We start from the raw sequence: 56,575 nt of genomic DNA on the forward strand, positions 1-56,575 counted from the left end.
GCCCTTGCGGCCGCCACCTCCAGGCTCGGCCCTTGCGGCCGCCACCTCCAGGCTCGGCCCTACCGACAGCAAAAAGCCCCAGCGGCGACACTGGGGCTTTCATAGCAGCGCTGCGAGGCGTTAGGCGGCGACTTGCCAGCGGCAGGGTAGGCCCTTGCGCTCCGCCGCTATGTCAATCCAGAACTGTGTGCCCCTCACATGCCGCGTTTGCCAGTCAGCTTCAAAGTCGCCGATCTCGTCGGCCTGAAGGTGGTCCACCGCAAAGCGATACTCGGCATCATTAAACTTGATCTGGAGGGGGGCCTGCTTGCTGTAGTCGTACATGGTGGTTTCCTTGAGGTTGATTGATGTGGTCGAGACAATCCACAATACCAGCAGTATCACTAAAGTCAAAGACATAATGAGACACCATGCAAGAAACTTGCGGGGGCTTCGGTCGAGACCATGCAGTATCAATAGGGCTTGCCTCAGTGAGTCGGCTGGGAGGGCCTATTTTGAGTCTCACACGAATATGGATTGACTTTTTGATACGGATGGATCACAGCCTCAAAGAGTCTAATGATCCGAAAGGGAGCCGCCATGCAAGCGCCGGAGCACACCACATCGACCGCCACACCGAACGGGCATCTAGTCGGATACGCCCGCACCTCCACCACCGACCAGAAGGCAGGGCTTGAGGCCCAGCTTAGAGACCTCACCGGAGCAGGGTGCGCGAAGGTGTTCCGCGAGGAGCTGTCCTCCGTGGCCACCAAGAGGCCGGAGCTTGAGAGGGCCTTGGACTACGTGCGCGAGGGCGACACACTCATCGTCACCAAGCTCGACCGTCTGGCCCGCTCAGTGGCCGACCTCGTGGGGATCACCGCGAAGCTCCGAGCCAAGGGCGTGGCCCTCCGCATCCTCTCGATGAACCTGGACACCGGAACCCCAACGGGAAAGCTCATGGTGAACTTGCTGGGCTCCATCGCAGAGTTCGAACGGGAGCTGATGCTGGAGCGGCAGCTTGAGGGGATCGCCAAGGCCAAGGCAGAGGGGAAGTACAAGGGGAGGGCTCCCACCGCGCGGCGCATGGCCCCGGAGGTCATTAGGCTGAAGGCCGAAGGCAAGACTGCCGACGCTATCGCCAAGGAGCTGGGGATCGGGAGGGCCAGTGTCTTCCGCATCTTGAGGGTTCCATAGAAGCAGAGAGGCAGTGGCCAAACTACTCGATAAATAATCTAGCAACAACACTGCGCATGTGCACGATGAAAACCATGCGATCTACTTCGAAAACGTCTTGATTGCTGAGTCGTTATGAGGATATTTGGTGGCGCAACCGCAACTGGAGACTGCGTATGACCACCATAACGCCTGCCCGCCTGCCGTCGATCCCCACATCCGTCGATGCTTTCGCAGACGCCACCACCGCCATCAACTTCGCCCTGGATTGCCTTGAGGACTTCGAGGTGGGTTCCTTCCTTGCCGACCGAAGGGCTGGCAGGGACCTTGGCGGCTGGCTGTCGCACGTCACCTCGGTTCGCCGCGAGGCCAGTTCCTGTTACGGCCCGCTGTCGGTGCCCCCCCACCTAGCGGACTGCTGAAGCCATCCCGTTCCGGCCCCCAAGTTAGAGTGTGAGTTTGCAATGTCGAGCCAGACAATCCGTAGGTATCTTGAAGCCAACCGCCGCATGATGGCCGAGGGAAAGGATATGCCGATAGCTATCTCGGTGGCATTCTTGGGGGCCGCCATCTGGGGCTTCGATCCGCGAGACCCGGACGATCCGCTTACCCTGGAGGACCTCGCGGACCGATTGGGGTTTTCGCCTACCACCATTTCGCAGCACTTGCGCTACCTGGGGCACGGCTACCGCGAGGGGACGCCGGGTCTGGGGCTGGTCGGGACCGTGCGGAACTCTGACAATGGTCGCAAGAAGATATTCTATCTGACACCACGCGGACGAGGCCTGGTGTCGCAGATCGAGTTCATTTTGGACGGCGGTTCGTAGCCCGCACTAAGGCCACGCCGCCGTGCGAATGAATGGGCTCTTACTTGATGAAACTAGCGGATTGAGGCCGTCCGGCCATAGCGGATCGAATTAGGCGTCTACTTGATATGCTGGCGGCCAAATCCCCCAATTGTCCCTGTAACCAATAGCCCACCTACTTGATAAGCGGCCAGCCCAGCACGGGTACTGGTAATCGAGGCTTGTCTTAGGGGGCCGTATCTCGCTCCGCTATTCGGATGGGACGGAGCTGGCTTTCTGAGGAATAAATACCTACGTCCGAGGGATCGGATCGGTGGACCATTCCAATCACGCATCGAGGAGGGAGACAGTAGGCGGGGCCAGATGCCACCGCCCTAATGCCCTCCATCTAGCTCCCGCATTCATCTCTCGGCGACCGTAAGCGCGGCATCACGGCCGACCTGCGATCCACTCCGGGGGGCCGTCCCCACCATCTTCACAACCCAAACCAGAGGGAGCCTATCCATGGCCCGTGCGCTAGTGCGCCAAGTTTCCACCCCTGCCGCCATCCAAGGTGTGTCCGCTCCGGTCAACACCTACGTCCGTCCCGCCCAGGCAGCTCCATCAAGCCTGCACCAACTGGCGGAGGGCCTCGGCGCTCTGGACTCCGGCCTCAGTGGCTTCCTGGAGAAGCGCAAGGTCAAGACCGATGCAGCCGACAAGCAGTTGGCCATCCGGGACGCCTACCTGAACAATGGCGAAGGGTTCGACTCGGGGGTGAAGAAGGGTCTCATCCCTCCCCAGGAGTCACCGGCCTACATGACCTGGTACAAGACGACCCGGGGCGATGTCCAAGGCCGCAAGCTCCAGGACAAGTTCGACCTGGCCTACCAGCAGTGGCCTGGCCGAAACTCCGGGGACCCTGAGGCCTACAAGACATTCGTCGGGGAGTTCCTCAAGTCCAACGTGGGCGAAGCGACGGACCCCGAGGTGCTCGCCGGCCTCAACCCTCACATCAACCAGATGCTGGACAACAATCAGGCCCGGTTCACCAAGGACCGCGCGGATGCTGTCTACAGCGGTGCCCTGGCGGCCCACGGTGCCTCCACCACGGATCACATCGAGCGGGCCGAGGAAGCCTCCAGGAGCACCGGAGCGGAGATCGACTACGAGGGCCTCTGGGGCACCCTTATGGCTGAGCGGGATACCGCCCTAACCAAGAACCTCGCAAAGGACGTGGACAGCTTCCTGGTTGACTCCATCATCCTCCAGGCCACCGAGAGCGGCAACGAGGAACTCCTAACGCTCCTCAGCCGCAAGCTCCCCGGCCAGGACAGGCCTATGGACTACGACCTGGAGGTCCGCACCAAGCGACTCAAGGCAATGGACGCCATCCAGACCAACCTGGCGCAGACCGCCACCGCCAAGGCAGCAGCCGCCGAGAAGGCCGACAAGCAGCGCCACAATGCCCTCGTTTCGGACGTGCTGCGGAAGGTGCATGAGGACCCGAACTTCCAGGTGCCCGAGGAAACCCTCAAGGCGCTGTCGAAGCGCGACCCCGAGTTCCGCTCCAAGCTCCCAAGCTTCCGCAAGCAGATGGTCGGAGACGGCATACCGGAAGACTCGGATGCACTCATGGAGATGTGGACCAGAATCGACAGCGGGGCGCTCACAAGGGACGGCATTGTGGAGCTTCAGAGGATGGGCGTCATCAAGGACCCCTCGACGCTCACCCAGGCCTATGACCGCATCAAGGCCGTTGAGGCCGCCAACAAGCCGGACGGCATCCTGAGCACCGCCTCCGCCAAGGACAGCATCAGGATGATCAGCGACGCTACCGGTATCCCCGAGCGAGACAACATCTTGGGCAAGGTGACAGGTCTTTCCGAAGACGGCGCAAGGGCGCTCTACGACTACCGCACACTCCTCATGCATTGGGCCTCGGAGAACCCGAACGCTACCAGCCAGGATAAGGAGAGGGCTGCCTTCGACATCGGCAAGACCATCCGCGAGCGCATAGTGAAGGTCGAAGATGGCGATCAGACAGGCACCTACCCTCAAAGTGTTCAGGCCACCCCAAGGACGACCGCGGAGCAGTCCGATGCGGACGCTGCCCCTGTGTCGGGGGGCCGGGTGGACGGCGCTATCCACCGTCAAGCTGCAAGAGATTTGGCAGCCAAGTACCGTATTTCCGAGGAGGAAGCCGCCCAAATCCTTCTTGATGCGGAGCGGGCCGAGGGGCTGGAGACGGGTTCCGCCGACTGAGAGAACTTCATACATCCCCAGCGCCTGGCCTCAGCATGGCTCGGGGCTCCCCTTAACGAGGTCGAGCAAGCGCCGCTCAGGCGTCTGGACCTCAACTCGACAAGGAACATCACTTGGACAACACGACTGCACCAGCAGACGACACGCAGGCTCGCTTCCTTAGGGCATTCGCGGCGGCCGACGCCCAGCTCGCGGCAAGGGCGGCTTCTCGTGGAGGCGCTCTGGCACCATCCTCCCTTTCGACTGGGCGGGACACCACGGGCGCACCGATTGACGACGAGAAGGCCCGCATCAAGCGAGCATTCGAGAGGGTCTCCGCCAAGCTGGCCGCACGGGCAGCCGACAGGATTACGGCCCCAGAGTCTCTCCAGACGGCACGGGACTCATCGTTCCTGCCTCAGGGGGTCACCGACTTCGGGGCCTCCCTCAATGCCGGCATGTCCAAGGCGGTCTTCGAGACCAAGGACTTTCTGGTGGGCGAACCTTCGGAGGCCGAGAAGTCTCCCTACCGCAGGAACATCGAGGCCCAGGACAAGTTCCTGGACAACCAGAGTGTCGGCTACGGTCTGTCGTCGGGCATCTCCCAGATCGCCGTGGGTCTCATCGGGGCAGGCAAGCTCCTGTCTCCCGCGAAGGCCTACACCCAAGGCAGCACTGCCCTGAAGGCGGGCTTCGAGATCGCCAGGGGTGCGCTGGCGGGCTACGTCGTCCTGGACCCCCATGAGGCCCGCCTGTCGAACCTGGTCGAGGAGTTCCCTGACCTCCAGAACCCAGTGACAAACTACCTGGCGTCCGATCCGGATGACACCGCCGCCGAGGGCCGCTTCAAGAATGCCTTGGAGTCCATCGGGGCAGACCTCGCCCTCGTGGGTGCCGTCAAGGTCATCAAGTACCTCCGCAACGGAGACAAGAAGGCGGCGGCGAAGGAGATCGCCAAGCTGGAGAAGGCCCGCCAAGCCAACGCCAATGAGTTCGGCCAAGACTTCGGGCCAGGCAACCAGCCATTGGGAAAGGACAAACCAGTCGAAGTGCCCGTCTCAAGCTCTCCCGGGGTCCTTGACCCTGCCCAACCTCAGGCGAGGCCGGCAGATGGCGAAACTCCACCGGAAGCGACCATCGAGCAGACCGGCAGTAGGTCAACCATCGACCCCAAGACCGGCCATCCCGTCCTCCCGACAGCCAAGACCTCGCCTAAGGTCGTCTCCACCGGGGAGATACCGGACGAGGACTTGGCGTCCATCCTCAAGTCCACCGAGGACGATGCCAAGGCGATAGCTGCCCACGGGTCCAGGGCTCAGGCACAGGCGGCTGGTCACGATTTCGGCGAGAAGGTCCCCCTGCCGTGGCAGAAGCTGCATACCCCTGGCAACGTCGAGTCGCTTCTACAGCGATCCAGCCAGGTCCTAGAGGACCGCTTCAATGCGGCCAAGGGCGGCAAGGTCCAGACGGATGCCCGCGTGAAGTCCCTGGCCAACGAGCTTGGAGCCCAGTTCAACGAGGACCCGGCTCTCATCATCGGGCAGTTCGCTGAGGCCGGCGAGCAGGCCAAGCTCATGGCTCCCCGTATGGAGGCCGCCCTCAGGCTAGGCAACCGCATGTTCATCGACGCGGACGACCTGGCGACCAAGATTTCCAACGGCAACCTCCAGGAGTTCGGGGGCAACGCCCAGCTCGCCACCGAGGAGTTCATGGCGCGGCTCGGGGTCTCCTTCGACACGATGGCATCGGCTAACTCCATGCTCGCCAACTCGGGGCGCACCTTGCGCTTCGCTCGCTCGCAGTTCCGCTTCAGGCCCGCCGACATTGCGAAGCTCAAACGCATGGACCCCAACAAGGTCGTCATGGTCATGCGCAAGGCCGGTGGAGACCCCAAGAAGGTCGCCATGATCCTCAACGAGAGGTGGGACAAGCGCGTCATGGACGAGGCTACCTGGCACCTGACTAACGGCCTTCTCTGGCTCTGGCCCACTCATGTGGTCAACATGACGACCAACGCCTTCATGCTGGCTGCACGGCCCACCGAGAAGGTCTTCGGGTCGGCGGCCCTCCGTCTCATCACCAAGGATGCGGGGAAGAGGGCGGAGCTGTCCTCGCTCTCCAGGCAGGGCCTCCGGGAGTACCACTACGCCATCGCCTCCCTGGCGGACGGCTGGTCCAATGCGGTCGAAGCCTTCAGGCGGGGCGACTCCATCCTCAACCCCCATAACACCGAGTTCTTCGACGGTTCCATGACGGGCATCCAGACGCAACCTCTTCAGTGGAAGCCCTGGAACAGCATCTGGGACGTGGCGCACAACGCCTGGCAGTCGGCCAACTACCGGACCATCGTGGGCTTGCCTACGCGGGCACTTGGTGGAGCCGATGAGTTCTTCAAGACTCTCCGATACAGGGCCGTGGTGCAGTCCAAGGCGGCGACCGATGCGGCGGATCGTGGTCTCACCGGCCAGGACCTGAAGGATTACGTCCAGAAGGCTCTCAACCAGGCCATCGATCCAGCAACGGGCAGGGCACTTGATGCCAACGCCGTGCGGGAGGCCCAGATGACCACCTTCCAACAGGACCTCAACTACGAGGTCACTTTCGGGGGCAGCATCGGGCGGACCATGCAGAACGCCAGGAAGACGGCACCCATCCTTGCCATCGTGATGCCCTTCGTGAAGACCCCAGTGAACGTCATCCGGTATGGCATCAAGCTCACCCCTGGGCTGAATGTTGCCCAGAAGGAGTTCCGGGACGCCCTGATGGGCAAGGTGGGAGCGGAGGCTCAAGCCCACGCTATCGGGCAGATGGCCATGGGGTCCATGTTCATGGGTCTCGCAGCCAACCTTGCAGCCAACGACCAGTTCACTGGCTACGGGCCGACCGACTACAAGCTGAAGCAAGAGCTTCTATCGACCGGATGGAAGCCCTACTCGGTCACCTGGATGGGAGAAGACGGCAAGAGGCAGTACTTCCAGCTCGGAAGGTTCGACCCCGCTTCCACCGCCATGGGTCTGGTGGCCGACATCGTGGCCCTCCAGAGGAAGAACCCCGACCAGGACCGTTCGGACCTGATCATGGCGGTTGCCGTGGCGGTGGCCAAGAACCTGGGCGAGAAGACGTTCCTCCTCAACCTCAACAACGCAATGGACGCGGCGCTAGACCCGGAGAACAAGCTCCCCAAGTTCCTGGGGCGCACCGCTGGGTCAATGCTCCCGATGTCCTCCCTGATGCGCGGCCATAATCCCGACCCGTACCTCCGTGAGGCTCGGACCTTGGTGGACAATGCCATCAGGGGCGTCCCTGGGCTGTCGGACACCCTGCCCCTCTCCATGGATGTCTGGGGTGACCCCATCGAGCGCCACGTCGGCCTCATGGACTCCCAGGACAATGACATCGTGGAGGCCGAGCACAACCGCATCATGCTCCAGACCGACAAGGGGATTGGCAAGCCGGGGACAGACCTCCAGGGCGTGGACCTACGGGAGCTTACCCTCAAGGACGGCAAGAACGCCTACCAGCGGCTCCAGGAGCTGTCTGGGCACATCCCAGGGCAGAAGAGCCTGAAGGAGGTGCTGGCGGGTCTCATCAAGTCGGATGCCTACCAGGACCTTCCTGACGGCGAACCCGAGGTGAAGGGCACCAGGATCAACAAGCTTGGGGAGATCGTCCAGCGCTACCGCGAGGCCGCCAAGAAGAAGTTCCTCCAGGAGAACGTTGAGCTGCATCCCATCATCGGGAAGCGGCAGATGGAAGCTCGGGGGGCCATCCAGGCGAATAGAAAGGCGAGGGCGGATGCGCAACCTGGAGCAAGGGCATTGCTCGACGCTCTCAGCAATGGGCAGGGACAGTGATGAACAACACCCCGACCAACAAGGGTCTATCGACATGACAGCTTCAAAGCACGGCTTCGCGCCCGGAGAACTGAACTCGCCGCATGCAATCTCCGCTGCGGTCGCCGCGTGGCACGAGCCCCAGACGAAAGTTACGGCAGTCGGGAGTTTCCAGTTGGGTACCTATGGTGTCGTCTGGGCGGGGCGAGGCAAGGAGGGCGTCCTGTGGGGCGCTGGGCACTCCACCACGGGCGTCCCAATGCTTGCCCTAGGCATCCGACGCCTGTTGGCCGAGGTGCCAGCCGGCGCGGAAGTCTTCGTTCAGGCTCACGCGGAGTTGGGGACGTACATTGGCCCATCTGGTCATATTCGGGGCGCTATGCGCCGAGGGGGTGAGACCTCAACCGGCAAACCCTTCGCAGGCTATGACGTGCTCCGGGAGATCACCAACAGCCATGACGAAGGTGTCTGGACGTACCAGCCTGGCGCGAGACCCAGTGCGGCTAACCGGCTGGGGAAAGCTACCGCCATTGCTCAAGGGCCTGCCCGCCTGGCCGGCTTGGCCTACCAACGTTCGACCAACCCATCGTTTGTCGACTCAGCACTGGGGTTCATCCAGACATGCGAAATTCCGCGGCCGTTCACCATAGCCGTGGAGGGGCCATGACCTCAGAAACGAAACTGCTAGACGGGATGGTGGTGGCAAGTTTGCCCCCATCGCCCACGATCATGCACGATCCCTGGCTGACAACCCGAGAGGCTTCCCCGCTGGCGGACATGGCGGCCTCCCTTAATGCCAGGCTTGAGGGCACTTCCCGCCGCAACCCAAAACGCAAGCCAAGGTGGGATGCCGCCCAGCGCCGCTTGGCCATTGTCCAGAATCTAGTGGCCAATCTCGCTATGCTCGCCTTCCGCCACCAGCCGGGCACCCGCCTTGCTGTCCAGGCGCATAAGCAGGCCGTCAACCGCTACGATCGCGAGGAGCTGCCACGAGGGCCCCTCATCACCACCCTCAAGTTGATGGCCGAGCAAGGGCTGGTGCACTACCACCAGGCAGTCTTTAAGCAGCTTCGGACCACCATCGAGCCCGCGCCACAGATGCGTGCCATGTTGGCTGGCTCGGGGGCAGCGCTGGGCGACATTAGCCGCGCCCCAGGAGGCGAGACAATCATTCTCAAAGCGGTAGTCGGCAGAGGCCGCCCGAAGGTGCTGGTGGACTACTCTGACACAGTTGAGACCCTCCGGCTTCGCGCCGAGATGGGGACCATCAACGCCGCCTTGGCAAGGAGTGACATAAGGCTATGCGGCAGCCGCCCGCCGCCTGACCAGCTCGTTCGGGTCTTCCTCATAGGGAGCCCGGAGGCACCGGCCAGCTTCGACGGCCACGGGAGGCTGTTCAGGGGCTTTTGGGAGTTCCTCCCCCGGGCGGAGCGGGCGGGCATCACAATCAACGGCGAGCGCGTGGTGGAGCTGGACTATCGCGCCATGTACGTTCATCTCGCGTACGCGCTCCTCGGGGCAGGCCTGCCGGGTAGAGACCCTTACGATATCCCCGGCCTCGAAAGGCACCGGGATGCCGTTAAGAAGGCAGTGGCGTCCCTCTTCTTTCGGGAAGGTGCCTTGCGCCGCCTCGCCGGGGAACTGAGAGAATTGCTGCCGGAGGGATGGACCGCGAGCAGGCTCACAGCGGCGGTGGCAGCTCGGCATCCCGCCATTGCCCACCTCTTTGGTACCAACATAGGGCCGAGGCTTGCGAACGCCGAGAGTGGCGTCCTGGTCGCCGTGCTGCTCAGGCTTCTCTCTGAGGGCGTAGTCGCGCTGCCGATCCATGACTGTGTTCTCGTGGCGGAGAGCAACAAAGAGGCGGCCAGAACGGCGATGCTTCAAGAGGCGAGACGGCTGGTCGGTGTGGCGCTGCCGGTGGAGGAGAAAGTAGTTCAATAACGCGCCGCTATGTAACAAGATAACTCGCCGCTATAGGCTCCAGGTATGGCTCTAGGAGTATTTGGAAGCCTCCGTTCCTCTCCATCGTCGGCTCTTCTACCGAGTGGCCTTGCTTCAGGCCGACATGACGCCGTGGCATGTGGCTTGCTCTACCACCAGGCTGTAGTGCTCAATGTGACTGCCTTGAGTACCGGAAAGTCTTACAGTAGCTCCATCCAGTAGAGGAGGGAGGGGAAGCTATTCCCCAATCAGGCCCTCCACCCAGTCACTCCCCAAACGGAACTCCCACCCTCCCACACCATGGCCACCGCAGGCCCCGCCGTCATGCAGTCCAGGGTCTCTCCCATCATGCCACTCGGGGCAGCGAAAGCTTGGGTCTCACCGCAGGAAGTGCCGCAGGGCCAAAAGGGGACGGCATGAGGTGGTGGCATAGGGCGGGACCAGAAATCCGGTCAACTCGTCGGGCGCTCCAGGTTGACCAGGAAGTTGCCCTTAGCCCCCGCGCCGTAGTGCATCGCGGCAACCCCTGTCACCGTAAAGACGATGCCAAGAGGAAACACTACCCCGAGCAACACGAAGGCGGTGCCGAATAGCAGCCAAGGGTAGCGCACAAGGAACGGCATGAGGCCGACCACGATGAGCAGCTTCATCTGAAGATTCCAGATCGAGCACAGCGCACGGGCAGCCACTGGGACCATCTCATTCAAAGAGTCTTCCAGCCGCGCAAAGTCGCTGCGTGGGGCTGCACTGCTTTCGACAGGGTCTCCTGCCGGTCGGGCGTCGGCCGTGGGCGCGGCGGGCGAGACCAGTGGCGATTCCGGGGCGTTCCCTCTCCCAGGCATTAGCCACCCGATGACAAAGCCAATGGGGGCCGAACACAACCGCTCCGCTCACTGCACTGCCCAGTGCCGCAACGCCCGTGCTGAGGCCGATGGCGTAGCCGATCCCCCCGAAGATAAGACCGCGCGTGAGCCGACCTTGTGTGTAGCGTGGGGCGGGGCCACTCATCCGAACGAGAAGGTGAAGGGCTTGCCGCCAAGTGTACCCGAGCCAGTGCCGCGAGTGCCCGTCGAGACAAACGTGAAGGGGCCGCTCTGGCCGTCGCTGCAAGTGAACGTGCCGCTGCCCTCGCGCCTGGTTATGTACACGAAGTCACCTTTGCAGGTGCGGCCCTTGTTGCTTACGATGGAGAGGGTTCCGGCTCCGTCGATTTGGCCTGTTGCGGACCCTGTGAAGGTCTCGGAACCATCGCCCGACTGCCCCTTGACCGGCAGCGTCATAGCGCAACCGCTAATCATCAGCACTGCCGCCAGCGCTGCGCAAGCATTCCGCATAAGATTATCCCCCCCAAACAGTTGGGTGCAGCTTACACGGAAACCCCGCGTTCGCAATCGATCCACAGTCAGTGAAGCTCCGAAGCGAGTCATCGCTAGGGGAGCGCATCAATGGTTTTTTTGGACTATAGGCCCGGCCCCCCCCGATGGCTGTGACCAATAGTGGGCCGCTTGGCGTTGCGCAGCCTTGGGTGTACGAACCAGTCGCGGAAGGACGCCATACTCCTGCACATCTACTCAAGGCTTTGGAAGCGTGCTTCGGGTTGCCAACTGCTATGGTCCGCTGCTATGGAACTCGTAGGGTCGGACCCGAAAAGCTCTGTCTTTTCAATGCTGGGTGCGGCGTTTGAGGGACTTCAATCCTCTCTCGCAGCACCATTCCAACCCATTTTTCGCCGCCTGTCTGGTACACAGGGGTGGTACACATGAGCTTGAGAATGCCTGGACCTTGGAAGCTATCCGAAGACTGGTGTCTATTACCTTCGGCAACGCGCACCGACTGACTTGAAGAATTTTCCACTGGACGGGAAGGTAGCAATTCCCGTTGGCGGAGCATCAAAACAGTGAAAGCGGGGGCAACCGTCAAGGTCAGCCTCGCTACGAAAGACCGCGAAGAAGCCAAGAAGCGCCACCGCGAGGCCGACGCCGCACTACATGAGTACTGGCAAAGGTTCAGGGAAGGCCCTCAGCCGCTCTCCACCAAACAAGTCCAGGCCCTTGCCGGCATCCACTACGCCCGCTTGGTCGACATGATGGACAGTGAGCCGGGCGAGGAGGGGATTTGGAAACAAGTCCTCCAGCTTAACAAAAGCAAGCAGGCAAGCGGTGAACTGGACCGTTGGTTCGGGCCGACGGTCGATGATCTGTTTGCCGAGCAGGGGATAAATACTGAGCCGTTGAGTCGAACCCGCGTCGTCCATGCCGCCTTCAAGGCAATTCAGCTTGCGGCTGAGACGAACCTCAAGAAGGCCGGAGGCGACTACTCGCCTGACGAGGAGGCGCGGAAGCAGTTCCCCGCCTGGGCTGCGGAGCCGACGCAAGTTGAAAGGCCTCCACGGGCGGCTGGCGACATGGACCTGTTTGCTCTCTTGGACCACAAGTTCGCCACCCAAAGCCGAAAGCCGAAGACCAAGGACGACTAGGCACGGATGCTTGGGAGAGAGGGCCACGCGCTTGGCGCCGTAGGGAACGATACGGCGGGCCTGAGAGGCGGCTGGAGCATGCGACAGGGGCTGCGGAAGGCGTTGGCATAGAGCCGCGCTGTCACCGTTCCCGGCACACTCTTGGCACACCCTGTGAGTGCTGTATGTAGGGTGGCAGGAAAATGGGAGGGTGCAGGGGTGCGTTGGATTTTTCTTTTGATGGTGATGGCAGCAACTTCGCAATCTGCATTGGCGGCGGACGAACAAGGCATGTTCATGACGGGTGGCGGGATGGGTTCCGTGAGTTGTCCGGAACTCGTAGACGGCATGGCATTGGTCCGACAGCGGGGAGGCATCAAAAGCCCGCAAGGCGTACAAGTAACCAATGAGTTCAAGCAATACGTTCGGGGGTTCCGCACAGGCTACAACATGGCTGCCCCCAAGGTTTCCGACGCCTTTGCTTCTTTGGGCGACGACGTGGTAGCCAAATCAATTGTCTTCATAGATAACTGGTGTACCAAACATCCCGAAGCGACCTTCGACCTTGGGCTATTGGAATTGGTGAAGACCTTGAAGGACAACGCCAAGAGTAATTAAGACAGGCGCTGAGAGCGGGAATATCTGGCGGAAAAATCCGCCCGACCGATCAGATAGAGGGCAGCGCGGGATCACCCCCCTCGGTTCCACCACACGCCACGCTCAGGAACGCTTAGGCAGCCTCGCTTCACCCCACGGTTGACGCACCAGAGCTCGTCTCGCGGTAGCGCCAATGCTGTTTCGTGGGGTCGTCGAGCATGGGATGACTGCGAGCTTCAGGTAACGGCGGTGGTTGCCGTTGCGGTCAACATCGGATCGCCCAGGCAGGTAATGCGGTCGCTTTGACGGAGCGGCCGAAGTGGATCGTCAGGCTTGGGCGGAGGGCGTTTGTGGTCGACGAGCGGGTGCCTGAGGGGTTGCCTTTGCGTCGGGGATCTCCTCAGGCAGCGTCGGGGAGGACTAGGAGGAGGCACGGCCGAAGGTCGCTGAACGGGCGCTGAAGATGGCGCTCTGGGTCGGCTAGACCTTCGGGGTTCCGTGACGGTAAATGAGCAGCGGGGACCGGGTGGGGGGCTTGGGGTTAGTCCCCGCTGCTTTGAGCTGCCTTCGCAGGGTGCAGTGGCAGCACAACTAAATAGTGACTGAGCGATGACAGGACAGACAGCGGAGCCTTGGGCACCCTGTCAGTCTTACACCGGCTAGTGCCGCCCCCAAGGCCACCCGGGCGGGTGTCTCAAGAGTGCGGCCGGGGACGGACCTTCAAAGATTGCGACTTCCGTACCCCAGCCTACACCCCGGCCTGACGCGCGTGCCCACCCAATGACGAGTGCCCACCCAATTGACCCCAGCGTCAAGCGACAGGTCATTAGTAGCCGATATAGGTCGCCCCCAAAATCGGCCGCTTGAGCTAGCTCGGATAGACAATTCGGGTGAGCGGGTTCAACGGGGTCAAAAGGAGGGGTCGGAATATCCGGGCCAAATTTTCATACGACCCATCGGATAACAGGCTCATGCGAGCTAAAGTGAGAGCTTCATGGCCATAGTACCCCCTCCTCCTCGGCAGCAGCCTCCAAGTCCTTGCGTACTTCCTTGAGGTCCACCTCCTCGCCACCTAAGGCTTGAAGGCAGAGGGCCGACGCTCGGTGCCACTTGGGTCCCCTCTTGGTCCACTTCAGGAGCTGCTCGGCGGCACCTCTGACGTTTTTGCACCCGTAGCTGACACCGACCAGCTCGGTCTTCACGAACACCGGAGGGGAGAACCAGAAGGTTGCCATGAGGGGAATCTAGAGGGGGAAGAGGCCGCTGATAAGGGAACGATGTAGGCCCGCGCGGGTTTAGAGCGGGTTTAGAATTGCGGCGGTCAGTTCTCCGTGGAAGCACAGCCGCTGTGGGCCCGTCGCTTGTCCCTCAACGGCGGCGGGCTCTCCCTTGGGGGGCGTATTCGGCCCGCCCGGCCTTGCCGATTGCCTCAAGCAATGATGCCAGAGTTGGCGGCAGTTCTGGTTCGACCTCCAGCCCAAGCAGCTTGTGTACGTGATGACGATTGTCTTCAGCACTAATGAACTGCCGAATGAACTCGGCAACGGGGGGCTTTTGCCCGGCCCTATCACGCTTTGCCATGTCTGCTTGTCCCAACCCCGCCCAGCCGCAACTCGCGAAATACGGAATGGTTCCTTTAGGGGTCAGTAATGTTTGGTAGAAATTCTGAGCGCGAAGGACTGGCTGATCAACCGGCGGCCATCAGAGGATCATTCGCGTTGGTCGAAGGCTACCGCGCGCCCAAATGCCGGAGCCGCTTCCACGATAAACTCGATCAGATCACAGTCGGTCACTTCCCAATGGGGGCCATCTTCGCGCACCGCTGCTATGGTGGCCTTAACGGAGACGATTCCGCCGTATGGGGCTGCCTCGATGACCTCCATCACAAGGTCCTCGACTGTGCGCCCGTTGGTCGTCTTAACGTTCACCCGAGGGTTCCCCGAGCCGCTGCCCCAAGTAACCACTTGTTGCACTTTCCGGGAAAAAATCAATGTACGATTTCGTACGAAAAAAGGGGCCGGAATGTTTGGTAGAAATTTCTGGCGGGGTGCAGCAGAGCATCGAGGCGGAGTACGCAACAGCGATGAGTGAGCGCACGAGGCGGTTTGCTGAGCTAAAGGAGCGCTGCATGAACGACGGTCGCTTCAGTCGACTTCTCTGCCTAAATCTCGTGGCGGCTGGGTTTCCGGCAGATGAGGCAACCAAAATATCACCGCAGTTTGCCATTTTTAGCGCGATGGGGCTGGGGAGGACGAAGTAACGGCTCGTTCGCACGGCAGAGCTTGATGGTCTCAGGTCAAGCGTCGGTTGCAGAGGAGACACAAGGGTGGTACACAGACTGCACCGGCGACGAAAATTTACGAAGTAATATCAGATAGTTGTGCCATCGCTTGGCGAGTTCAATCCTCTCTCGCAGCACCAGTTTCACTGGTAAATCAACTTCTTAGACGTTTTGCCATTTACGTGAGCCGTCGTCGGCGTGCGGAACAAAGTGCGAAACTGCATGCCCTGGAGCGAAGAACCGGTAGGTTTCGGGCCAGAGACGTGATCGCTTACGATGCCAGCTTCGCCTTTTGTGCGGGTCGTTTCGGCGACTTCTTTTTGCTGAACGCCAGCAGACTCGCGGCCAGTTGTCCATGGACGGTGTCTACCTCCATCTATCTTGCCGTAGCTAGGCGGCCACGCGAATGTCGACTTCCACCGTGCGTCCCAGCGCTGAGAAGGCTGCTTCCAACTGTTCCAGTCTGGATCGGTGATCAAGCCTGAACAGGCGGTCGACAGACTCCCTCTTCCAATCCGATCGCGTGGCTAATTCTGCTCGCGTTATATCCGCATCCCTGAGCGACCAATAAAGGTTCAGCTTCAGCCAGGTCAGTGCCGGTAAATCGATGACCAATCCCGGTTGGCCATCTGGGCGAGGGACGTCCTCACCATCGTCGATCATACTTGCCAGTGCGGTCTCTATGGCATCAACCGCGTGCTGGAGCACACCCTGCTCATCTTCTGCGAACGTCACCACAATTGGCAATTGCGGGCATGTTATGAGCAGCGTTCCGTTATCGTCCGGTTCCACGTTGACACGATATCCAGCCATCACTTCAATCCCAACTGCTTTTTGATTGCATTGACCAAGCCTGTTCCGAGTTCCTTGCCAGCCATGCATTGGCAATTCCGACTTGCGATCACCACGACGGATGATCAGGTGGCTGGAGCCACCCTTCTTGGTTTCGAGGTGCAACCCTGTGCGGCGAGCCATAGAACTGCGCGCCCGGTTGTGGCACAAAGTCCAGCACAGCATGTTCGCCCAGGTGTTCTGCGCGCAAGGATGCTCAAAGGGGAGCCGGATCGACTGCCGCCAGGGCCTTCTCAGTTTTAAGTTCGGCCGCGGGTGGCGAAGGTTTTGCCAATCGCGCGTTTGCAGCCTATGCTCCGATATCGGCCGCCAGTGCTGCGGATGCAGCCGACAGTGAGAGGATACGTGCTCTTGCCCGTTCGGGAGAGAGCCGTGTCCCTTCCTCGCAATCATGTGCTGAAAACCCTCTCCCCAGAGGATTTCGCGCTGCTGCTGCCTTCGATGCATCATGTCCAACTGGACCTCAAAGCCCAGCTGGAGGTGCCGTATCAGCCGATCGAGCATGTGTATTTTCCAGAGGCGGGTATCGCTTCGGTGGTCGCCGCCATGACTGGAGGGCGGCAGAGTGAAGTCGGGATCATTGGCTATGATGGCATGACAGGCGTTGCCGTCATTCTCGGCCAGGACAGCTCTCCCAATGAGACCTATATCCAGGTCGCAGGCAATGGCTGGTGCCTGCCGGTTGAGAATCTTCGCTCTGAGGTGGCAAAGAGCCAGTCGCTTCGCGAGTCACTGCTTCGCTATGCCCACGCCTTCCTTGTTCAGTCATCGCGGACGGCACTGGTCAACGGCCACTCCAAGATCGAGGAACGGCTGGCCCGCTGGTTGCTGATGGTCCACGACCGGACCGAGGGAAACAAGATCCAGCTGACGCATGAATTTCTGGCGACCATGCTCGGCGCCCGGCGCCCCGGGGTCACCACCGCGCTGCAAATGCTGGAATATCGGGGGCTGGTTCACGCCAGGCGCGGCGAGATCACCATCGTCGACCGTGCCGGAATGAAAAAGCTCACGCATGGTGCCTATGGCGACGAGGAGCAACGTCACTTCGGCCCAGCCTCCGCCCGCCCGGCCTCCGCCTGATTGTCCGATATCAGACATATGCTTGAAGGCCGCCGCATGTTAGACGAAAGTCGTATTGTTGGCAGGGAGGAACTGTTGATGAGCCACACTTTTCACACAGTCACGGTTGAAGGCGCGACGGAGGCCTATGTCCTTTCCAGAGGCAAGGCTCGGTATCTCTCGATCGCGCAGGCGATACGCGCCATTCGAACCCTCATGCCGGCTTGCAAGGCCACCAACCATGAGTTGGAGGAGATGCTGGCGGCAGCATGCGTAGTGCACGGCGTGCCCGTCGCTTTCGACGCCAAAACAGCCGATGGCCTGGAACCACGGCTCCATTCGTAGGCCGGAAATGTCCGCGCCGCTGCAGAAGCCAAATTCATTGGATGTTCGGCAAGCGATTGTCCGCTACCTGATCGATCATGTCGACAATCCGAGCGTTTCGATATTCGAAGTGACCACCGCCGTGAGGAAGATGTTTCCACTTTGCGAACTCACGGATTGGCAAATTGGCGATCTCATTGCGAGAAGCGCCATCGACGCGGGATTTGCGATCGATTTCGATGCGGCCCCCTAGACGCCTCTGGGTAGCAGCATAGCGGCGCCTCGGTCTCTCACGGCGGACCAGGCTGGTAGCGCAGATCGTCCGCGACGATGGGGCCGCAGGTTCCCGAGCGGACTTGCGCGTCGCCGGCCTGCCGAGCGCAGCCGATACTGGATCAATCCTGAGCGGGAGCCTGCTATAATCCCGTATGGCCGCTCGCATAGTGATTATCCTGGCGCTGCTTTCCGCCTTCGCCTACGGCTTCGCAAAACTCGTGGAACGTTATGGCGACGCTGGCGACAAGCCCTCTCCGTGTGAAAAATGGCCACAGCCTGATTGTCCAGTCCCAAGCGCGCCACCTCAAGAAGAAACCAAGCCTTGAGCGGGCGTTCGCGGGCGCCCCAAGCATCGGCGTTGATGCGCCGTGGCAGCCGGTTCGTGCATAACCGGTGGAACAAGAATTGCTCCGCATCGTTGAGATAGCCATGCAACCCGCCGCGGCAGCAATCAAGCACCGCAGCTGAAGGTTGCTTGGAGGCTATAATGGGAAAGCAACTTACATTGGCTGCGGCAGGCATCCTTCTGCTCGTCGGTGTCAGCGCCGCCGCCGCTCAGGACGTCATTATTCAACCCGAGCATGACACCGTGATCCGGGAATACGTGAAAAAGAAACCGGTGGCATCACTCAGCCTTCCCGGCGTGGAGCTCAACATCGGCACAGCTTTGCCCGAAACAGTCGAGCTTTACGAGGTGCCGGACGTCCAGTACCGCTACGTCGTCATCGATGGCCGAACCGTCCTGGTCGATCCAGGTACCCGCAAGATTGTGAAGGTCTACGACTGACGTGACCCCTCACGCTGAAGCCCGTCTTGCCGAAAGGTGCGGCGGGCTGGCGCCTTCTCGACATCCCGATGTCGCAGAGATGGAAGGTGCAATATCGCGCTGGATAGTCATGCAACGGCGTGATTGCCCAATGCGCCAAATCCCGACAGACACCGGCGAGCAAACTCCCGCGAACAGTTCCGAGTATATTGGAAATGCTGATTTTTACTGATGCTGGTGATTGCCGGCTTCCTTCACCACCTTGACCTCCACCGTCATGCCGAGAAAGCTCGACGCGCTGCCGCAGTAGCTTCCGGAAAGAGGAATGGCTTGCCCGGGATGCCTGGCCACAGCCACCCTGATCAGGTCCCGGTTGCCGACAATGCCGTTGGTGGGATCGAACTCGACCCAACCCGCGCCAGGCAAATAGACCTGGCACCAGGCATGCGTCGACCCACCGCCGAGGACAGAAGCACTGTCGCGGTTCGGCACATAGACATAACCGGTCACAAACCGGGCGGCAAAACCGAGCGAACGAACCGCTTCCATCATAAACAGCGCAAAGTCCCGGCATGTGCCTCGACGCAGGTGCAAGGTCATGAGAGGCGGTTGCGTTCCTGATTCAGTTCGACGCGAATACACAAAGCTTTCGTGGATGGCGTAGCAAAGTGTCATCAGCAATTTGCCCGTCTCGGTGTGCCCTTTGGCGCTCACGAACTGTCGTGCCCATTTGCCGATCTCGTCGCCGTCATCGAGGTAATGGCGCTCGATGGTTTGGGTGAGGTCGGTTGCCTCGTCGGGATCGTAGGAAAATGGATAGCTGAGTGCTGCGTCATCGATACGGAAATCAGGCGCATGCTGCGGCGTGTGATCGAGCCGAATGTCTGTGACGAAACGCAGTTCGTCGCCCGAGCCGTTGAAGTCGATGACAGCAACGCAGTTTCCGAAAACGTCATGGATCCAGCCAATCTCTTTCGGCTCGGGGTCGACAAACAGGGCGTGATCCAGAAGTCGCTGATCGAAACTGTCGCGCGGCCTGAACATCAGCCGGTGCTCGCCGAACCTCACCGGTTGCGTGTAGCGATAGACGGTCGTGTGCTTGACTGAAAAGATCGGCATTGGCTTGCGTCGACCACCTGCGATATCAGCCCCATCATATAAGCTTTTTTGATGTGCAGCGGACAAAATGGGGCTGCCCTCAATACGGCGTGCCAGGCGGATTGATGAACAGACCGGCACGGCTAGCGCCGAAGTGATCATGCATGCCGGCCCGCTGCTCCTGGTTTCGTTGGGAGTATGGCCGCGAAAAAAGCAGCGGACGTGCGCCGCAGGCCTTTTGCAATCTCCAATTGGTAGACTCTCTCAAGGCCGGGGAAGTTAATCCTTGCGCCACGGAGGGCCAAGGCGAGGAACGTCGCAAACGGGAGGAAGCAATGAATGAAGACTACGAACTGGCCATAGACCAAGACAAGCCTTACGAAATAACTGCTTTCGCTAAAAAGCACGGCCTTACGACAAGGGCTGCCGAGCTGATCCTTTTCGCCTATAGCCCGTCCCGAGCGGCGTGCGATACTGCCGCAACGGCTTTCCTCACCGCCGTCGCCGTCCAAGCCAAGAGACAATCGGCGCGCTAGCTCCGAAAATCCGGGCGCGAGGGCTGGCGCAGATCAGCTCGCCGCCGTCGCATGCACCTGATTTCCGAGCGTGAACTTGGATGATTTCGAGGCTGCGCCGATCGACGGCGCAGCCTCGATATTGAAGACTCAGGTGAGGCTTCTGGACCAGTCATCTACCTGGCGCTCTGCCTCTTCCTTGGCGATTCCATACCGCTCCTGAATGCGGCCTGCGAGTTGGTCACGATTGCCCTCGATGCGGTCAAGGTCATCATCGGTCAGGTCACCCCATTGCTCCTTGGCCCTACCTTTGAACTGCATCCATTTTCCCTTGATTTGATCCCAGTTCATGAATTCCTCCTTTGCTGCTCAAAGGGAAATGCAAATGGCCACCACACGTTCCCGACGGCGGACCGCCGATGACGATTATTATTGGCGACGCAGCAAAAGCCGCCGGCCGAAGCCAGCGGGCGAATTCGAGCAGGATGGGACGATCCGCGTCTTGAAATCACACTCGACGGGAAGGTTCCTCAGCGTGATCAGGTGGCGCGCGCCAAGGCGATCGATATGACGTTGTCTGCATCCGCGCCCGGTAGATCGAACAGCATCGGGAGTTGGCGGGTCATGGCCATTTCAACGATCAACTCTTCAATGGACGCTGTCGGCAAGTCGGTCTCGACACTGTTCGAGATCATCGAGGCAAGCTTGTGGACTGGCACTGGTGCCGACTTCGCACGGTCGTCGAGCAACCTGCTGATTTCGATGACAACGTCTGCGTCAATGCTCTTTGGCAATTCGCGCATGGCTTTTCCTCCCTGCCCATATCATGCGCGTGCCCGAGGGCCGAGTCTCGAAAAATCAGGGCTGAGTCTCGAAAAATCGGCGTAAGGACTTAGCCAACGGGCGTGCGTCGGTCCGATTGCCTGGCCGTGCGTTCGGGCCTGCGGCGTAAAGCGCTTTGGTGTCGCATGTGGCAACGAAATTGCCCGTTTTGCGTTGGCCAATCAGACATTGTGAGCAAACGCGACAAAGGAGAGTAAGCATGGCAGCCGACGCGGCGAAGCTCTACCCACGCCACCGGGATCGGATCTCCGGCAGCGAGGCTTATGTGGTAACGCATTTTGCCCGGCAGAACGGCATCACCCCGGCGCAAGTCCATCAGTTGATCAGGAGATATGGAAGCGACCGCGCCAAGCTGGTGGCTGCGGCGAAGGAACTTCGCACGTCGTTTCGACCGGATATCCCCAAGGCCATGCTCGCCTCAGGGCGCCGCGCCGGGCGTTTTAGCGCCGGTGTTGATGCCGGAAATGGCTTGGGGAGACAGTGAGCAGCCTGCCTAAAAATTCAGACTTTTCCATCCTGGCCGCCGGCTTCTGTTCGCGATTTACTTGCTTCAATGGTCGCCTCCAGATCGGACCGGCTGCCATGTCGAACCGAGTAAGCTCGTGTAAATTCGGCGCCCAACAGAAAGATCACGGACGAATAAAAGACCCACAGCAGCACGACGAGCAGTGCACCGGCTGCCCCGTATGACGATGCGACGGCGCTGGTCCCGATATACCAGCCGATCAGCGACTTGCCGATCGTGAAGAGAAACGCCGTTACCACGGCGCCGACGCCGACGTCGCGCCATTGCAGCGCGCGGTCGGGCAGGACCTTGTAGATTGCCGCAAACAACAGCGCGATCAGCGCAAACGAAACGATCCCGTTGATAGCGCTGAGGATGAGGGTGCCAAAGGGCAGATATGCATTGATGATTTCGCCAAGCGCCGAAATTGCAGCGCTCGCGACCAGCGACACCAGCAGCAGGAAGCCAAGCGCCGCGACGAGCCCAAGGCTTGCGGCGCGAGCCCGCACAAGGCTGGAAATCGATGTCTTTCCCGGTTTGACTTTCCAGATCTCGTTCAGGGCAACCTGCATTTCGCCGAACACGCCGGATGCGGTAACCAGCAGCGTGACGAGCCCCAAAATGCTCGCAAGAGTTCCCGCCTCCTTGTGTGACGCGTTCTCGAGTGTCACTTGCAAAAGCTCGGCGCTCTGCGGACCCATCAGGCCCGCCATCTGTGCCGAAAGCGCCAGCTGCGCCGCATCGTTTCCGAAGGCCATGCCTGCGATGGCGACAACGATGAGCAGGATCGGCGCGAGCGAGGTCGTGGCATAGAACGCCATCGCTGCCCCGTGGCTCAAGGCATTGTCATTGATGAAGCCGAGCACGCTCTCCTTAAGGAGTGTCCAGCCCTCTTTCGCCACATTCCACATGTTTTGCCTCACCTGCTTCTCAAGAAAATAGAGGCAGTACCGCGGCGGACCAGAGTGTGGCAGGTCGCAAACCTCCATAGGGCAAACCTTTAGGATTGGCGGCGGAGGCCGGTCGGCAGCGAACGTCCTCAGTCCCTTCAGGCTCGGACTAAGAACCAATCCTCTGTGCAGAGGAATCAGGTGACGGATCTTGGCTTGTTTGGCGCGACCTGTCCCACGGCTCTTTTTGTGAGACCATCCTGCGTCGGGAAGGCCGCGAATGCCGCGATAGCTAGAAAAATCGGAATCCCCAATTCGAGGATTTCCTCGAACACTGTCGAGGTATCGATCCGGGCGAGATGGATGCCGAGAAATGTGAGATTCGACGGTGCCCCGTCGATGACCTTCGAAAGGACGGCGCAACCGATAGCGGCGGCAATGGCAACGGCAGTCGCTTCGCCGTGGCGAAGCCCGTGCACAAAGCTACGGAAGCCGTTCTTCAGGAGCAAATAGAAGGCAACGCCGAGGGCAATAACGACCATAGCGCCGATTAGCTTTTCCAACAGCGGAACGTCAGGCGAGATATAGAGGGTGGTCTTGGTGATGTTGTGGGTGGTGAAATGCGCATGAAAGTCCAGCTCGCGCAGGCACATCGCGATCAGGATGGCGACGAGATACCACCGCTTGAGCAGGTCCCGATATGAGATTTCCCGGACAAGCGTTGCCACGACGATCAGGTAGCCTGCGGCCGAGAAGACTTCAATTGGACCGCCTTCGCTGAGGTAAAACTTCCGTATGTCTTCGGGAAAGAAAGCGAGCGGAAGGGCGATGAGAAAGACGAGCACCAGCAGGGCAAGGCCCATTTGATTGAAATAGTGGCCTTTGCCGTAACCGGTCTTTCTTTCGCTCCACGCCATATCTGTCTCGCCCATCTGTCTTGTGCCGACTCTCTATTAATCGTGATTTCACTCAATTTGAAAGACTGGGCCGTTGTCAAGTTGCCGTTCCGTAATGCCCGGCCGCTTGCCGGCGCTCTGACGGCATGCCTGTGGCGAGCTAGTCGGGGCTAGCGCGGAGCCGACCCATTCGCTCACGCCACCGACCAGCCGCCATCGACCAGTATGTTGGCGCCGGTGATCAACGACGCGGCCGGGGAGGCGAGGAACACCACGGTGCCCGCGACGTCGATCGGGTCGCCGATGCGGCCGAGCGGGATGTGCCCGAGCACATGGGCATGAAAGTCCGGATCGGCGAGCGAGGGCCGTGTTCCGTCGGTCCAGATGAAGGTCGGCGCGACGCTGTTGACGGTGATCTTGTGCTGCGCCCATTCGGCCGCGAGGCAGCGGGTGAGGTGGTTTATCGCCGCCTTGGTCATGCAGTAGATGGCTTCGCCCTTCAGCGTCACCGTGCCGGCTTGCGAGCTGATGTTGATGATGCGCCCGGATTTTGCCGCTATCATCAGCCGTCCGACCGCCTGGGTGGTGAAGAACGTCCCCTTGAGGTTGACGTTCACGGTGAGGTCGAAATCCGCTTCGGTCACATTCTCCGCGAGGTTTTCGGGCCCGAGCCCGACATTGTTGACCAGCACGTCGATGCGGCCGAAGGCGGCGTTGGCGTCGGCGACAGCTTTTCGCACCGTCGCCAGATCGGTGAGGTCCATCTGCAGCGCCAGCGCGCGCCGGCCTGTGCGCTCGATCTCGGCGGTCAGATCCGCGCCGTCGGCTGTGTTGCGCACGCCGACGATGACGTTGGCCCCGGAGCCGGCGCAGGCGAGCGCGCAAGCACGTCCGATGCCGCGGGAGGCGCCGGTGACCAGCACGACCTTGTCAGCCAGATCGAATTTCGGCGTGAATTCATTTGTCATCTCAACCTCCCCTGAAAGCCTGTCCGCGCGTCGGCCGGACAGGCACGGTCTCCGCGTCGCTGGACACTATCTGGGCTGAACACTATCCGCTCGCGGTGTGAAAGCCAGCCACAAGAAATTGCCGACGGCGGCCGGTTTTGTTGGCAAAAGACTACCATTCCCTGCTATTCCCCCTTCAAATCAAAAGCAGTGGACTTGCGCATGACCAATGTCGCCTTGACCGGGCTGGCCCGCGATCTCGCCAAGCGCGCCGCGGAAGGCCGACCGGTGCGCATCGGCATCATCGGCTCCGGCGAGATGGGTACCGACCTGGTGACGCAAGGCATGCTGATGCCGGGCATTTCGGTGTGCGCCGTCTCGACCCGCCGCCCGCACACGGCGCGTGATGCCGTCCGCATCGCCTATGGCGATGAGGCGATGGCACGCGAGGCCGATACGCCGTCGAAGCTCAGCGAGGCGATAGAGAGCGGAAAAATAGCCATCACCTCGAACGAGATGCTGGTCACCAATCCGCTGATCGACGTCGTCATCGACGCCACCGGCAAGCCCGGCGTCGCCGCCGATTTCGACCTGATGGCGATGGAGCACGGCAAGCATCTGGTGATGATGAATGTCGAGGCCGACGTCACCATCGGCTGCTATCTGAAGCAGCAGGCCGATCGGCTCGGCGTCGTCTATTCGGTCGGCGCCGGCGACGAGCCGTCGAGCTGCATGGAGCTGATCGAGTTCGCCTCCGCGCTCGGCTACACCATCGTCTCGGCCGGCAAGGGCAAGAACAACCCGCTCGACCATGACGCGGTTCCCGACGACTATCGCGCGGAAGCGCTGCGCCGCAACATGAACCCGCGCATGCTGGTCGAGTTCGTCGACGGCTCGAAGACCATGGTCGAGATGTGCGCCATCGCCAACGCCACCGGGCTGGTGCCCGACATTGCCGGCATGCACGGTCCCAAGGCCGACCGGGATGAATTGGCCAAGGTGCTCATCCCGCGCGCCGACGGCGGCATCCTGTCGAGGAAGGGCGTCGTCGACTACACCATCGGCAAAGGCGTGGCGCCCGGCGTGTTCGTGATCGTCGAGGCCACGCATCCGCGCATCATCGAGCGCATGGACGACCTGCATATCGGCCATGGACCCTATTACAGCTTCTTCCGGCCCTATCATCTGACCTCGCTGGAAGTGCCGCTCACCGCCGCGCGCATCGCGCTCTATGGCAAGCCGGACATGGTGCCGCTGCCGAGGCCGGTTGCCGAAGTCTGCGCCGTGGCCAAGCGCGATCTGGCGGCAGGAGAGATTTTCGACGCCATCGGCGAGACCTGCTACCGCTCCTGGACCATGACTGTCGAAGAGGCCCGCGCCAACCGCGCCGTGCCCGTCGGCCTGCTCGAAGGCGGCAAGGTGCGGAGGCCGGTCCACAAGGGCGAACTGCTGACATCAGCCAATGCCGCGCCCGACCCGACCACCAGGCTGTTCGCCTTGCGCCGGCTGCAGGACGAGATGCTGTATGGAGATCAGGATAATGATCGAGAGGCGTGAATCCGAATTGAAGCGGGAAAGCGGACCGGGCAGGGACGGCCGGCCTGCAACAAGGATGAGATCGACGGGTTGTGGGGACATCCGGCGAGTGGAGCGACTATATCGAAGCGGCGATGCGGCCCGATCTGTTGAGACCGCTGGATCGCCGCACTTCTGGCCACTGTAACGGCATGGACCCTAGGATCCATGCCGTTACCTCTGAGCGTTGCAGCGTTTGAATACCAAGATTCTGTGACCTTTAAGCGCTGCTGCGCTGAACAGCAGGCAGCACCTCACCCGGGTCGATCGACCGCCGGCTGAATATCCACACCTGGCCCGCAGTCCGCTACTACTTTCCCAACTCGATCGATCGCAGCCGTGCAGCTTCCACCGCTTCGGTGAGCAGTTTTGTCAGCCGGTCCTCGCCCATCAGCACGGCAAGTGCGGCGGCCGTTGTGCCGTTGGGGCTGGTCACCTGCTGGCGCAGCACGCCCGCATCTTCGCCGCTTTCGGCGGCGAGCGAGGCGGCGCCATAGACCGTCTGCACGGCCAGCAGCCTGGCGGTTTTGGCTGGCAATCCGGCCTTCTCGGCAGCCACGGTCAGTGCTTCGATGAAATGGAAGACATAGGCCGGGCCAGACCCTGACACCGCAGTCACCGCGTCCATCAGGCCCTCGTCGTCGATATCTGTCACTTCGCCGCTCGCCGAAAGCAGATCGGCAACGAAACGCTTCGTATCGATCGAGACCAGCCGGTTGGAAAACACCACCATCATGCCCTTGCCGATCGCCGCCGGCGTGTTGGGCATGCAACGCACGATCGGCGCGCGATCGCCCAGAATGGCCTCGAAAGTGGCGACCGGCGTTCCGGCGGCGATGCTGAGGAAGGTGGTGCGGCCGTCATTGAAGCGCTTGTAGGCGGCAGTGACGTCGCGGATCACTTGCGGCTTCACCGCAATGACGACGAGGGCCGGCACCGCGTCCGCTGGAATGCCGCCGGCGTCCGCGGCAGCACTGCAGCCCAGCGCTTCGGCGCGCTTGCGCAGATCGGCATTGGGCTCGACAACGAAAACCGCCGCCGGGGGGAGCTTGCCCGATTTCAGCCAGCCCGAGAGCATGGCGTAGCCCATATTGCCGCAACCGGCGAGAACAAGCCTGATCGTCATAGAAAACCTCCGCTAGAGCATCGGACCCAAAAGTGGGTACCGGTTTTGGGACAATCCGATGCTCAAACAATTAGCATCGGACCCAAAAGTGGTTCCGGTCTTGGGACAATCCGATGCTCAACAATAAGCATCGGACCCAAAAATGGGTACCGGTCTTGGGTAAATCCGATGCTCAAACAACAAGATGACTTCCCATAGACGCTTGCGACCATGCGGGAAAGCCCTGTTGGGACGGAGGATCAGGACGGACCACGAACCGCCATCGGCCGCAGCGACACCTGCCTGAGGCCGAACATGGCGAACGCGAAGAACAGCCAAACCGGATCGGCGCGATGGAAGAAGAAGCTTTCGAGGAAGGCGTTCAGCGCCGCGAACAGCACCACCATCATGAAGAAGTCGCCGAGAAAGATGTTCTCCTTGCGCAAAGGGATGCGCATGTAATCGCGCAGCGGCGCGATCAGGAACGTGTAGATCGCCACGCACAGCGCCGGGATGCCCATCAGCACCGCGATGTCGAGGTAGCCGTTATGGCCGTGCACGATGGTTCGGATGTCCCAGGCCCGGTCGAAAGGCTGGTCCTGGTTCAACAGCAGCGGCGTGCCCCAGAAGCTCTCGAAGCCATAGCCGGTCCACGGCCGCTTGGTCAGCATCTCGCCGGCGAACTCCCACAGCGTCGTGCGCCCGGTGTAGGTCAGGTCGGGGAAATAGAGTGCCGTTAGATGCTTCACCGGCGGCAGGAAGACGATGCCCAGCGTGCCGATCGCCGCGGCGATGATGGCCAGCGCGAACAGGATCGGCGTCCCGAGCCGCATGCCGATCAGGCTCGGCAGCACGACGATCAGGATCGAAAACGGCACCAGTCCGGCCGTCGTCTTGGAACCGGTGTGCAGCATGAAGATCATCGCCGCGCAAAAGATCGATGCGCCCCAGAGCCGCTGTCCGCGCCGGTAGAGGTACAGCCCGGCGAAGCTGAAGCAGGCCATGACAGGCCCGGCGATGTTCTTGTGGGTGAACACGCCGCGCCACAGGCCGGCATGTTCCGGCTCCAGCGATGCGGTGGTGTGCAGCGCCTCGTTTGGAAAGACGATGAGCCCGATATAGGACAGGCCCATGACGACGACGATGGTGAAGATAATGACTTTCGAGAAGGCTTCGGCGTCGCGCGGAAGCGCCAGGATCGTCGCCATCGTCAAAATGCCGATCAGCGTGAAGAAAGCGGCGCGCATTGCCGACGGCGGATCGGTTGCCATCACCACCGAAAGCATCAGGAAAGCCAGCATCAGAAGCCAGCAAGGGCTGAGCATCGAACGCACCACGCGCGGGTCGGCGAAAGCTATGAGCGAGAAGACCGAGATCGCGCCAAGCGAGCCGAAGCCGAGCTGGTTGACGATGTCGCCGCCGTCGCCGGTCATCTCGGCGCCGGCCGGCTGGAACGGACGGAACGACACCAGGATGACGGTGAACAGCAGCGCGGCGATCGCGGTCGCGACGCCGTCGCGTGTGAAGGCCGCGCTGAGCGGCGCGCGTTCAGTTCTTCTCAGGCTGTCGGTATTGCTCATTGGCGTATCCGAATTCGGCAAGCACGCGGCCGACAGCGACATGGATTGGGTACAAGGCTGTCGCCAATGACCCCGTCCGCGCCAGCCTGGCCGCGCCGCGAAACGGTGAGACGGCAAGCAGCGCCAGGCTCTTCAAAAAAACCCTGATGCCGGCGAACGGCATGCCGGCCCGTTTCTTCTTCTCGACCAATGTCGAGATGACGCCGTTGCGCAGGCTGCGGGCACGGATCCAGTCGGCCTCGACGCGTCGGGCCGGAACTGTTTCATGCACTTGCGCCTCGGCGCACCAGCCAAGCACAAAACCTCTTTGTGCCGCCCGGCTTAGGAAATCGGAATCGCCGCCGCCCATGAAGTTGAATTTCAGGTCGAGAAACGGCGGCCCCATGGCGGTGAGCACGTTGCGCCCAACCAGCAGGTTGCCGGAGGAAAACAGCGCGGGCACCCGCCCGGTCTGCCGGTAGGGTGGCGCAAAGACCGGGTGCTCGGCCCATCTGGCATGGGCTGCGTCGGCAAACACCGGCATTTGCGGGCCCCCGACAATGTCGGCGCCGAGCGTCTCGGCCGCCTTGCACATGCGCTCGAGCCACTGCGGATCGGCGATCTCGTCGTCGTCGATGACCAGCAGGTGGCTGAGGCCGGGAAAGTGCAGGATCGCCGTCTGCCAGCCGGCATTGTAGGCGCTGCAATTGCCGCGCTCATGCGCGACGATCACCATGCCCGGAATGTCGCCGCGCTCGAACAGCGGCAGCGCCGCCTTGGCGCCGGCGCGCGCGTCGGCTTCGTTCTCGATGACGATGATTGCGAAGCGCCTGCCGGTTTCCTGGGCCTTGAGCGATGCAAGCGTCGCCAGCAGGTGCTCGGGCCGTTTGAAGGTCGGCAGCGTAACGACCGCCTCGACGGCAGCGGCGACAAGTCCCGGCGACCGCCCTGCGATCGATACCGAACCGTCCAATGGCAAAGGGATCATCCGTGTCCAGCCCGGGATGGTGAGTTTGGCTCTCGATAGCATCGCGACGATAACGTTTCGTTAATCACCTTCGCGGACAAGCCCGCAAATCGGCAACGCCGGGCCACCAAATAGCTTCACTTAATCAAGGCTTCACCGCGCGTTGTTAGCTGTATCCGCTCAGGATAGGTGAGATGCATCTGCTGTTCGCCACATCGATCGTGCCCGACGGAGCCCTTGCCTCGGGCTACGAGATCGCCAATGCCGCGATCATCGCCGCGTTGCGGCGCGCCGGCGCGCGCGTCACGGTCATCGGCTTCACTTGGCCGGGCAGGCCTGCGAGCGATCAGCAAAACACCATCGTGCTCGGCGCCGTCGATGTGCGCACCGAAACCGCCTCATCGCTGCAAAAGCTCGCCTGGGTTGCAAGGGCGATGCTCTCCGGCCTCACTTTCGCGTCAGTCAAGCTGCGCGTGGCCAACGACAGCGAGGTCCGCGCCGCCGTCGAACGCACCGGCCCTTTCGACGGCTACGTCTTGAATTCCGTGCAGTTCGCCGGCGCCTTCGAAAGGCTTTTCAGCGACCGAGCGTCGATCTTCGTCGCCCACAATGTCGAGCATCGTTCGGCGCAGGAGAACGCCGTTGCCGCCGACGGTCTTTTCCAGCGCCTGCTGTTTCGCCGTGAGGCAAGGCTGCTCAAGCTTGTGGAAGAACGGCTATGCCGCCGGGCACGCTTCGCCTTCACGCTGGCCGAAGAAGATCGCTCAGCACTCGGCGTCGCTTCCGACGACCGTTCGGCGGTGCTGCCGCTGGTGACTTGCGCCGAGCCGCCCGTGCAAAAAACCCCGCGCCGCATCGACTGCGACGCGGCGCTGATCGGCACCTGGACCTGGCAGCCGAACCGCATCGGCCTCGACTGGTTCCTGGAAAAGGTGGTGCCGCATCTCAGGCCCGATTTCCGGGTCAGGATTGCCGGCGGCATGCCGTCGGGCGTCAAGTCGGCGCATCCCGGCGTCGAGTTCGTCGGCCGCGTGCCGGACGCGCAGGCTTTCGTGCGCAGCGCCGCCGTCATCCCGCTGATCAGCACCTCCGGCAGCGGCGTGCAGCTCAAGACCATCGAAACCTTCGAGCTTGGCCTGCCCTCTGTCGCCACCAGCCATTCGCTGCGCGGCATCGACCATCGCCCGGTCAATTGCGTGGTGACCGATGACCCGATCGCCTTCGCCGGCGCCCTGGAAACAGCAGCAGCCGATGTCAGGGATGTCGACGGCAGCGCTTTCCACCGCCGGCAGCTGAAGGCGCTCGATGCCGCGATCAGGCTCGGCCTGCACAAGCTCGGGCCCGTCGGCCAGGAGGTGTTCGCATGAATATGCACAACACCGGCGCCGCTTTCGGGGCCGACAGCTTGAGATCGATCCTGGGCATCTCGGTCCTTGCCATCCGCTGGGACGATGCGGTCGCGCTGCTGACCCGGTTGATTGCAGAGCGGCGCTTCACCCAGGTCACCTTTCTCAACGCTCACAACGCCAATGTCGCCTATACCGACCCTGTCGTTGCGGAGGCGCTCGACGATTTTCTCATCCTGCCGGACGGCGTCGGCGTCGATCTGGCGGCGAAACTGCTTTATGGGGCGCCGTTTCCGGATAATCTCAACGGCACCGATTTCATCCCTGCCTTCCTGCAGGCGTCCGCCAGGCCGCTGACCGTGGGGCTGCTCGGCGCAACCCGGGTAAACGCCGAGGCGGCGTCGAAGAAGCTGGCAGCGCTCGCGTTGCAGCACCGGTTCGTCGTCATCCATGACGGCTATTTCTCTCCCGCCGAGGAGCCGGCAATCGTCGATCGCATCGCCAGGTTGCGGCCGGACGTGCTGCTTGTCGCCATGGGCGTGCCGCGCCAGGAATTATGGATCGCGCGCCACATCGACGCGCGCCACTGCACGCTGCCGATCGCCGTCGGCGCGCTGCTCGACTTCCTGAGCGGCACGGTGCCGCGGGCGCCGCTGTGGATGCGCCGGCTCAGGCTCGAATGGCTGTTTCGGTTGTGGATCGAACCGGGCCGCCTCTGGCGGCGCTATGTGGTCGGCAATCCCCTGTTCCTGTGGCGCGTCATCGGCCAGAAGTTCTTGCGCAGGCCCGCTCCTGCCAAAACTCGCCTTGGAGCAGATCCCGGAGCGAGCTGTTGAACAACCGGTTCGTGCCGAGCCCTGATAGCGAGGCCGATTTCCTTCGCCGGACGCCGACGGCGGCGGTCGTGACGGCAAGCTATGCGCCGGATCTGGAGCGCTGCCGCCTGCTGTGCGACACCCTCGACCGCTACGTTTCCGGCGTGGCGCACCACTATATTCTTGTCGAGCATAGCGACGTGCCGCTGTTTCGTCAGCTGGAGAACAATCGCCGCACCATCGTCGACGAGCGGGACCTGTTGCCGCGCTGGCTGCATGCCTTCGACGATCCGCTCAGCCTGTTCCGCCGGCGCATCTGGCTCAGCCTGAAGACCATGCCGCTGCGCGGCTGGCACGTGCAGCAGCTTCGCCGCATCGCGATATCGGCGCACGCCGGCGAAGACGTGCTGATCTTCTGCGATTCCGACGTGGCGTTCCTAAAACCTTTCGACTGCAGCGCCTTCTGGCGCGACGGCAAGGTGCGGCTGTTCCGCCGCGACGGCGTGCTTTCGGATGAAGGCCATGAGGAACACCGGATCTGGTCGCGCAATGCCGGCTCGGCGCTCGGCATCGAACCATCGGAGGTTTCGACCCACGATTACATTTCGACGCTGATTGCCTGGCGCCGCCAGACCGTGACGGCGCTGTGCGCGCGGATCGAGAAGAACCATGGCCGCAACTGGGTCGAGGTGGTCGGCGCGGCGCGCAAATTCTCCGAATGCATGATCTACGGCCGCTATGTCGACGAGGTGCTCGGCGGCGCCGGCCATTTCCATGGCGCGGAGGAGTTCTGCCGCGTCCACTGGACCGGCGAGGCGCTGTCGGATGACGAGTTCCGCCGTTTCGTCGCCGCCATGGCGCCGCAACAGGTGGCCATCGGCATGCAGTCCTTCATCGGCACCGATGTCGGCCGCATCCGCCGCCTGATCGGGCTGGATTAGTGCTGGGTTAAAGCCAATCACTCTGAACGACCGGGTTCAATCCCTTGCGGATGTTTAGTTGGGGCGTCGCATGACGCGATCTGACCCGTTAACGACCTTCCTGACATCGCGCTTCAACGTCCGCACAGGGGGTGAATGCTGTCATTGTTGCGCAGTCGTGAAGCGACGAGCCACTGAATCACGATCTCCGAGCAGGTAACGATCGGCCAGCGCCGTGATCACTCGGGATCAGTTCGACTCGCCGCCGCGGGGACAATGAGACCTTGGCATGCGACATGGCAGATACTGTGGGCTGGACAAATCATGGGCCGGCCGCATTCCGCCCCGACCCGGAACTCGGATTGGGACGCTTTGACAAAGCGCACGTGATTTCGTCGCGTGAGATACCAATGTCGTTAAGAATGTCATCCGGTGACCGGCTCAACCCGTCCGTTATCATCCACATAGCTTTTCGCTCGGCGCGAAGGCGGAACCATCCGCGAATGTAGCCAATGGTGCCATTATGAAAACTTGTCCACATCGAAGTCATTCCTTAATCATCTGCTCGAACACACGGCACGGAACGGCACTGGCGGTATTCACCGCGAGGAGGACCGGTTACGTCGCATCTGACTCGTCTCAATTCCGAACTTATCGGTCTCGTCCGGCTGGGCGCATCACGGCGGCTGCAACCGCGCCGGCGAGGGTTAAATGCTGATTGTTTTTCGTTACATAGTTCTGTTTCCTTTCAGCGATGATGGTTCATCAAGCGATCAAGTTGACATGCATAAGTTGTGCCGGCCGACAACATAAGGCCAGAACCATCATCTTCTTCTACAAACAATTGCTATGCTAAGTTTACGGTGCGTGAGGTCGCGCTCGAACACAACGAATATATATTTCAAAGCTAATTTTCTAGCTTTAGCAAGCTATATTTTAACGGCAAGCTTGACAAATCCACCGCTAACCTCTCGGTGCTCCACCCAGGGTGGTCAAGAGACGATCGGCAAAAACGGGTTTGCGGGCCAGGGCCGCTTCGGAGCGGGCGGCGGATGCTTCGTTCCTTCTCTCACCGCTTGCGCATGGGCGTTTGTCGCTACGCTATCGGCCTGCGTCGTGCTATACTTTTTGTTTGGCTTCCTTCGACGGGAACGGAGATGTTCGACCTGTCAACCTTGACGCGGAGAAGCATTGGCGTTGCTCTTGTCGGTTGCGCGTTCCTCGCGCCGGCTGCCATGGGAGCGGGAGATACTGAAGATGTCGCGATGGGAATCCGCATTGCGGAATTGCTTCGCGCTGGGCGAAGCGTTGTCTCCAACTATCAGACACTAATCAACGATCCCGCACTTGGCGACAAGCACCTCGACAGCGAGCGGTTTGCGAGCGAGGCCATCGCCGTTTACTCAAAAAACACCGGCCAGGACCCGTTTTCCGGCGAATTGACCAATCGCGACCGGCGTCTGCTTCAGGCCCAGATTGGGGCTATGCGGGAGGTGGTGGACGAGCAGCAAGATGACATCAACCGCGCTGGGATCGGGTTCAAGGGCTTCGTGCCGGCCGTTTTCGCGCGTCTGTTGAATGAGAAATTCGCCGCCAAGGTTGGCAACGAAGCTCTGGTGCGCGTGACTGCGCCCGAGCAACTCGTGCGCAACCGCAAATCTCTTCCGGACGCTTGGGAAGCCAGCATCATCGTAAGCGTCTTTTCAGATCCGAAGAGAGCAAAAGGCGAAGCCTACACGGATGTGACGGAGGTGGAGGGACGCCCGGCATTTCGAATGCTCCTGCCCGAATACTATACGGAGTCGTGCCTTTCCTGCCACGGCGAGCCGAAGGGCGAGATCGACATAACTGGATATCCCAAGGAGGGCGGAAAAGCCGGCGATCTGGGGGGCGCAATCAGCATCGTCTTGTTCAAATGAGCGTCCTGGAACAGACACCCCACGAGGTGGAAGCCATACCGGCGCCGTCGAAATCCCTGGGACGTCGCCTTGCCAGTCTGCCGATCGCGGCCCGCGTAGCTGCACTGACAGCGGCCGGCCTCGTCAGTCTCATCGTATCTTCCATCCTTCTCACGCAAGCGCTTTATCGCAGTGCCGACCGCACCGCAGACACTAAGGCATTGTTCGATCTCGCGGCGACTGCGGCTGCGGCGCACGTGACCTTTGGCGAATTGCGATACTGGCTCACCGATTTGTCGGTCAGCTTGCTAATGAACTCCCAGCGGAGTGCCGAGCAGGCGCGTGAGCGACTGCTGGACCAATTGGACGGCCTTTCGAAATCATCCCCCGATGCAGTGAGGGAAATCCGTGTCGAGATCGATGACTACGTCAAAAGGGCACTAGACGCGGCGGACAGCTATACTCGGGATAACCGCATCATTGGAAACGCTCTCCTGGCCGAGGCGCGAACCCACAGCACGAATGTCGATGCCGCCCTTAACAAACTTGTCGAGCAAGTGAGCGCCGAGGCAGAAGCTGCTCGCAACGAGGCTGTAAGGCTAGCCCAGAAAACCGCGACTACCGCTGCCATTCTGGTGGTCATCGTGCTGTTGATTGGGTCGCTTCTTACAATCCTTGTTCTTCGCTCGATCATTGGCCCGTTACGGCGGCTGAACCGGGTCATCGGCGAACTGACGCAAGGACGCTACGATATTGAAATACCGATTGAGGGAGGCGACGAACTCGGCGCAATGTCGCGGACGCTTCGACTTTTTCGCGCGGGCGCGATTGAAAAGAAACGACTGGAAGACGAGGCGGAGCAGCAAAGACGGACGATCGCAGCGGCGCTTGAGGCAATTTCTGACGGATTTGTCCTATTCGATCCGCAGGACAGGGTCATCCTGGCCAACAGCAAATTTTGCGAATTCTTCCCTGACCATGCGCGAGCTTCTCTTCCTGGGCAAAGCTTCCAAGAAATCTTGGAGCAACGCCTGGCGGGCGGGCAAGTCGACCTTGCGGGCGCGTCGCCGGAGGAGTGGATTGCCCAGCGGTTACACATTCACAAGGACCCGGCGGGCTTCGTCGGTGAGGATCGCTTCGGCGACAGATGGGTTCGCGTAAGCAGGCGAAAAACGCCTGACGGCGGCGCGGTCGCCGTTTACACCGACATCACGGAATTGAAACAGAGACAAGACGAACTCGAGCGCGCCAAGAGCCGTGCTGAATCGACGAATGAAGCCAAGAGCCGCTTCGTCGCATCCGTCAGCCACGAACTGCGTACGCCGCTGAACGCGATTATTGGCTACAGCGAGATGCTGATCGAAGATGCGAGCGACCATCACATGGTGGAATTCGTTCCGGAACTGGAGAAGATCGCCGCGGCTGGTCGCCATCTCCTGGCGCTCATCAACGACATCCTCGACTTATCGAAGATCGAGGCGAACAAGATGGAAATTTTCTTAGAAACGTTCGACGTCGCCGATTTGATGCGCGACGTCCGGGCCACAGTCGCGCCTCTGATGGCGAAAAACCGAAACGGTTTCGTACTGGACCTCGAGGACGACCTCGGGAAAATGCATTCGGACCAGACGAAGTTGCGTCAGAACCTGTTTAACCTGCTCAGCAACGCCGCCAAGTTTACCGAAGGGGGTCGAGTAACACTCGCGGTGCGTCGCGACAGGCGACCAAACGGCGATTGGCTGATATTCAAAGTGTCCGACACCGGGATCGGGATGACGTCGGAGCAGCAGGAACGGCTCTTCGACGCTTTTACGCAGGCGGACGCATCCACCACTCGCAACTATGGCGGAACGGGGCTTGGCCTCAGTATAACCCGGAGTTTTAGCCGAATGATCGGAGGCGTTGTAAAGGTCGAGAGCGAACTCGGAAAAGGCTCGACCTTCACAATGGAGATTCCAGCCGAGTTCAAAAAAGAATCTAGCGAGCAACACCCCTCCGAAGCTGTGCCGTTGCCGCCACGAGACAAGGCGGTTCTGATCATAGATGATGAACCAGCCGCCCGAACCGTCATCGCCAGCGCTTTGGCGGAGGCGGGACTGGCATCGTTCGAAGCAGCAAGCGGCGAGGAAGGAATAGCCGCTGCTCGAGCGCATCGCCCCGCGGCGATCATTCTCGACATCATCATGCCGCATCAGGACGGCTGGTCAGTGCTGCGATCTCTGAAGAACGATAGGGAGCTTTGCGAGATTCCTGTGATCCTTGCGACTATACTTGCAGATCGCGAACTCGGCCTCTCACTCGGGGCGGTTGAATACCTGACGAAGCCGATCGACACCGAGAAGCTGATTCAAACAATTGAGGCTTGCGGCGGTGGCAACCGCGATGTGCTTGTAATTGATGACGACCAAGCCTCCCGCGATTTCCTTCGGCGTATCCTGATCAAAAAGGATTGGCGGGTTCACGAGGCAAGCGACGGCGTGCGCGGCCTTGGCCTGATGAAACGGTTGTTGCCGCGCCTGGTGGTGCTTGATCTGCTGATGCCCGAAATGGACGGGTTTCAGACATTGAGTGAAATGCAGCAGACGCCCGAACTGCAGAACATTCCGGTGGTCGTAGTTACCTCGAAAGATCTGTCGATGAACGAGCTCGAATGGCTCCGCGATAGGGCGGTTGCCGTTGTGACCAAGGGCGCGAACAGCAGGTCTCAATTGGTCAAGGCGCTCGAACGCCAGATTTCCGCGGCCGAGTAGGTTGGCCCGGCATCTCAGTTCGTTGACCCATCGTTAGAAGAGGCCGAAGATGACGAGAATCCTTCTGGTGGAAGACAACGAAATGAATCGCGACATGCTCTCGCGGCGGTTGTCGCGGCGTGGGTTCGAAGTGCTTATTGCGGAAAACGGACAATCCGGCGTGGAACTAACCATTTCGGAAAGACCGGATCTGATCCTTATGGATATGAGCCTGCCCGTGATGGACGGATGGGAGGCGACACGGCGGATCAAGGCTGATCCGGCCACCTCGGGGATCCCTATAATCGCGCTTTCTGCGCATGCTATGACCAGCGATCGGGAATTGGCGCTTGAGGCCGGCTGCGATGACTACGACAGCAAGCCGGTGGACCTGCCGAGGCTTGTCCAGAAAATCGAACAATTGCTTGCCGCAAATCCGTGAGCCGCCGAGTCGGCGGATTGGAGACATGACTGCCAACGAGTTCCAACGCCACGCAATAGCCGCCCATCTGGCGCAGACGCTTGCTGGACCAGCACGGGCAATCTCGGGATTTCAGGAACTGCTGCTAGAACAGGTGCAGAACCACAGTCTGGTGCACATCACTCCAGATCTTGAGAGGGTCGGCGCCGCTGCCCGGCAATTGAACAGCCTCATCGACAGCTTGATCCATGGCAAAGCCGACTATCCGGACCATGCAGGGCGCGAGATCGAGGCGAAACTGCGCCACGATTTGCGAACACCACTCAACGCGATTATCGGCTACTCCGAAATGATCCTTGAAGAAGCCGAAGAATTGCACGAACACGCATTGGACGAAGATGTCAGGGTGATGCTCGCGGCTGCGGCCGAGCTGTTGGCGCATGTCGATGCAATTGCCGGCCTATCGCGCGCCAGCGACAACGAAGGGCTGTGGACGACGGATCAGGCAGAGATCGATGCAGCAGGGCTCGAAAGGGCGCTGGGCAAGACGGAGCGCGATGCATTCTCAGGACGCAACGGTAGAATACTTGTCGTCGACGACATCGGCAGTAACCGCGATCTTCTCTCGCGCCGCTTGCTGCACGACGGTCATCAGGTAGTCACTGCCGAGTCAGGCCTGTCCGCGCTGACTCGCCTTGCGGAATATGAATTCGACCTTGTTCTGTTGGACATACTGATGCCGGACATGAACGGCATCGAGGTGCTCTCGCGATTGAAAGCTGAGCGCCGGTGGCGGCACATCCCGGTCATTATGATATCGGGGCTGAACGAAGTCGACGCCGTGGTCCGCTGCATCGAGGCGGGAGCCGACGACTACTTGCTTAAACCGTTCAATCCGGTCCTGCTGCGCGCCCGGATCAACTCCAGTCTGGAGAAGAAGCGTTGGCGCGACCGCGAGCACCAGTATCTTCAGCGGATCGAGGCGGAAAAGCGGCGGGCCGACTCGCTTCTACATGCCGTCCTGCCCGGTCAAATCGTTGCGCGGCTGCAAGGGGGCGAGGAGATCATTGCGGACCGGTTCGAGGAAGTGACCATCCTTTTTGCCGATATTGTCGGATTCTCGCCTATCGCAGCGAAATTGCCGGCATCCGACCTTATCAAGCGCCTCGACCGGATGTTCAGCATGTTCGACGCGCTGGCGGAGAAGCATTCCGTGGAGAAGATCAAGACAATCGGAGACGCGTATATGGCCGCTTGTGGTCTTCCGGAGCCGGCGGCCGATCACGCCGACAGGACCGTGGCGCTGGGAAAATCCATGCTGGACTCGTTGAGGCTCTTGGCGTCGGGCAGCGATAGTTTTCGCGTCCGAATCGGCGTACACACCGGACCGGTGATCGCCGGTCTGATCGGCCGACATCGGTTCGTCTATGATGTTTGGGGCGAAACCGTGAACATCGCAAGCCGGCTCGAGTCCCAGGGCGTAGCCGACCGCATGCAAATCTCGGAGGCAACCAGACGCGCTCTGCACGCCTCTTGGGAGCTAGAACCGCGCTGCACTGTGGAACTGAGAGGCGTCGGCACGATGGAAACCTATCTCGTTCGACACTGATGTCTGATTCCCTAAGGATATTCCGCAAAGCGACGCGTAAGCGAGTAGCTTACGGCACCGGCATTGAGAGGCTATTACTACCATAGCAATCGCGAATCGAAGAGCAGATTAACCAGCGTCCGTGTCATCATCAGCATGACTGGGTTAGGCTCGGCGGATTTGGCTACGACCACCCGTCCCATCCATATCGAATTTAGTTATGGGTTGCTGGCGAGACTGGAGGCCTATGTCGAGACGGGTATTCTATGCTTCCGCCGCATCTCCAAGCGGAAGTTCATCCATCTGTGATGGTCGAGAATAACGCCAGAGCTATCGCGACACAGTTCATCTCTGGGGTGCTGACCTACCGTGGCACCATACGTCCGGAACGTGTCCGAGACGCGACCTCCATAGCGATGGCCGCGTAAGTCCGATTATGGCGCAATCAAGTCATACCGATGGCCACGCCATCCGGCAACATTCCACCGCTACCCGACATCCGGCATTTTTCGAGTCAGCGACCAATCTCGGGCGACAACCTCGATGGTCTCGTCTCGAAAACACAACAAGAAATGCCGTGAATTCGGACTGTCTGGCGACAGAGCCTCCCAATCGTCGATTGCCCGGCTGTCGTCGGTCACCTCGTAGAACGCTCCCCATTTCGGAGCCTGATTGCTGTAACGGCCTTCACCTGCAAACCACGCGCGATCGTCTGAGGCGTCCCATTGCCAACGACTACCAAAGAAGCGAAGTGTTGCTATCACTCCCTCTGCGGCGTCATGGGTCAATGAGTTCAAACGAAAGGAAAGCTGAACTGCATCGCCGTCGACGGTTAGCTCTACATCAGGAGCACTAAGCTCGGCGTTTCAGTTAGGGTTCAGGTGACGGAACTTGGTCATGCAGCGATATTGCGTGTCGAAAGGGCAACTTTCCATCCCATCTCGGCTATTGGCGGCAGCCGGGCCGATCGAGTTTGCCCCTAGACCGGCTTCGCCGGCCTGCGCATCGCCGAATAGGTGAGCAGCGCTGAGGCGAGATAGAGCAGCAGGAAGACGACATTGAGCGAGAGCACCAGATCGGGCGTGCCCAGGATATGGGTCAGCACATATGTCAGCAGCACCGCCTTCATCCCGGCAAGCAGCGCCAGGTTGATCGCCCGCACCAGCGTCTGGCCGCGCGCGAACAGAAGCTCGGCCTGGTATTCGACGAGATTGCGCAGGCCCGGCACGCAGATCGCCAGCGCCACCAGAGGGGCGGCCTCCGCAACATTCCTGCCGAGCGCGTTGGGGAAGAAATGCAGCACGATGCCGAGTGCCGCCAGCGCCAGTGTCGAGACCGCGAACACGCCGCCTTCGATGCCGCTCTTGACCGAAAGGCGCGACAAGAGTTCCGGCGTCCGCATCATGCGCTGCACCAGCATCATCGAGAAGGTGCGGATCGGGATCGCCGTCAGGTCGACCAGCCGCATGATGATGGCATAGATGCCGGCGAGGTGCGGGCCGCCGATCGCCAGCACCAGCAGCTTGTCGAACTCCATCTGCAGGTAGAACAGCACCTCTGCGCCGGCCACGTAGATGGAATCAGCGAGCCGCCTGAGATAGAGCGCCAGCCGCAGCCGCAGCCTCTGGCGCGGATAGAAAAATCCGAAGGCGATGAGCAGCGAGGCGGCGTTGGCGCCGATGTAATACCAGGACCAGACCGCTACGGTCGGCTGCGCCGCGAACATGAACAGCACGGCGCCGAGCGCCCGCAGGGCCGTCGCCAGAATCGTCAGCAGGGCGGCGCGGCCGAATTTGCCCAGACCGTTGTTGACGATCAGCGCCACCTCGACCGGCCGCCACAACAACGCCTCGGCAAACACGATCGCCGCAAACACCGACAGCGGCACGGTGCCGGCAAAGAAGACCAGGTAGACGCCGTAGGAGGCGGCAGCCAGCAACGGCAGCGATATCGCGGCAAGCAGCAGGAAGCCGGCCGTGAAGGTGCCGATCAGATTGGGGCGGATAGTGGCCGTTCGGTAAAGCGCCGAGATGAAGCCGAAGGCCAGGATGCGCGACACCATCACGCCGGCCGCCGAAGCGGTGGCGAACATGCCGAATTCGGCGATCGACAGCGTGTTGGCCAGCGCGATGAAATAGGCGAGCGAAAACACCAGCCGCCCGCCCGCGCCACTGATCGCCGAAAGGTAGTCGCGAACCACCCCACGTCGGCCGGCCACGAAAGCGCCGATCCGGGCTAGAGATCTCCTTTTTTGCGGGATGTTGCCTGTCCCAGTCATGTGCCGTAGACATAGGCTGGAAAGTTTAACGCGCGGTTCTGGGACCCTTTCGGTGCTTTCAGGAAGTGCACAACCCAAGAGGGAAACCTGGCCTTCAAGGGCAGCAAAATTAACCTTTTGTTTCCTATGCTTGTTTAGCGTGGTTTAACGAATGGCTGACCGCGCGTCCAGGCCGCAAAGGGCAAGCTCCACGACAATGGTCGACAGGCAAAACCGTGAAGATTGGAAGCGCGAGCGGTCCTTGCTGGCGCTCGGCCAGGCATTGCGCGGCGAAGAAGAACCATCGCTGGTTGCGATCGGCGACCGGGCATCATGGCGCGAGGATGCCGCAACGCGCCATCGTGTCGCGCGCTTACGCCGTGAGCGGCGAGCCCATCCGGAATTTTCGGCAATCCCGGAGTCCACTGCGACCCCGGAACGCCGGGTCAATCCGGAATTTTCGGCAAACTTTTCGGCAAACCATGAAACTCGGTTTCAAGCCGAGGATGCACCGGCGGCTGCCCGGATTGAGGCCGACGACGCCGCTGAAGCGGACGATGCGCAGGCCAGGCAGCGGGAGGAGCCTGGTGCAGCCGGTGTTTCCGAGGACCGGCGTTCCGATGCCGAGCCTCGACACGCCGCGTTCGGTCCCCGAGACGCCGCGTTCGAGCCTCGAGACACCGCGTTCGAGCCTCGATACGATCCTCGGTCCGCCGGCGAAGAACCTCGATATGCCGCGTTCGATTCTCGATACGCCGGTGACGAGCAGCGGTTCTCCCGCGAGGAGTACGACAGATGGAAGCCGTTGATCGATCCGATGCAGGTCGTCCGCGGCATTGCCCGCTCGAAGCTGCTGATCGTCGCCATGACGATACTCGGCGCCACGCTTGGCGTCGCCATCGCGCTGTCGACGCCGAAGAAATACGAAGCCACCGCAGAGCTGATCGTCGACCCGCGCGACCTCAAGCTCACCGACCGCGACCTCACCCAATCGGTGGTTGCGTCCGACGCCACGCTGGCCATTGTCGAAAACCAGGTTCGCGTGCTCACCTCCGGCACCGTTCTCAACAAGGTCGTGGACAAGCTCAATCTGGTGAATGATCCGGAGTTTAACGGGCAAGGTTCCGATGGCCTGGGGATGATGACGCTCATCCGGTCGATGCTGTCGCGCAATGACGGGCCGGCTGCCGGTGAGGGCCGCCGCCGTGCGCTGGCCGTCGCCAATCTGGCGGAGAGCCTTTCGGTCGAGCGCGGCGGCAAGACCTTCGTCATCTCCGTCAGCGCCACCACGCAAAATGGCGAGAAGTCGGCGCTCATCGCCAATACGATGACGGACGTTTTTCTGCAGACCTTCGGCCAGATCCAGTCCGATACCGCTGGCCGCGCCACCAACGAGCTGACCGGCAGACTCGACGAGCTGCGCAAGAGCGTGGAAGTGGCCGAGCGCAAGGTCGAGGATTTCAGGGCCGCGCACGACCTCGTCGACGCGCAAGGCCATCTGATCAGCGACGACGAGATGCTCAAGCTCAACCAGCAGCTGGCCATCGCCCGCGCGCGCACGCTGGAACTCAACGCCCGCGCGGCGTCGGCGCGCTCGATCGACGTGAATTCGGTTCTGAGCGGCACCTTGCCGGAGGAGATCAACTCCAACACCATGAGCGAATTGCGCTCGCAATATGCGACGCTCAAGCAGGAGGCCGACCGCGCCGCGATCCGGCTCGGTCCGCGCCATCCCGAGCTCCAGGCGCTCAATGCCCAGCTTGCCGGATCGCGCGAGCGTATCGCCGGGGAACTGCGCCGCATCGCCTCGTCGCTGCAGGTCGACTTGAGGCGCGCCGTGCAGCTCGAACAGGATCTGGCCTCCCGGCTGGCGCAGTTGAAGGTCCGCAGCGGCGACGTCAACAGCGACCTCGTCACGCTGCGCGAACTGGAGCGCGAGGCTGCCGCCAAACGCTCCGTCTATGAACAATACCTTCTGCGCGCCAGGGAGACCGGCGAGCAGAAGGATATCAATACTGCCAACATCAACGTGATCTCCAAGGCCTTCGCCCCGCTCGAGCCGAACGGACCGTCGCGCGCCATGACGGTGCTTGCCGGCCTGCTGGCGGGGCTTGCTTCCGGTGTCGGCCTCGGCGCCATGCGCGGCGCTTATGCGAGCCTGCGCGACACCGCCGATTCGCGGCCGCGCCGCAGGGCAGAAGGGCGCCGGACACCCATTGAAGACAGCGCATACCAGCCGCCCGTTCCGCCCCATGCCGGGCCTCATCCGCAGCAGCAGTATCCGCGAGCCTCGTCGGACGAGGCAAGCCAGGCTGCGAAAGCCGCTGAACAGCAAGCCTCCATCGAGGAAATCCGAGCCAGCTTGCGCGAATTCCGCGAAGCGGTTCGCGAACTCAGCGAAAGCCGATCGCGACGCTATTTCTGAGCGCCGAATAGAATAAAAGCCATCGGTTTCGAGTTAGCGGCATAAGACGGCGCTTTGACGGGATTGCCCGGCCGGGTTTTCGTGAAAATGCCGCCCGAAGCAGACGATGTCGAGGGTGGTTGATGGCCGAGTTGATTGACGGAAAAAGCGTCGCCGAGGGCGTGGTGCGGCGCGTAAAGGCCCTGACGATCGAATTGATGGAAAAGGGCGCGCAGAAGCCCGGTCTCGCCGTGGTCATCGTCGGCGAGGATCCGGCGAGCCAGGTTTACGTCGCCTCCAAATCCCGCACCGCCAAGGAATGCGGATTTCATTCGGTCCAGCACACGCTGCCGGCCGAGATGTCCGAACAGGAACTGCTTGCTATCATCGGCGAACTCAACGCCGATCCCGGCATCAACGGCATCCTGGTGCAGCTTCCACTGCCTGGCCATATCGATGCGGGCAAGGTCATCCAGGCAATAGCGCCGCAAAAGGATGTCGACGGCTTCCACTTCATCAATGTCGGCAAGCTGGGCACCGGCGAACTGGAGACGGCGTTCGTGCCTTGCACGCCGGCCGGCTCGATGCTGCTCATCGAGCGTGTGCGCGGCAAGGATCTTTCCGGGCTCAATGCGGTGGTCGTCGGCCGCTCCAATATCGTCGGCAAACCGATGGCCAATCTTCTGCTTGCCGCCAACTGCACGGTCACCGTCGCGCACAGCCGCACGAAGGACCTGGCTGCACTGGCGCGCACCGCCGACATTCTCGTTGCCGCTGTCGGCAGACCTGAAATGGTCAGGGGTGACTGGGTCAAACCGGGCGCCACCGTCATCGACGTCGGCATCAACCGCATCGCGGCGCCAGAAAAGGGCGAAGGCAAGACCCGTCTCGTCGGTGACGTCGCCTATGCGGAAGCGGCGAAGACGGCTGGCGCCATCACGCCGGTGCCCGGCGGCGTCGGACCGATGACCATTGCCATGCTGATGGCCAACACGCTAGCTTCCGCCTATCTCGCGGCCGGATTGAAACGGCCGTCTTTCTGAACCTGGAAAGCCTGAAGCTTTGCCGAACCTCACTGTTCCCTCAGAGCGGCCGGTCACCAACGATCCCGTTCACGGCGGCCGGCAGTTCGGGTTCCTGCTGGTCGACAAGTTTTCGATGTTTTCGCTGGCCGCCGCAATCGACACGTTCCGGTCGGCCAATCGGCTGCTCGGCCACGACTTCTATGGCTGGACGACGGTGTCGGCCGACGGCGATTCCGTCATGGCCTCCAACGGCCTGCCGCTCAAGATCGACTACGCTGTCGCCGATCTGCCGCCGGTCGATATTCTTTTCGTCTCGGTCGGTCTGACGACCGAGTTTCCCGGCAAGAGCAAGGTGCTGGCGGCGCTGCGCAGTTGGGGCCGGCGCGGCAACGCGCTCGGCGCACTGTCGGTCGGCTCCTACCTGCTCGCCGAGGCAGGCCAGCTCGAAGGCTATCGCTGCACCATCCACTGGGAAAACCGCGCCGGCTTCGTCGAGCGGTTTCCCGACATCAACTGCACTGGCAACGTTTTCGAGATCGATCGCAAGCGCTACACCTGCGCCGGCGGCACCACCTCCATCGACCTGATGCTGGAGATCGTGCGCGGCGATTTCGGCTCGAGCCTCGCCAACGGCGTCGCCAACCAGTTCCAGCACGAGCGCATCCGCTCCGCCGGAGACCGCCAGCGCGTCGGTCCTGAGCGCGACCTGACCGGCAAATCGGAGAAGCTGCGGCGCATCGTCGAGCTGATGGCCGATCATCTCGACGAGCCGCTGTCGGCGGTGCAGCTCGCCAAGTCGGCAGGCCTGTCGGTGCGCCAGGTCGAGCGGCTGTTCCTGCGTCACCTCAGTGTGACGCCCGGCCGCTATTACATGCGGCTCAGGCTCGAGCGGGCGCGCGAATTGCTGCGCCAAACCAACATGCCGATCCTCGACGTTGCGATCGCCACCGGCTTCACCTCGCACTCCTATTTTGCCCAGAGCTATCGGCTGCAGTTTGGCCGGCCGCCTTCCGAAGAGCGGCGCACGACATATTGAGCGGTTTGGCGCAGTCAGCGCCGCCACGTGCCCCGACGCCCCGGCTTGTATCCTGACGCGGCGTCAAATAGCTTCGCCCCGGACGGGCATGGGCTGGCTGGCAGAGACTGACTTGGGGGGAGATTTGCATGGCGGGACTTGCACGGAGCATCGCAGCGGCGATTTTACTGTTGTGGATGACGACGCTCGGGCTTGCCGCCGACCGTGTCGTCATCATTCTCGACGCCTCCGGTTCGATGTGGGCGCAGATCGACGGCAAGCCCAAGCTCGAAATCGCCCGCGAATCGCTGCGAACGGTGCTGCAATCGGTCCCCGCCGACAAGGAAATCGGCTTCATGGCCTATGGCCATCGCGAGAAGGGCAGTTGCGAGGACATCGAGCTCATCGTGCCGCCGCAGGCCGGCTCGGCAGCTACTGTTTCCACTGCCGCCGACAGCCTGAAATTCATCGGCAAGACGCCGCTGACATCAGCCGTCAGGCAGGCGGCCGAGGCGCTGAAATACACCGAGGACAAGGCCACCGTCATCCTGATCACCGACGGGCTCGAGACCTGCAAAGGCGACCCCTGCGCGCTCGGCAAGGAACTGAGGGCTGCCGGCGTCGACTTCACCGTAAACGTCGTCGGCTTCGGCCTGACCGCGGACGAGGGCAAGCAGGTTGCTTGCCTCGCCGACAACACCGGCGGCAAATACATCCAGGCCACCGACGAGAAGGCGCTGCAGGACGCGCTGGTCGAAACCATCGCCGCCGCACCTGCACCGGCGCCCGAACCAGCGCCAGCGCCGCAGCCGGCCGCCGCGCCGGAAAAACCGGAATTCAACTTCATGCCCGTCGTGGTGCTCGCCGAGGGCGGCGATCCCGTCACCGACGGCAATTCCTGGGAGATCCATAAGGCAAAGTCCGACGGCACGCGCGGCGACTACGTCACCACCGAATACGGCGCCTACAAAGGCAATCTGGAGCCGGGCGACTACATGATTGTCGCACGCTATGGCGAGGCCGGGACCGAACAGAAGATCACGGTCGAGGCGGGCCAGGTCTACAAACCCCTCCTCACGCTGAATGCCGGCACGCTCATCATTCATCCGCGGCCAAGCGAGGGAGCGGATGTCGCCGATGGTGCGGCTGTCGTGATCGCCTATCCGGGCGTTGATACGCCCGCGACCTATTATGGCGACACCAAGGTCGTATTGCCGGCCGGCGATCAGAAAGTGACGGTCAGGATCGGGCAGGGCGAGGTCACCGAAACCATCCCGCTCACTGCCGGCAAGGTCGTCGACAAGGATATCGTCGTCGGCGTCGGCCATGTCGTTGCCAACGCCTACTACATTGCCGGCGGCGACAAGGCCGACGGTTCGGGCATCGGCTTCAAGGTGTTCAAGGCAAAAAAGAAGATCGACGGAACGAGGCAAGAGGTGGCTTATGCCTATGGCCCTGACAGCAAGTTCGATCTGCCGCCCGACGACTATGTGCTGACGGCGACGGTCGACCTTGCCGTCGTCGAGCAGCCGTTCAGCGTCAAGGCCGGTGAGCATCAGGATCTGAAGATTGCCATCAATGCCGGCGTGCTGGCGATCACCGCGCCAGGAGCTTCGAAGATCGAGATTTTCGATGCGAAGAAGGACATCGACGGCAACCGCAAATCGCTCGGCTACGCCTATGACGAGAAATACCAGGCGGCGCTGCCGGCCGGCGACTATGCGGTCGTCTCGGAGATGTTGGACAACAGCTCGAAGGAAAGCACCGTGACCGTCACAGCCGGCGAGCGAGCCGAGCTGACGGTGCAGTAGGGACGCAATTCGACGCCAGTGTCGATTGCTCGCGATGGGAACCCGCCCGGCCTTGAAGGCGCAAGGTATCGAAGCGATCGACTGATTGTTAGATAAGCATACGCCCCACAATCGCTGAGCTTGGCCTTGGATTGCGGCCGGCGCTGTGGTCGTACAGATCGGACTGGCATTCGCATTTCTACCTCGCAGGCAGCGTCGACGCGAACTCGTCGGCTGAACGTCCGAAATGGTGGAATGTTGCCATTCGTCCCGTCGATCGGAACGAGCAGGTAGCGCCAGGAACGGCCATCCCCGATATGTCTGTCGAATGACCGGAGTGGGCCGGAAGCGGAAGGTCCGCTTTCGGGATGATGGGGCTACAAAGCCGACCTTTTCATCCAGGGTAGTGCCGACCGCTTTGCGCCAGAAGCTGGCCTCCGTGATTTCATCTCCAAATATCGCGTTTCAGATCGGATACCTGAAGAACGCCGTTGGCGCGTCGAGCAGCTTGTCCGGATATTGATGCGCGTCGTCGAACCAGACGAGCATCAGGTCCGGGCCCGAACCGACATTGGCCGCGACCGCGGCCTTCGGGCGGATGTCCTCCCAGCTCTCCTTGTCGACGCGGACCTGCACGCCGGTGGCGTCGGTAAAGCGCTTGGTGTTTTCCAGCCACTGGTCCTCGTCGCCCTGCACGAAGGGCGACCAGCGCAGCAATCTCAGCGCAGCGCCGGCCTCGGGCGTGAATGTCGCGTCCTGGGCGAAGGCGGGGGAGCCGAGGAACCGGCTACCCACCACGCCCGCCGCAGCGGCAGCAGTAGTGCGGATCACATCGCGTCTAGTGAACTTCATGGTCATTTCCTCCTTGGGTTTCTCGTTCGTTCGTGCAGTCCGTCCGGTTCAGCCTGTGAGGCGCTGTCCGGTTTCTTTGTTGAATAGATGGATCAGGCCGGGCGGCCAGCCGCACCGTCTCGCCCGGCTCAAAGGAATGACGCTCGCGGAAATTCGCGACGATGTCCTGCCCGCCCGGCGTGCGGCCGATAGTCTGGAGTTCCGATCCGGTCGGCTCGACGACGACGATCTCGACCGGAAAGCCCAGGTCCGACAGCCTCAGATGCTCCCGCCGGATGCTGAGCACCACGTGCGTGCCCCTGGCAGCGCCGGCCGCGCCGTTCAGCGGCAGGGAAACGCCGCCCGCGCCTTGGAAGGACGGCGCGCCATCACCGCCGATTTCGCCGCGCAGCAGGTTCATGGCGGGCGAGCCGATGAAACTGGCGACGAAGAGGTTGTGAGGCCGGTCGTAGAGTTCGAGCGGCCGGCCGATCTGCTCGACGAGGCCGTCATGCATGACGACGATCTTGTCGGCCATGGTCATCGCCTCGATTTGGTCGTGGGTGACATAGATGGTGGTTGTCTTGAGGCGCTGGTGCAGCTCCTTGATCTCGGCGCGCATCTGCACGCGCAACTTTGCGTCCAGATTGCTGAGCGGCTCGTCGAACAGGAAGACCTGCGGGTCGCGCACGATGGCGCGCCCCATGGCGACACGCTGGCGCTGGCCGCCGGAAAGCTGGCGCGGATAGCGCGACAAGAGCGGCACTAGGCCCAGAATCTCGGCGGCGCGCTGGACGCGCGCTTCGCTCTCGGCTTTCGGCGCGTTCTTCAGCATCAACGAAAGCCCATGTTTTCGCCGACGGTCATATGCGGATAGAGCGCGTAGTTCTGGAACACCATCGCCATGTCACGCTCTTTTGGCGCGACATGGTTGACGATGCGCTCGCCGATCCCGATCTCGCCGCGGGAAATGCCCTCAAGGCCGGCTATCATCCTGAGCAGTGTCGATTTTCCGCAGCCGGACGGGCCGACTAGCGTAACGAATTCGCCATCGACGATGTCGATGCTTACACCGTGCAGGATCTCGACTGAACCAAACGATTTGTAGACGTCACGAATTTCGACAGACGCCATCGATTTCTCCGTCGCCGCCCTTTGTGCCACAATGCCAGCCTCAGCGATCTGGAAAACCGGTCGTAACGCTACGCGACCGGGTTGTGCATGGCCAGGAAGGCAGCCGCTTCCTCGAAGAACTGGTCGAAGGCGGGCGTGCCTTCAATCAGCACGTGGTTATTTCCCTGCAGTTCGACAAACATCGCCCCCGGAATGAGCTTGGCCATCAGGCGGCCCTCCTCGATCGGCGCGATGCGATCGCCTACGCAGTGCAGCACGAGCGTTGGGACTTGGACCCTCTTTGCCAACTCGGTCGCGTCAACTTCAGCGTTCATTTTCCAGAGTCGCATCGCGGCCTCGGGGCTCGTGGCAATGCGCTGCAGTTCGTCAAAGCTCGCCACAATCTCCTGTGGGGCGTCGGGGATGAACGTCGAAGTAAAAAAGTGCCTGAACACGGGATTCGGCGACCCCCAGCCGTCGCGGATCATCATCGCCCCGGCTTCATAAAGCTTCCTTTGATCGAGATCCGGTCGCTTTAGCCGACCTCGGAGAAAACCGCCCAACAAGATGAGGCATGTCACTTGCTCCGGATGCTCCACGGCATAACGCACAGAAAAGGCGCAGCCTTGCGAGATGCCGAGGAGCGCGAACCGATCCAGCCGTGCAGCGGTCGCGACTGCGGACATATCGCCGGCCATTGCATCTTCCGATACCGTCTCAACCTCCCAGTCCGAGAGCCCGTTTCCGCGTTGGTCGAACCTCACGAGATGGCAGAGCTTCGCGAACTCCGAGAGAATCGGTCGCCAAATGGGACTGTGCCATTCATACTCAAGATGGTTCAGCCAGTTCGGACCCTTCAGCACCGGCGCTCCCTGGCCAATGCTGGCCCAAGCGATCTGCACGCCATCCGACGCCGTCGCGAACTGCACCCGCTGATGCAGCGCCGCTTCGACAGGTCTCGTCGTCAGCCGCGCCGCGTCGGGCGTCCACTGCCAGACACGGATGGGTCGGGAGATGTTCTTTACTCGCTGATTGCCCATGTCACGGAAGGGCACTTTGATCCGATCCGCGACTGCCTGATGCACAATGTCCGAGACGCACACGCTGCCCGGCTTGGCGAGCCCCTCAAGCCGCGAGGCCACGTTTACACCGTCGCCGAAGACGTCTCCGTCCTCGAAGATGACGTCACCGAGATTGATCCCGACGCGGTATAGGATTTGGCTGTTCTCAGGCTCACCGGTATTCCGCTCTGCCATCGACCGCTGAATTTCCACAGCGCTCTCAACCGCCTCAACGACGCTCGCGAAGTCGGCGAGCAGGCCGTCGCCCGTGGTCTTGACGATATTGCCCCGATGCGCCGCGATGCTGGGCCTGACGACCTCACCAATGTGTACCTTCAGGCGCGCAAGCGTGCCGGCTTCGTCCACCTCCATCATCCGGCTGTAGCCAGAGACATCCGCGGCAAGGATCGCCGCAAGCTTCCGCTCGATAAGGTCGGCTGACATCAAGTCCTCCCAGAGCGAAAGGGCGGCTTCGGTCAAACTGTCACAGACGCCCCGCGAGCCACTGCAGCGGGGCATTCAGAGCCCGCCTCGGGACGATTGCTCGCGCCGCAAATCTGAGTGCGTGAGCACCATATGACCGACTCGGTGGAAAATCGTGCCGTCCAGACGCTTGGCCTCCTCCTCGCAGAGATCACACGCCACGCGCCTAACCCCGCGTGCCGGGTCTCAGTGGCCTCGCGAGCCATGGTATCCGATACATCTACCAAAAGCACGATCCGCGTGCAAACCACGTCTCGGTGCACACTCGTCGGCGCTCGAACTCGAGCTTAAAGCGCCACGGCCGATGTCCGTTCATGGCGCGACCGCGACCTCCCAGCTGGCCACCCTCGATGTCTGCTTCTGGGCGGAGGCAAAGGTTTGCCTCAACGGCGGACATCAGGCGCATTGCTGACCGGGATTCTATGGGCCGACAGTGGACTGGCAGCTTCAGGCTGCGGATCTTCAAGAGCGGGCATTCAGGTCGGCGTGGGCATCGTCGTGAGTTGACCCGATGCGGACCTTCTGCAGCGGCTTTTCCTTGCTCGATAGCAGACGTTCGACGGAACGGGTCGCTGTCCACCGCAACCCATCGGTTCGCAGCCACCTATGATGGAGCCCAATCTAGAAATCTTGTTCGCCTCCGCTGCCCAGCAGTGGCATCCCACTACTAGGGCAGAAGGAGCGTTCCGAGCATAAGAGACGCATCTTGCACGCGCGCTGGATGACGGCGGGCGGTGCGCCGCACTTATCCTTGCAGGCCAGGTGGCGACCGCGACATTGCCCCGCATGCGGCCTCAACGCCAGAAGCGCCTCGTGTTGACAAAGGCATGGTGCGCTTTCGCGGCGTCCTCAAGAAGCTTGGATTTGTCTTCGGCGCTGTAGAGATCCTTCGCCCCAGCCACCTCCGAAAGCTCCAGAGCTGCCAGCATATCGGGGGCGGTGGCGATATCGTTGAGGCTTCCGAGCCTATCCTGCAGGTCCTTCAGGGCCTCGATGAACCGTCGATGGCGTTTGGCTTCCGTCTTGTTGTTGTAAAGCGGCTCGAAGAACTCCGCCGCATAGCGCAGTTTCTTTGCGGCGATGCGCACTTTATGACGGCTCTCGTCATCGGCATCGATGAGGTTGTCGCCGTCCTTCGCCACCTTTTTCCGAAATTTATCAAATACCATCGAGGCGAAATCCGTTGACGACTGCACGTGCAACGTTTCGTCCGATTGGGTTCGCCAGCCCTCGATGGAGATCCACTCGGTGGCATCGATCATCAAGGAGCGGGCGCGCGTTGAGGAGAGCGATGCTTCGACCGCCGCATAGGCCTCGTCGCGTGCTTCACGAAGGCAGCTTGAAAGAGCCTCGCTCGAAGCACGGTCGATCATCACGTCGATATTGCGCGCATCGCCAAGTGCCGAGGTAAGCCATTTGAATTCTTCTCGCAGGTGGTCGAAACGGCTGTCATCGAACAAGCACTTGGAGATCGAGAATAGGGAGCGCAACCGTCGCAGCGACACCCGAGCCTGGTGCAGGGCCTCGGCATCGCCGGACCAGCCCAGCGCCGCCTCATTGAGACGAAACTGTCTGAGACAAGCCGCGGCGATGCACGCGAAAGCCGTTGCTGCGCTCATGTCGGACGTGAGCGGGGTCGGAGCCGCTTTCGCAGCACCGGGCGCCGGGCCAAGCAGACGATAGCCCCGTTCCGCTTTGCTCATCACCCCGAGATGCGCCGGCGTGATCAGGTCGACTTTCCGGGCGAGCGCGAACAGCGCTCTCGGTGGGCCCGCCTTCTTTTCCAACTCGATCTCACAGAGCGGCGACTCGCGATCGGCTGCAACGACCTTGCCGATATCCAAAGCGACCTCGACCGTGGCGTCGTCATCAATCACATTCCAGGAATGCCGTTTGACATGAACCTCGAACAAGGGCGCGAGCTTTGAGCCAGCCCCTGCAAGCAGGTCTCGGATCTGCGGATCGTCGATTACCGGCGTATTGCCGGCGACCGGTCGCTCCCATTCCGCGCGTGTGAACGATCCTGCTGCGGCGCCATCGCCGGCTTTGACGGTTTGTATCCGTTCATTTCCCGATTGCCGAATGCGAAGCGACAGGCCGCGCTTGGACAGATCCCATCCGGGGGTGTCGAAATAGATGGATCTCTGCTGAAGAATGGTGGGCGAGGATCCGAACGGATTTTTCTTCAGGAGCGACCCCGCACCCGACCGCGAAAGCTCGAGCTTCAGTTCCGTTTCCTGCATGAATGGCCTCGCGCAGCGTCGCTTCACGGTAATCGGAGGGACCCCACCGCATGATGGGTCATAAAACTGTCACAAACAACCGCTCGCCTCGACCAACTGCGGCCGCCGGCGAACGACAATGCGCGAGCCGGAACCACACTTCTCAGTCCTCGTTCATCCGATGATGCAGGAGAAGGACACAGAGATGGCTACCAAAGAAAAGAAAGAAAAGAAGAAGGCGAGCCGCGTGGTGCAGGGGCAAGAGCTGGAGGTAGAGCACCTGACTGAAATTACCGACGTCTCGCCGAAACAGGCGCGCGCTTTGTTGCGTAAACATGGTGCCGACTGGACCAAGCTCAAAGACGAAGCCGAAGATTTGAAGGAAGCCTGAAACTCTCGGCGCGGCTTCTTCTCTCTGTCTCTCCGCCCCATTGCGGAGCGGCACTGCTCGGCCGGTTAACGCCCCTCTGGCGAAGGCCGGTTTGCACTGGCGATGCTCATATGTAGCGTGAATTTAGTTTCAGCTCATAAAGGTGCTCTGCTAGACTTGGTCTAGCGCGAGCCACGACAGGAGTGTTTCCCAATGGATGCAACCGAATTGCAGGCGATCGGCGACACTCTGATGCGGATCGTAACGCCGGACATGACGCCCAAGCATTTGATCAAGGCGACACGGAGAGAGCACCCGGACGCGTCGAAAAAGGACATCGCTCGGGCAGCATTCTTTTCGATTATCGCTAACTCCGATCAGGACCACGGCAAGGCGAAGAAGCTGCAGGCGTTTGCCATCGCGGAACGAACGCAAAACGCGGCCGAGTGAGCCTGTCACATCGACTTAACACTTCTCAGCAGCCGAAAGGGAAGTTCCACAGCCGCGCCGACATAATCAATGCACTGACCAGCTGCCGCGGCGCGGTCCCGTCGTCTATTGGCAGAAAGTCGAGCCGTTGCGGCGTGGCTCGAGATCGAAGTGGAAGTGTAGCGCGTGTTCGGTATCGCCACCCTGTCCGAGCACGGTCTTTGTCCGTACGCGGCCTTGCGCACGGCGTCGAGGAATTTCGCGTCCGCTTCCGGCACGTCGGCCCTGACATCGATGTGGCGACCGTCGGCGAGGCCGAAACCGGCGACGTCGAGCGCGTTTCCGTAAGCGTGCTCCAACGAGCAGGCCATTTGGCGGGACGCCCACAGTGTCGCGGGCTAAGAATTGCCCCGCATCCTATCGGGGATTTCGAGGAGCCGGGGCTTGCCGCCGCATTGGCAAACTTTGCGATAAAGCATCGGAACCGCGTGTGACCGCGAACACTCCCCGCGCCAGCATGTCGGCCAAGCGCCGGCAAGCCATCTTCAGCGAGCAATGCACCGCTCACAACATCGCGCCGTGCTGCCTGTGCGGCGAGCCTATCCACCGCCACGAAGACCGCTGGATTATCAAACACAAGCGCGCCCTCGCCTTGCTGGCTTGGATGAGAACGCGGCCAGTCTGCACAGCGGGCGTGCGCCCTGCATGAGATCAAATTGGGCGGAACCCTATCCGCTTCCTTGCGTTCCCCAAAACCGAAAGGAGAACGTTTCATGGCTAAAAGCAAACGCAAGCTTCCCAAGAAGATCGGCGGGTTCAAGGTCCCTAAATCGGTGCGGAAATCGACCCTTTTGCGCAACATGCTAGCGAGCCCGGTTGGCCGAGACCTGCTGGCCAATGCGATTACAGCAGGCGCCGGTGCCGCTGCGGCTGTTTTGGTGCGCGAGCGGGGGGAAATCGCCGACGCCACAAAATCGGCAGCTAAGACCGGGGCCAAGAAATCGGCGCGCGCTGCGGGCTTGGCCACGGATATGGTACAGAGCGCTGCCTCCGCGATGATGGCGGTCGTTTCGGAAGCCGCACACAAAGTTCTGCCGGAACAGAAATCGCGTGGAGACAAGGACCGGGACAGTCGCGCGCGCCGAGCCACGCACTAGAGGCAAGGCGCGTTCCGGACGCTCGCTCCGGCTTGCCGAAATTCGTGGAGCGGCGACTTCTTCAGCCCTATTCGGACACGATTTTACACCGCGTAGAAGGCGCCGCCGCTGTGAGGGCATTGGGGGTGCTGATCCGGAAACATCCCCGAACTGCGCTTGATATGCTTGGCTCTGGCCTTGCCCAGGCCGGCCTAGTCGGCATCCGTGAAATCAAGAATAAGATCAAGGGTGAACATCCCCAAGCTGCACGTGCCGGGATGCCGAAGCTTACCAAACGCCAGTTGCGACGACTCGCTCGCACTGTGGCCGACAAGGGCGGATCATGAAGAGCCACTATTGCATTGCTGGCCAGGCCTACCACTCAATTCGGCTGTGTCCTCTCCGAAATTGCGAATGCCTGAAGCTTCTTCGACTTGGCAGGGTCTAGGTGGTCAGCGTTGGCAATGAGAGGATAGAATGCCGCTCTGGCGATGTCCTTCTTTGAAGCCTTCGGGTGCGCCTTCCTCACAGTTTTCATCAACTGCTTAGGGGTCATTTCCGGCGTCACCACTTTGCTCAGCCACGATCGCTCTGATGGCGCGGTATTTGGGCCGATTCCGGTCAGGCAGCTTTCAAGAACCGCCCTGCTAGAGCGGTTCAGGTTTTGATAGAACCGCCGAACCGCTTTAAGTATTTGTTTTTACGCAATTCCGGACGGAAAACCGCTAGGCACTTTTCCTGGAATTGCTCTAAAGCAGACGTTTAGGTCGGCTGGCGTGATGTCCGAGTCTGACCCGATGCGGGCCTTCGGCAGCGGCTTTTCCACGCTCGATAGCAGACGTTCGAAGGAACGGGTGATCCTGCCCCGGCAAACACCGATGATGTCAGTTTAAGTCCGGAAGACAATGTCATGAGGAAGCGAGGCGACATTTCGCGCTCCGCGACAGCCGGAAGTGATCGACAACCTTTCCAACGTTTTCCTTCGCGATTGACCCATCCTGGTCAAACACCCCAAACCGGTGCGGCTGCATCACCGTTCCTCCGGCGGCTTGAGGTGCCGAAACTGCATCAGCAGCAGCAGATCGTAAGCGATCTTCAGTGCACCGCAGATGAGGAGGGGCCAAGCCCGGAACGAGGCAGCGAACAGAGCGCCCGCCAGCGCGGGACTGGCTGCGGCGGCCAGGCTGCGCGGGACCGATGTGAAGCTCGCGGCGGCTGCCCGCTCCACCTCGGTGACAACCGCCATCA

The 56,575-nt window shown here is 61.2% G+C and carries 51 protein-coding genes and 3 pseudogenes (1 of these 54 only partly in view); 31 read left to right on the top strand and 23 right to left on the bottom strand.

Translation table 11 applies throughout. The features are described from left to right. Positions 1 to 120: 120 nt before the first annotated feature. Positions 121 to 324, bottom strand: coding sequence for a hypothetical protein (locus tag NMG70_RS26150; RefSeq protein ID WP_254027186.1), 204 nt, complete (start codon positions 322 to 324; stop codon positions 121 to 123). A 255-nt stretch (positions 325 to 579) separates the two neighbouring features. Between NMG70_RS26150 and NMG70_RS26155 the strand changes: the two genes are divergently transcribed. The 6 genes from NMG70_RS26155 to NMG70_RS26180 all read left to right on the top strand — a co-directional run bounded on the left by NMG70_RS26155 (position 580) and on the right by NMG70_RS26180 (position 9,961). Continuing rightward, positions 580 to 1,176, top strand: a complete 597-nt coding sequence (locus NMG70_RS26155) for a recombinase family protein (RefSeq protein ID WP_254027187.1) — start codon at positions 580 to 582, stop codon at positions 1,174 to 1,176. Between the two features lie 155 nt (positions 1,177 to 1,331). Further along, entirely contained in the window at positions 1,332 to 1,577 is a 246-nt protein-coding gene (locus tag NMG70_RS26160) for a hypothetical protein (protein WP_254027188.1), read from the top strand. A gap of 42 nt (positions 1,578 to 1,619) precedes the next feature. Then, positions 1,620 to 1,982, top strand: coding sequence for a helix-turn-helix domain-containing protein (locus NMG70_RS26165; protein ID WP_254027189.1), 363 nt, complete (start codon positions 1,620 to 1,622; stop codon positions 1,980 to 1,982). A 483-nt stretch (positions 1,983 to 2,465) separates the two neighbouring features. After that, complete coding sequence (locus NMG70_RS26170) at positions 2,466 to 4,205, top strand: hypothetical protein (RefSeq protein WP_254027190.1); 1,740 nt, start codon at positions 2,466 to 2,468, stop codon at positions 4,203 to 4,205. 113 nt (positions 4,206 to 4,318) lie between these two features. Continuing rightward, a complete protein-coding gene (locus NMG70_RS26175; protein WP_254027191.1) occupies positions 4,319 to 8,038 on the top strand; it encodes a hypothetical protein in 3,720 nt (1,239 codons plus the stop codon). Positions 8,039 to 8,680: 642 nt separating this feature from the next. Beyond that, the gene (locus tag NMG70_RS26180) at positions 8,681 to 9,961 is read left to right on the top strand and encodes a hypothetical protein (RefSeq protein ID WP_254027192.1); all 1,281 of its coding nucleotides are present in this window, start codon (positions 8,681 to 8,683) and stop codon (positions 9,959 to 9,961) included. A gap of 452 nt (positions 9,962 to 10,413) precedes the next feature. Here the strand turns inward: NMG70_RS26180 and NMG70_RS26185 are convergent, their stop codons facing one another. Beyond that, positions 10,414 to 10,611 (bottom strand): hypothetical protein, encoded by a 198-nt coding sequence (locus NMG70_RS26185; RefSeq protein WP_254027193.1) that lies wholly within the window; start codon positions 10,609 to 10,611, stop codon positions 10,414 to 10,416. Positions 10,612 to 10,965: 354 nt separating this feature from the next. After that, positions 10,966 to 11,295: a hypothetical protein gene (locus NMG70_RS26190; protein ID WP_254027194.1), complete on the bottom strand. Its 330-nt coding sequence runs from the start codon at positions 11,293 to 11,295 to the stop codon at positions 10,966 to 10,968. A gap of 563 nt (positions 11,296 to 11,858) precedes the next feature. Between NMG70_RS26190 and NMG70_RS26195 the strand changes: the two genes are divergently transcribed. Further along, positions 11,859 to 12,437, top strand: a complete 579-nt coding sequence (locus tag NMG70_RS26195) for a DUF6538 domain-containing protein (protein ID WP_254027195.1) — start codon at positions 11,859 to 11,861, stop codon at positions 12,435 to 12,437. Positions 12,438 to 12,635: 198 nt separating this feature from the next. After that, the gene (locus NMG70_RS26200; RefSeq protein WP_254027196.1) at positions 12,636 to 13,034 is read left to right on the top strand and encodes a hypothetical protein; all 399 of its coding nucleotides are present in this window, start codon (positions 12,636 to 12,638) and stop codon (positions 13,032 to 13,034) included. 971 nt (positions 13,035 to 14,005) lie between these two features. Here the strand turns inward: NMG70_RS26200 and NMG70_RS26205 are convergent. From NMG70_RS26205 to NMG70_RS26215, 3 genes are all read right to left on the bottom strand, one after another. Beyond that, the gene (locus NMG70_RS26205) at positions 14,006 to 14,248 is read right to left on the bottom strand and encodes a DUF982 domain-containing protein (protein ID WP_254027197.1); all 243 of its coding nucleotides are present in this window, start codon (positions 14,246 to 14,248) and stop codon (positions 14,006 to 14,008) included. Positions 14,249 to 14,381: 133 nt separating this feature from the next. Continuing rightward, complete coding sequence (locus tag NMG70_RS26210; RefSeq protein ID WP_254027198.1) at positions 14,382 to 14,594, bottom strand: hypothetical protein; 213 nt, start codon at positions 14,592 to 14,594, stop codon at positions 14,382 to 14,384. Positions 14,595 to 14,722: 128 nt separating this feature from the next. Next, positions 14,723 to 14,896, bottom strand: a complete 174-nt coding sequence (locus tag NMG70_RS26215; protein WP_254027199.1) for a hypothetical protein — start codon at positions 14,894 to 14,896, stop codon at positions 14,723 to 14,725. A gap of 107 nt (positions 14,897 to 15,003) precedes the next feature. Between NMG70_RS26215 and NMG70_RS26220 the strand changes: the two genes are divergently transcribed. Next, entirely contained in the window at positions 15,004 to 15,273 is a 270-nt protein-coding gene (locus tag NMG70_RS26220; protein WP_254027200.1) for a hypothetical protein, read from the top strand. 411 nt (positions 15,274 to 15,684) lie between these two features. Here NMG70_RS26220 and NMG70_RS26225 read toward each other — a convergent pair whose 3' ends face one another. After that, positions 15,685 to 16,269 (bottom strand): type II toxin-antitoxin system HicB family antitoxin, encoded by a 585-nt coding sequence (locus tag NMG70_RS26225; protein WP_254027201.1) that lies wholly within the window; start codon positions 16,267 to 16,269, stop codon positions 15,685 to 15,687. Between the two features lie 198 nt (positions 16,270 to 16,467). Between NMG70_RS26225 and NMG70_RS26230 the strand changes: the two genes are divergently transcribed. The 4 genes from NMG70_RS26230 to NMG70_RS26245 all read left to right on the top strand — a co-directional run bounded on the left by NMG70_RS26230 (position 16,468) and on the right by NMG70_RS26245 (position 18,595). Continuing rightward, positions 16,468 to 17,229: a Crp/Fnr family transcriptional regulator gene (locus NMG70_RS26230; RefSeq protein WP_254027353.1), complete on the top strand. Its 762-nt coding sequence runs from the start codon at positions 16,468 to 16,470 to the stop codon at positions 17,227 to 17,229. Between the two features lie 78 nt (positions 17,230 to 17,307). Continuing rightward, entirely contained in the window at positions 17,308 to 17,553 is a 246-nt protein-coding gene (locus tag NMG70_RS26235) for a hypothetical protein (RefSeq protein WP_436798460.1), read from the top strand. A 7-nt stretch (positions 17,554 to 17,560) separates the two neighbouring features. Continuing rightward, positions 17,561 to 17,785, top strand: coding sequence for a hypothetical protein (locus NMG70_RS26240; RefSeq protein ID WP_254027203.1), 225 nt, complete (start codon positions 17,561 to 17,563; stop codon positions 17,783 to 17,785). Between the two features lie 510 nt (positions 17,786 to 18,295). Beyond that, complete coding sequence (locus NMG70_RS26245; protein WP_254016601.1) at positions 18,296 to 18,595, top strand: DUF1236 domain-containing protein; 300 nt, start codon at positions 18,296 to 18,298, stop codon at positions 18,593 to 18,595. Positions 18,596 to 18,799: 204 nt separating this feature from the next. On the opposite strand, the gene NMG70_RS26250 is transcribed toward NMG70_RS26245, so the two are convergent. Continuing rightward, positions 18,800 to 19,693, bottom strand: a complete 894-nt coding sequence (locus NMG70_RS26250) for a transglutaminase family protein (RefSeq protein WP_254027354.1) — start codon at positions 19,691 to 19,693, stop codon at positions 18,800 to 18,802. Positions 19,694 to 20,007: 314 nt separating this feature from the next. Here NMG70_RS26250 and NMG70_RS26255 point away from each other — a divergent pair, with 314 nt between their 5' ends. Further along, on the top strand, positions 20,008 to 20,208 hold the full coding sequence (locus tag NMG70_RS26255) for a hypothetical protein (RefSeq protein WP_254027204.1): 201 nt from the start codon (positions 20,008 to 20,010) through the stop codon (positions 20,206 to 20,208). Between the two features lie 129 nt (positions 20,209 to 20,337). Here the strand turns inward: NMG70_RS26255 and NMG70_RS26260 are convergent, their stop codons facing one another. Beyond that, positions 20,338 to 20,538, bottom strand: coding sequence for a CsbD family protein (locus NMG70_RS26260; RefSeq protein WP_091595138.1), 201 nt, complete (start codon positions 20,536 to 20,538; stop codon positions 20,338 to 20,340). A gap of 188 nt (positions 20,539 to 20,726) precedes the next feature. After that, the gene (locus NMG70_RS26265) at positions 20,727 to 20,990 is read right to left on the bottom strand and encodes a hypothetical protein (protein WP_254027205.1); all 264 of its coding nucleotides are present in this window, start codon (positions 20,988 to 20,990) and stop codon (positions 20,727 to 20,729) included. A gap of 239 nt (positions 20,991 to 21,229) precedes the next feature. Here NMG70_RS26265 and NMG70_RS26270 point away from each other — a divergent pair, with 239 nt between their 5' ends. Continuing rightward, positions 21,230 to 21,514 (top strand): DUF3606 domain-containing protein, encoded by a 285-nt coding sequence (locus NMG70_RS26270; RefSeq protein WP_254027206.1) that lies wholly within the window; start codon positions 21,230 to 21,232, stop codon positions 21,512 to 21,514. 17 nt (positions 21,515 to 21,531) lie between these two features. Here NMG70_RS26270 and NMG70_RS26275 read toward each other — a convergent pair whose 3' ends face one another. The 3 genes from NMG70_RS26275 to NMG70_RS26285 all read right to left on the bottom strand — a co-directional run bounded on the left by NMG70_RS26275 (position 21,532) and on the right by NMG70_RS26285 (position 24,289). After that, on the bottom strand, positions 21,532 to 22,446 hold the full coding sequence (locus NMG70_RS26275) for a YihY/virulence factor BrkB family protein (RefSeq protein WP_436798461.1): 915 nt from the start codon (positions 22,444 to 22,446) through the stop codon (positions 21,532 to 21,534). 176 nt (positions 22,447 to 22,622) lie between these two features. After that, positions 22,623 to 23,357: a hypothetical protein gene (locus NMG70_RS26280; RefSeq protein WP_254027207.1), complete on the bottom strand. Its 735-nt coding sequence runs from the start codon at positions 23,355 to 23,357 to the stop codon at positions 22,623 to 22,625. Between the two features lie 158 nt (positions 23,358 to 23,515). Beyond that, a complete protein-coding gene (locus NMG70_RS26285) occupies positions 23,516 to 24,289 on the bottom strand; it encodes an SDR family NAD(P)-dependent oxidoreductase (protein WP_254027208.1) in 774 nt (257 codons plus the stop codon). A 201-nt stretch (positions 24,290 to 24,490) separates the two neighbouring features. Between NMG70_RS26285 and NMG70_RS26290 the strand changes: the two genes are divergently transcribed. Beyond that, positions 24,491 to 25,825 carry an NAD(P)H-dependent oxidoreductase gene (locus tag NMG70_RS26290; RefSeq protein WP_254027209.1) on the top strand — a complete coding sequence of 445 codons (1,335 nt, stop codon included), beginning with the start codon at positions 24,491 to 24,493 and terminating at the stop codon, positions 25,823 to 25,825. Between the two features lie 328 nt (positions 25,826 to 26,153). Here NMG70_RS26290 and proC read toward each other — a convergent pair whose 3' ends face one another. The 3 genes from proC to NMG70_RS26305 all read right to left on the bottom strand — a co-directional run bounded on the left by proC (position 26,154) and on the right by NMG70_RS26305 (position 29,495). Then, on the bottom strand, positions 26,154 to 26,969 hold the full coding sequence (gene proC / locus NMG70_RS26295; protein ID WP_254027210.1) for a pyrroline-5-carboxylate reductase: 816 nt from the start codon (positions 26,967 to 26,969) through the stop codon (positions 26,154 to 26,156). A gap of 239 nt (positions 26,970 to 27,208) precedes the next feature. Continuing rightward, positions 27,209 to 28,528, bottom strand: a complete 1,320-nt coding sequence (locus NMG70_RS26300) for an O-antigen ligase family protein (protein ID WP_254027211.1) — start codon at positions 28,526 to 28,528, stop codon at positions 27,209 to 27,211. After that, the gene (locus tag NMG70_RS26305) at positions 28,497 to 29,495 is read right to left on the bottom strand and encodes a glycosyltransferase family 2 protein (RefSeq protein WP_254027212.1); all 999 of its coding nucleotides are present in this window, start codon (positions 29,493 to 29,495) and stop codon (positions 28,497 to 28,499) included. Before NMG70_RS26305 ends, NMG70_RS26300 begins: the two co-directional genes overlap by 32 nt. Before the next feature lie 173 nt (positions 29,496 to 29,668). On the opposite strand from NMG70_RS26305, the gene NMG70_RS26310 reads away from it, so the two are divergent. The 7 genes from NMG70_RS26310 to NMG70_RS26340 all read left to right on the top strand — a co-directional run bounded on the left by NMG70_RS26310 (position 29,669) and on the right by NMG70_RS26340 (position 39,212). Further along, complete coding sequence (locus NMG70_RS26310; RefSeq protein WP_254027213.1) at positions 29,669 to 30,841, top strand: glycosyltransferase; 1,173 nt, start codon at positions 29,669 to 29,671, stop codon at positions 30,839 to 30,841. Continuing rightward, positions 30,838 to 31,656 carry a WecB/TagA/CpsF family glycosyltransferase gene (locus tag NMG70_RS26315; RefSeq protein WP_254027214.1) on the top strand — a complete coding sequence of 273 codons (819 nt, stop codon included), beginning with the start codon at positions 30,838 to 30,840 and terminating at the stop codon, positions 31,654 to 31,656. The genes NMG70_RS26310 and NMG70_RS26315 overlap by 4 nt, the downstream gene beginning before the upstream one ends. Continuing rightward, complete coding sequence (locus tag NMG70_RS26320; RefSeq protein WP_254027215.1) at positions 31,653 to 32,576, top strand: DUF6492 family protein; 924 nt, start codon at positions 31,653 to 31,655, stop codon at positions 32,574 to 32,576. The genes NMG70_RS26315 and NMG70_RS26320 overlap by 4 nt, the downstream gene beginning before the upstream one ends. Before the next feature lie 1,136 nt (positions 32,577 to 33,712). Further along, positions 33,713 to 34,474, top strand: coding sequence for a Tll0287-like domain-containing protein (locus tag NMG70_RS26325; RefSeq protein WP_254027355.1), 762 nt, complete (start codon positions 33,713 to 33,715; stop codon positions 34,472 to 34,474). Then, positions 34,471 to 37,203 carry a hybrid sensor histidine kinase/response regulator gene (locus NMG70_RS26330; protein WP_254027216.1) on the top strand — a complete coding sequence of 911 codons (2,733 nt, stop codon included), beginning with the start codon at positions 34,471 to 34,473 and terminating at the stop codon, positions 37,201 to 37,203. The genes NMG70_RS26325 and NMG70_RS26330 overlap by 4 nt, the downstream gene beginning before the upstream one ends. Before the next feature lie 49 nt (positions 37,204 to 37,252). Next, positions 37,253 to 37,624 carry a response regulator gene (locus NMG70_RS26335; protein WP_031255744.1) on the top strand — a complete coding sequence of 124 codons (372 nt, stop codon included), beginning with the start codon at positions 37,253 to 37,255 and terminating at the stop codon, positions 37,622 to 37,624. Between the two features lie 25 nt (positions 37,625 to 37,649). Then, positions 37,650 to 39,212: an adenylate/guanylate cyclase domain-containing protein gene (locus NMG70_RS26340; RefSeq protein ID WP_254027217.1), complete on the top strand. Its 1,563-nt coding sequence runs from the start codon at positions 37,650 to 37,652 to the stop codon at positions 39,210 to 39,212. A 958-nt stretch (positions 39,213 to 40,170) separates the two neighbouring features. Here the strand turns inward: NMG70_RS26340 and NMG70_RS26345 are convergent. After that, positions 40,171 to 41,469 carry a lipopolysaccharide biosynthesis protein gene (locus NMG70_RS26345; protein WP_254027218.1) on the bottom strand — a complete coding sequence of 433 codons (1,299 nt, stop codon included), beginning with the start codon at positions 41,467 to 41,469 and terminating at the stop codon, positions 40,171 to 40,173. A 196-nt stretch (positions 41,470 to 41,665) separates the two neighbouring features. Between NMG70_RS26345 and NMG70_RS26350 the strand changes: the two genes are divergently transcribed. The 4 genes from NMG70_RS26350 (at position 41,666) to NMG70_RS26365 (ending at position 47,703) form a co-directional block, all read left to right on the top strand. Further along, a complete protein-coding gene (locus NMG70_RS26350; RefSeq protein ID WP_254027356.1) occupies positions 41,666 to 43,873 on the top strand; it encodes a GumC family protein in 2,208 nt (735 codons plus the stop codon). Between the two features lie 122 nt (positions 43,874 to 43,995). After that, positions 43,996 to 44,895 carry a bifunctional methylenetetrahydrofolate dehydrogenase/methenyltetrahydrofolate cyclohydrolase FolD gene (folD, locus tag NMG70_RS26355; RefSeq protein WP_254027219.1) on the top strand — a complete coding sequence of 300 codons (900 nt, stop codon included), beginning with the start codon at positions 43,996 to 43,998 and terminating at the stop codon, positions 44,893 to 44,895. Positions 44,896 to 44,914: 19 nt separating this feature from the next. Next, complete coding sequence (locus tag NMG70_RS26360; RefSeq protein WP_254016586.1) at positions 44,915 to 45,913, top strand: GlxA family transcriptional regulator; 999 nt, start codon at positions 44,915 to 44,917, stop codon at positions 45,911 to 45,913. A gap of 128 nt (positions 45,914 to 46,041) precedes the next feature. Then, the gene (locus NMG70_RS26365) at positions 46,042 to 47,703 is read left to right on the top strand and encodes a vWA domain-containing protein (protein WP_254027220.1); all 1,662 of its coding nucleotides are present in this window, start codon (positions 46,042 to 46,044) and stop codon (positions 47,701 to 47,703) included. 477 nt (positions 47,704 to 48,180) lie between these two features. Here the strand turns inward: NMG70_RS26365 and NMG70_RS26370 are convergent. The 4 genes and pseudogenes from NMG70_RS26370 to NMG70_RS26385 form a co-directional block, all read right to left on the bottom strand. Further along, positions 48,181 to 48,534, bottom strand: a pseudogene (locus tag NMG70_RS26370) (extracellular solute-binding protein); the annotation flags it as partial. A 48-nt stretch (positions 48,535 to 48,582) separates the two neighbouring features. Next, a pseudogene (locus tag NMG70_RS26375) lies at positions 48,583 to 49,647 on the bottom strand (ABC transporter ATP-binding protein). Between the two features lie 68 nt (positions 49,648 to 49,715). After that, the gene (locus NMG70_RS26380) at positions 49,716 to 51,131 is read right to left on the bottom strand and encodes an alpha/beta fold hydrolase (RefSeq protein WP_254027221.1); all 1,416 of its coding nucleotides are present in this window, start codon (positions 51,129 to 51,131) and stop codon (positions 49,716 to 49,718) included. 833 nt (positions 51,132 to 51,964) lie between these two features. After that, positions 51,965 to 53,413 (bottom strand): CYTH and CHAD domain-containing protein, encoded by a 1,449-nt coding sequence (locus tag NMG70_RS26385; protein ID WP_254027222.1) that lies wholly within the window; start codon positions 53,411 to 53,413, stop codon positions 51,965 to 51,967. A 118-nt stretch (positions 53,414 to 53,531) separates the two neighbouring features. Between NMG70_RS26385 and NMG70_RS26390 the strand changes: the two genes are divergently transcribed. Beyond that, complete coding sequence (locus tag NMG70_RS26390; RefSeq protein WP_254027223.1) at positions 53,532 to 53,783, top strand: hypothetical protein; 252 nt, start codon at positions 53,532 to 53,534, stop codon at positions 53,781 to 53,783. A gap of 192 nt (positions 53,784 to 53,975) precedes the next feature. Continuing rightward, positions 53,976 to 54,212, top strand: coding sequence for a hypothetical protein (locus NMG70_RS26395; RefSeq protein ID WP_254027224.1), 237 nt, complete (start codon positions 53,976 to 53,978; stop codon positions 54,210 to 54,212). Positions 54,213 to 54,317: 105 nt separating this feature from the next. On the opposite strand, the pseudogene NMG70_RS26400 reads toward NMG70_RS26395, so the two are convergent. After that, a pseudogene (locus NMG70_RS26400) lies at positions 54,318 to 54,547 on the bottom strand (extensin family protein); the annotation flags it as partial. Between the two features lie 360 nt (positions 54,548 to 54,907). Between NMG70_RS26400 and NMG70_RS26405 the strand changes: the two are divergent. Together NMG70_RS26405 and NMG70_RS26410 are read left to right on the top strand one after the other, a co-directional pair. Then, complete coding sequence (locus NMG70_RS26405; protein WP_254021559.1) at positions 54,908 to 55,348, top strand: hypothetical protein; 441 nt, start codon at positions 54,908 to 54,910, stop codon at positions 55,346 to 55,348. 32 nt (positions 55,349 to 55,380) lie between these two features. Beyond that, positions 55,381 to 55,674, top strand: a complete 294-nt coding sequence (locus tag NMG70_RS26410) for a hypothetical protein (RefSeq protein WP_254027226.1) — start codon at positions 55,381 to 55,383, stop codon at positions 55,672 to 55,674. A 683-nt stretch (positions 55,675 to 56,357) separates the two neighbouring features. Here the strand turns inward: NMG70_RS26410 and NMG70_RS26420 are convergent. Further along, positions 56,358 to 56,575, bottom strand: partial view of an MFS transporter gene (locus tag NMG70_RS26420; RefSeq protein ID WP_367185595.1) — the 3' end only. Its footprint extends 925 nt past the window's final position; only the last 218 of its 1,143 coding nucleotides appear in the window; its start codon lies beyond the right edge, outside the window; it ends in the stop codon at positions 56,358 to 56,360.

It is taken from the genome of Mesorhizobium ventifaucium (assembly GCF_935822925.1).
GTDB classification, from domain to species: Bacteria; Pseudomonadota; Alphaproteobacteria; order Rhizobiales; family Rhizobiaceae; genus Mesorhizobium; species Mesorhizobium ventifaucium.

What these genes read in the sequence shown, in the direction of transcription:
- NMG70_RS26165 (WP_254027189.1), top strand. Translation starts at nt 1,620, where the DNA reads ATGTCGAGCCAGACAATCCGTAGGTATCTTGAAGCCAACCGCCGCATG.
- NMG70_RS26170 (WP_254027190.1), top strand. Translation starts at nt 2,466, where the DNA reads ATGGCCCGTGCGCTAGTGCGCCAAGTTTCCACCCCTGCCGCCATCCAA.
- NMG70_RS26215 (WP_254027199.1), bottom strand. Translation starts at nt 14,896, where the DNA reads ATGGAGGTCATCGAGGCAGCCCCATACGGCGGAATCGTCTCCGTTAAG.
- NMG70_RS26220 (WP_254027200.1), top strand. Translation starts at nt 15,004, where the DNA reads ATGTACGATTTCGTACGAAAAAAGGGGCCGGAATGTTTGGTAGAAATT.
- NMG70_RS26240 (WP_254027203.1), top strand. Translation starts at nt 17,561, where the DNA reads ATGTCCGCGCCGCTGCAGAAGCCAAATTCATTGGATGTTCGGCAAGCG.
- NMG70_RS26210 (WP_254027198.1), bottom strand. Translation starts at nt 14,594, where the DNA reads ATGGCAAAGCGTGATAGGGCCGGGCAAAAGCCCCCCGTTGCCGAGTTC.
- NMG70_RS26180 (WP_254027192.1), top strand. Translation starts at nt 8,681, where the DNA reads ATGACCTCAGAAACGAAACTGCTAGACGGGATGGTGGTGGCAAGTTTG.
- NMG70_RS26335 (WP_031255744.1), top strand. Translation starts at nt 37,253, where the DNA reads ATGACGAGAATCCTTCTGGTGGAAGACAACGAAATGAATCGCGACATG.
- NMG70_RS26365 (WP_254027220.1), top strand. Translation starts at nt 46,042, where the DNA reads ATGGCGGGACTTGCACGGAGCATCGCAGCGGCGATTTTACTGTTGTGG.
- NMG70_RS26235 (WP_436798460.1), top strand. Translation starts at nt 17,308, where the DNA reads ATGAGCCACACTTTTCACACAGTCACGGTTGAAGGCGCGACGGAGGCC.
- NMG70_RS26345 (WP_254027218.1), bottom strand. Translation starts at nt 41,469, where the DNA reads ATGACTGGGACAGGCAACATCCCGCAAAAAAGGAGATCTCTAGCCCGG.
- NMG70_RS26190 (WP_254027194.1), bottom strand. Translation starts at nt 11,295, where the DNA reads ATGCGGAATGCTTGCGCAGCGCTGGCGGCAGTGCTGATGATTAGCGGT.
- NMG70_RS26350 (WP_254027356.1), top strand. Translation starts at nt 41,666, where the DNA reads ATGGTCGACAGGCAAAACCGTGAAGATTGGAAGCGCGAGCGGTCCTTG.
- folD (WP_254027219.1), top strand. Translation starts at nt 43,996, where the DNA reads ATGGCCGAGTTGATTGACGGAAAAAGCGTCGCCGAGGGCGTGGTGCGG.
- NMG70_RS26390 (WP_254027223.1), top strand. Translation starts at nt 53,532, where the DNA reads ATGCGCGAGCCGGAACCACACTTCTCAGTCCTCGTTCATCCGATGATG.
- NMG70_RS26395 (WP_254027224.1), top strand. Translation starts at nt 53,976, where the DNA reads ATGGATGCAACCGAATTGCAGGCGATCGGCGACACTCTGATGCGGATC.
- NMG70_RS26260 (WP_091595138.1), bottom strand. Translation starts at nt 20,538, where the DNA reads ATGAACTGGGATCAAATCAAGGGAAAATGGATGCAGTTCAAAGGTAGG.
- NMG70_RS26330 (WP_254027216.1), top strand. Translation starts at nt 34,471, where the DNA reads ATGAGCGTCCTGGAACAGACACCCCACGAGGTGGAAGCCATACCGGCG.
- NMG70_RS26270 (WP_254027206.1), top strand. Translation starts at nt 21,230, where the DNA reads ATGGCAGCCGACGCGGCGAAGCTCTACCCACGCCACCGGGATCGGATC.
- NMG70_RS26280 (WP_254027207.1), bottom strand. Translation starts at nt 23,357, where the DNA reads ATGGGCGAGACAGATATGGCGTGGAGCGAAAGAAAGACCGGTTACGGC.
- NMG70_RS26250 (WP_254027354.1), bottom strand. Translation starts at nt 19,693, where the DNA reads ATGCCGATCTTTTCAGTCAAGCACACGACCGTCTATCGCTACACGCAA.
- NMG70_RS26300 (WP_254027211.1), bottom strand. Translation starts at nt 28,528, where the DNA reads ATGAGCAATACCGACAGCCTGAGAAGAACTGAACGCGCGCCGCTCAGC.
- NMG70_RS26205 (WP_254027197.1), bottom strand. Translation starts at nt 14,248, where the DNA reads ATGGCAACCTTCTGGTTCTCCCCTCCGGTGTTCGTGAAGACCGAGCTG.
- NMG70_RS26340 (WP_254027217.1), top strand. Translation starts at nt 37,650, where the DNA reads ATGACTGCCAACGAGTTCCAACGCCACGCAATAGCCGCCCATCTGGCG.
- NMG70_RS26285 (WP_254027208.1), bottom strand. Translation starts at nt 24,289, where the DNA reads ATGACAAATGAATTCACGCCGAAATTCGATCTGGCTGACAAGGTCGTG.
- NMG70_RS26275 (WP_436798461.1), bottom strand. Translation starts at nt 22,446, where the DNA reads ATGTGGAATGTGGCGAAAGAGGGCTGGACACTCCTTAAGGAGAGCGTG.
- NMG70_RS26265 (WP_254027205.1), bottom strand. Translation starts at nt 20,990, where the DNA reads ATGCGCGAATTGCCAAAGAGCATTGACGCAGACGTTGTCATCGAAATC.
- NMG70_RS26230 (WP_254027353.1), top strand. Translation starts at nt 16,468, where the DNA reads ATGCAGCCGACAGTGAGAGGATACGTGCTCTTGCCCGTTCGGGAGAGA.
- NMG70_RS26185 (WP_254027193.1), bottom strand. Translation starts at nt 10,611, where the DNA reads ATGAAGCTGCTCATCGTGGTCGGCCTCATGCCGTTCCTTGTGCGCTAC.
- NMG70_RS26150 (WP_254027186.1), bottom strand. Translation starts at nt 324, where the DNA reads ATGTACGACTACAGCAAGCAGGCCCCCCTCCAGATCAAGTTTAATGAT.
- NMG70_RS26225 (WP_254027201.1), bottom strand. Translation starts at nt 16,269, where the DNA reads ATGGCTCGCCGCACAGGGTTGCACCTCGAAACCAAGAAGGGTGGCTCC.
- NMG70_RS26315 (WP_254027214.1), top strand. Translation starts at nt 30,838, where the DNA reads ATGAATATGCACAACACCGGCGCCGCTTTCGGGGCCGACAGCTTGAGA.
- NMG70_RS26305 (WP_254027212.1), bottom strand. Translation starts at nt 29,495, where the DNA reads ATGATCCCTTTGCCATTGGACGGTTCGGTATCGATCGCAGGGCGGTCG.
- NMG70_RS26255 (WP_254027204.1), top strand. Translation starts at nt 20,008, where the DNA reads ATGAATGAAGACTACGAACTGGCCATAGACCAAGACAAGCCTTACGAA.
- NMG70_RS26325 (WP_254027355.1), top strand. Translation starts at nt 33,713, where the DNA reads ATGTTCGACCTGTCAACCTTGACGCGGAGAAGCATTGGCGTTGCTCTT.
- NMG70_RS26380 (WP_254027221.1), bottom strand. Translation starts at nt 51,131, where the DNA reads ATGTCAGCCGACCTTATCGAGCGGAAGCTTGCGGCGATCCTTGCCGCG.
- proC (WP_254027210.1), bottom strand. Translation starts at nt 26,969, where the DNA reads ATGACGATCAGGCTTGTTCTCGCCGGTTGCGGCAATATGGGCTACGCC.
- NMG70_RS26245 (WP_254016601.1), top strand. Translation starts at nt 18,296, where the DNA reads ATGGGAAAGCAACTTACATTGGCTGCGGCAGGCATCCTTCTGCTCGTC.
- NMG70_RS26385 (WP_254027222.1), bottom strand. Translation starts at nt 53,413, where the DNA reads ATGCAGGAAACGGAACTGAAGCTCGAGCTTTCGCGGTCGGGTGCGGGG.
- NMG70_RS26155 (WP_254027187.1), top strand. Translation starts at nt 580, where the DNA reads ATGCAAGCGCCGGAGCACACCACATCGACCGCCACACCGAACGGGCAT.
- NMG70_RS26160 (WP_254027188.1), top strand. Translation starts at nt 1,332, where the DNA reads ATGACCACCATAACGCCTGCCCGCCTGCCGTCGATCCCCACATCCGTC.
- NMG70_RS26310 (WP_254027213.1), top strand. Translation starts at nt 29,669, where the DNA reads ATGCATCTGCTGTTCGCCACATCGATCGTGCCCGACGGAGCCCTTGCC.
- NMG70_RS26290 (WP_254027209.1), top strand. Translation starts at nt 24,491, where the DNA reads ATGACCAATGTCGCCTTGACCGGGCTGGCCCGCGATCTCGCCAAGCGC.